This is a genomic window from Flavobacterium panici, from assembly GCF_903819335.1.
Taxonomy (GTDB): Bacteria; Bacteroidota; Bacteroidia; order Flavobacteriales; family Flavobacteriaceae; genus Flavobacterium; species Flavobacterium panici.
Genome location: NZ_CAIJDE010000036.1, coordinates 57,672 through 115,342, shown reverse-complemented (window position 1 = coordinate 115,342; position 57,671 = coordinate 57,672). Strand labels below are relative to the sequence as shown.

41 protein-coding genes (2 of these 41 cut by a window edge) are annotated in these 57,671 nt (G+C 34.6%); 15 read left to right on the top strand and 26 right to left on the bottom strand.

The features are described 5' to 3' along the window. The 10 genes from FLAPXU55_RS09020 to FLAPXU55_RS08975 all read right to left on the bottom strand — a co-directional run. On the bottom strand, positions 1 to 238 hold the 5' portion of the coding sequence (locus FLAPXU55_RS09020; RefSeq protein WP_180857397.1) for a protein-disulfide reductase DsbD family protein. The gene continues 1,673 nt to the left of window position 1, outside the view; only the first 238 of its 1,911 coding nucleotides appear in the window; its start codon is at positions 236 to 238; the stop codon falls past the left edge of the window. Between the two features lie 2 nt (positions 239 to 240). Next, a complete protein-coding gene (msrB, locus tag FLAPXU55_RS09015) occupies positions 241 to 762 on the bottom strand; it encodes a peptide-methionine (R)-S-oxide reductase MsrB (protein ID WP_180857396.1) in 522 nt (173 codons plus the stop codon). Between the two features lie 8 nt (positions 763 to 770). Continuing rightward, positions 771 to 1,409, bottom strand: a complete 639-nt coding sequence (gene msrA / locus FLAPXU55_RS09010; RefSeq protein ID WP_180857395.1) for a peptide-methionine (S)-S-oxide reductase MsrA — start codon at positions 1,407 to 1,409, stop codon at positions 771 to 773. A gap of 77 nt (positions 1,410 to 1,486) precedes the next feature. After that, positions 1,487 to 1,939, bottom strand: a complete 453-nt coding sequence (locus tag FLAPXU55_RS09005) for a thioredoxin family protein (RefSeq protein ID WP_180857394.1) — start codon at positions 1,937 to 1,939, stop codon at positions 1,487 to 1,489. Positions 1,940 to 2,041: 102 nt separating this feature from the next. Further along, complete coding sequence (locus FLAPXU55_RS09000; RefSeq protein WP_180857393.1) at positions 2,042 to 2,584, bottom strand: peroxiredoxin; 543 nt, start codon at positions 2,582 to 2,584, stop codon at positions 2,042 to 2,044. A 121-nt stretch (positions 2,585 to 2,705) separates the two neighbouring features. Beyond that, positions 2,706 to 3,152, bottom strand: a complete 447-nt coding sequence (locus FLAPXU55_RS08995; protein WP_317169648.1) for an OsmC family peroxiredoxin — start codon at positions 3,150 to 3,152, stop codon at positions 2,706 to 2,708. A 133-nt stretch (positions 3,153 to 3,285) separates the two neighbouring features. After that, a complete protein-coding gene (locus FLAPXU55_RS08990; protein ID WP_180857392.1) occupies positions 3,286 to 4,284 on the bottom strand; it encodes a hypothetical protein in 999 nt (332 codons plus the stop codon). Positions 4,285 to 4,317: 33 nt separating this feature from the next. Beyond that, entirely contained in the window at positions 4,318 to 4,812 is a 495-nt protein-coding gene (locus FLAPXU55_RS08985; protein WP_180857391.1) for a hypothetical protein, read from the bottom strand. Positions 4,813 to 4,975: 163 nt separating this feature from the next. After that, positions 4,976 to 5,833, bottom strand: coding sequence for an AraC family transcriptional regulator (locus FLAPXU55_RS08980; RefSeq protein ID WP_180857390.1), 858 nt, complete (start codon positions 5,831 to 5,833; stop codon positions 4,976 to 4,978). A gap of 67 nt (positions 5,834 to 5,900) precedes the next feature. After that, positions 5,901 to 6,248 (bottom strand): winged helix-turn-helix transcriptional regulator, encoded by a 348-nt coding sequence (locus tag FLAPXU55_RS08975; RefSeq protein ID WP_053472823.1) that lies wholly within the window; start codon positions 6,246 to 6,248, stop codon positions 5,901 to 5,903. 119 nt (positions 6,249 to 6,367) lie between these two features. Here FLAPXU55_RS08975 and FLAPXU55_RS08970 point away from each other — a divergent pair, with 119 nt between their 5' ends. From FLAPXU55_RS08970 to FLAPXU55_RS08935, 8 genes are all read left to right on the top strand, one after another. Next, on the top strand, positions 6,368 to 7,336 hold the full coding sequence (locus FLAPXU55_RS08970; RefSeq protein WP_180857389.1) for an aldo/keto reductase: 969 nt from the start codon (positions 6,368 to 6,370) through the stop codon (positions 7,334 to 7,336). Positions 7,337 to 7,417: 81 nt separating this feature from the next. Beyond that, complete coding sequence (locus FLAPXU55_RS08965) at positions 7,418 to 8,251, top strand: helix-turn-helix domain-containing protein (protein WP_053472825.1); 834 nt, start codon at positions 7,418 to 7,420, stop codon at positions 8,249 to 8,251. 80 nt (positions 8,252 to 8,331) lie between these two features. Further along, the gene (locus FLAPXU55_RS08960; protein WP_180857388.1) at positions 8,332 to 9,198 is read left to right on the top strand and encodes an aldo/keto reductase; all 867 of its coding nucleotides are present in this window, start codon (positions 8,332 to 8,334) and stop codon (positions 9,196 to 9,198) included. 162 nt (positions 9,199 to 9,360) lie between these two features. Further along, on the top strand, positions 9,361 to 9,771 hold the full coding sequence (locus tag FLAPXU55_RS08955) for a VOC family protein (RefSeq protein ID WP_180857387.1): 411 nt from the start codon (positions 9,361 to 9,363) through the stop codon (positions 9,769 to 9,771). A 138-nt stretch (positions 9,772 to 9,909) separates the two neighbouring features. Then, a complete protein-coding gene (locus FLAPXU55_RS08950) occupies positions 9,910 to 10,761 on the top strand; it encodes a helix-turn-helix domain-containing protein (RefSeq protein ID WP_180857386.1) in 852 nt (283 codons plus the stop codon). A 75-nt stretch (positions 10,762 to 10,836) separates the two neighbouring features. After that, positions 10,837 to 11,994, top strand: coding sequence for an MFS transporter (locus tag FLAPXU55_RS08945; protein WP_180857385.1), 1,158 nt, complete (start codon positions 10,837 to 10,839; stop codon positions 11,992 to 11,994). Between the two features lie 200 nt (positions 11,995 to 12,194). Then, positions 12,195 to 14,576, top strand: a complete 2,382-nt coding sequence (locus tag FLAPXU55_RS08940) for a TonB-dependent receptor (protein ID WP_180857384.1) — start codon at positions 12,195 to 12,197, stop codon at positions 14,574 to 14,576. 136 nt (positions 14,577 to 14,712) lie between these two features. Beyond that, entirely contained in the window at positions 14,713 to 15,729 is a 1,017-nt protein-coding gene (locus FLAPXU55_RS08935; protein ID WP_235992012.1) for a PepSY-associated TM helix domain-containing protein, read from the top strand. 78 nt (positions 15,730 to 15,807) lie between these two features. On the opposite strand, the gene FLAPXU55_RS08930 is transcribed toward FLAPXU55_RS08935, so the two are convergent. Together FLAPXU55_RS08930 and FLAPXU55_RS08925 are read right to left on the bottom strand one after the other, a co-directional pair. Continuing rightward, positions 15,808 to 17,736, bottom strand: coding sequence for a glycoside hydrolase family 97 protein (locus FLAPXU55_RS08930; RefSeq protein WP_180857383.1), 1,929 nt, complete (start codon positions 17,734 to 17,736; stop codon positions 15,808 to 15,810). Positions 17,737 to 17,918: 182 nt separating this feature from the next. Further along, entirely contained in the window at positions 17,919 to 18,950 is a 1,032-nt protein-coding gene (locus FLAPXU55_RS08925) for an aldose epimerase family protein (protein ID WP_180857382.1), read from the bottom strand. 136 nt (positions 18,951 to 19,086) lie between these two features. On the opposite strand from FLAPXU55_RS08925, the gene FLAPXU55_RS08920 reads away from it, so the two are divergent. The 3 genes from FLAPXU55_RS08920 (at position 19,087) to FLAPXU55_RS08910 (ending at position 24,860) form a co-directional block, all read left to right on the top strand. After that, positions 19,087 to 19,995, top strand: coding sequence for an AraC family transcriptional regulator (locus tag FLAPXU55_RS08920; protein ID WP_180857381.1), 909 nt, complete (start codon positions 19,087 to 19,089; stop codon positions 19,993 to 19,995). Between the two features lie 128 nt (positions 19,996 to 20,123). After that, the gene (locus FLAPXU55_RS08915; RefSeq protein ID WP_180857380.1) at positions 20,124 to 21,533 is read left to right on the top strand and encodes a sugar porter family MFS transporter; all 1,410 of its coding nucleotides are present in this window, start codon (positions 20,124 to 20,126) and stop codon (positions 21,531 to 21,533) included. An 18-nt stretch (positions 21,534 to 21,551) separates the two neighbouring features. Next, complete coding sequence (locus FLAPXU55_RS08910) at positions 21,552 to 24,860, top strand: DUF5107 domain-containing protein (RefSeq protein ID WP_180857379.1); 3,309 nt, start codon at positions 21,552 to 21,554, stop codon at positions 24,858 to 24,860. Between the two features lie 728 nt (positions 24,861 to 25,588). On the opposite strand, the gene FLAPXU55_RS08905 is transcribed toward FLAPXU55_RS08910, so the two are convergent. The 9 genes from FLAPXU55_RS08905 to FLAPXU55_RS08865 form a co-directional block, all read right to left on the bottom strand. Beyond that, a complete protein-coding gene (locus FLAPXU55_RS08905) occupies positions 25,589 to 27,928 on the bottom strand; it encodes a glycoside hydrolase family 95 protein (RefSeq protein WP_180857378.1) in 2,340 nt (779 codons plus the stop codon). Between the two features lie 174 nt (positions 27,929 to 28,102). Beyond that, a complete protein-coding gene (locus FLAPXU55_RS08900) occupies positions 28,103 to 31,096 on the bottom strand; it encodes a discoidin domain-containing protein (RefSeq protein ID WP_235992011.1) in 2,994 nt (997 codons plus the stop codon). A gap of 135 nt (positions 31,097 to 31,231) precedes the next feature. After that, entirely contained in the window at positions 31,232 to 32,761 is a 1,530-nt protein-coding gene (locus FLAPXU55_RS08895; protein ID WP_180857377.1) for a RagB/SusD family nutrient uptake outer membrane protein, read from the bottom strand. 33 nt (positions 32,762 to 32,794) lie between these two features. Then, on the bottom strand, positions 32,795 to 35,818 hold the full coding sequence (locus FLAPXU55_RS08890; protein ID WP_180857376.1) for a SusC/RagA family TonB-linked outer membrane protein: 3,024 nt from the start codon (positions 35,816 to 35,818) through the stop codon (positions 32,795 to 32,797). 732 nt (positions 35,819 to 36,550) lie between these two features. After that, entirely contained in the window at positions 36,551 to 38,143 is a 1,593-nt protein-coding gene (locus FLAPXU55_RS08885; protein ID WP_180857375.1) for a solute:sodium symporter family transporter, read from the bottom strand. Between the two features lie 3 nt (positions 38,144 to 38,146). Beyond that, positions 38,147 to 39,163, bottom strand: coding sequence for a GntR family transcriptional regulator (locus FLAPXU55_RS08880; protein WP_180857374.1), 1,017 nt, complete (start codon positions 39,161 to 39,163; stop codon positions 38,147 to 38,149). Positions 39,164 to 39,231: 68 nt separating this feature from the next. Continuing rightward, a complete protein-coding gene (locus FLAPXU55_RS08875) occupies positions 39,232 to 41,433 on the bottom strand; it encodes an alpha-galactosidase (RefSeq protein ID WP_180857373.1) in 2,202 nt (733 codons plus the stop codon). A gap of 19 nt (positions 41,434 to 41,452) precedes the next feature. Continuing rightward, on the bottom strand, positions 41,453 to 43,423 hold the full coding sequence (locus FLAPXU55_RS08870; protein WP_180857372.1) for a sialate O-acetylesterase: 1,971 nt from the start codon (positions 43,421 to 43,423) through the stop codon (positions 41,453 to 41,455). Positions 43,424 to 43,433: 10 nt separating this feature from the next. Then, complete coding sequence (locus tag FLAPXU55_RS08865) at positions 43,434 to 45,482, bottom strand: alpha-galactosidase (protein WP_180857371.1); 2,049 nt, start codon at positions 45,480 to 45,482, stop codon at positions 43,434 to 43,436. Between the two features lie 541 nt (positions 45,483 to 46,023). Here FLAPXU55_RS08865 and FLAPXU55_RS08860 point away from each other — a divergent pair. Beyond that, complete coding sequence (locus tag FLAPXU55_RS08860; RefSeq protein ID WP_235992010.1) at positions 46,024 to 48,705, top strand: T9SS type A sorting domain-containing protein; 2,682 nt, start codon at positions 46,024 to 46,026, stop codon at positions 48,703 to 48,705. A gap of 165 nt (positions 48,706 to 48,870) precedes the next feature. Next, positions 48,871 to 49,128: a hypothetical protein gene (locus FLAPXU55_RS08855; protein ID WP_053474453.1), complete on the top strand. Its 258-nt coding sequence runs from the start codon at positions 48,871 to 48,873 to the stop codon at positions 49,126 to 49,128. A gap of 64 nt (positions 49,129 to 49,192) precedes the next feature. On the opposite strand, the gene FLAPXU55_RS08850 is transcribed toward FLAPXU55_RS08855, so the two are convergent. The 5 genes from FLAPXU55_RS08850 to FLAPXU55_RS08830 form a co-directional block, all read right to left on the bottom strand. Continuing rightward, on the bottom strand, positions 49,193 to 52,846 hold the full coding sequence (locus FLAPXU55_RS08850; RefSeq protein WP_180857370.1) for a DUF2339 domain-containing protein: 3,654 nt from the start codon (positions 52,844 to 52,846) through the stop codon (positions 49,193 to 49,195). A gap of 188 nt (positions 52,847 to 53,034) precedes the next feature. Beyond that, positions 53,035 to 53,787: an SDR family oxidoreductase gene (locus FLAPXU55_RS08845; RefSeq protein ID WP_073486371.1), complete on the bottom strand. Its 753-nt coding sequence runs from the start codon at positions 53,785 to 53,787 to the stop codon at positions 53,035 to 53,037. 12 nt (positions 53,788 to 53,799) lie between these two features. Further along, positions 53,800 to 54,270 carry a DUF1097 domain-containing protein gene (locus FLAPXU55_RS08840; RefSeq protein ID WP_180857369.1) on the bottom strand — a complete coding sequence of 157 codons (471 nt, stop codon included), beginning with the start codon at positions 54,268 to 54,270 and terminating at the stop codon, positions 53,800 to 53,802. Positions 54,271 to 54,286: 16 nt separating this feature from the next. Beyond that, on the bottom strand, positions 54,287 to 55,027 hold the full coding sequence (locus tag FLAPXU55_RS08835) for an SDR family oxidoreductase (protein ID WP_180857368.1): 741 nt from the start codon (positions 55,025 to 55,027) through the stop codon (positions 54,287 to 54,289). Between the two features lie 108 nt (positions 55,028 to 55,135). Continuing rightward, positions 55,136 to 56,059: a helix-turn-helix domain-containing protein gene (locus FLAPXU55_RS08830; RefSeq protein ID WP_180857367.1), complete on the bottom strand. Its 924-nt coding sequence runs from the start codon at positions 56,057 to 56,059 to the stop codon at positions 55,136 to 55,138. A 160-nt stretch (positions 56,060 to 56,219) separates the two neighbouring features. On the opposite strand from FLAPXU55_RS08830, the gene FLAPXU55_RS08825 reads away from it, so the two are divergent. Both FLAPXU55_RS08825 and FLAPXU55_RS08820 read left to right on the top strand, forming a co-directional pair. Further along, positions 56,220 to 57,260, top strand: a complete 1,041-nt coding sequence (locus tag FLAPXU55_RS08825) for an SDR family oxidoreductase (RefSeq protein ID WP_180857366.1) — start codon at positions 56,220 to 56,222, stop codon at positions 57,258 to 57,260. Positions 57,261 to 57,263: 3 nt separating this feature from the next. Beyond that, positions 57,264 to 57,671, top strand: partial view of a Rossmann-fold NAD(P)-binding domain-containing protein gene (locus FLAPXU55_RS08820; protein WP_180857365.1) — the 5' portion only. It continues 240 nt past the right edge of the window; 408 of the gene's 648 nt are visible here — the first part of the coding sequence; it begins with the start codon at positions 57,264 to 57,266; its stop codon lies beyond the right edge, outside the window.

Below are 57,671 nucleotides of genomic sequence, written 5' to 3'. Positions count from 1 at the left end.
GATCTGATTTTTCAAAATGAAAAGATGTAGGAAGCGGACCATCCTGTATTTTATTAAATTGACTGTTGATGTGCCAGCCTTTTTTAATTACAGCCGAAAATTTTAAATGTAACGTATCTCCAGAACCTTGTTCAATACTTGATTTCCATTTTACAGGATTTTCCTGAATCTGGGCATTTACATTTATAAAAAACAAAATGAAAAGTATTCCAAGAATACCCTTAAATTTTTGATACATATTTATTTATTTTTTGATTCTTCTGGTTCAAAATCCAGTGAAACAGAATTCATACAGAATCGTTTGTAAGTTGGTGCCGGGCCATCATCAAAAATATGTCCCAAGTGCGCATCGCATCGTCCGCAGAGAACTTCTGTACGGTTCATTCCAAGTGAATTATCTTCGTGATAACGCACACTGTTTTTTCTAAGAGGTTCGTAAAAACTCGGCCATCCGCAGCTGCTTGCAAATTTGGCATCAGATTTAAAAAGTACGTTACCGCAGGCTGCACAATAATAAGTTCCCTTTGTACTGCTTTTCCAATATTTCCCTGTAAAAGGTCTTTCGGTATTTTTTTCTCTTGCCACCAGATACAAATCAATCGGTAATACCTTTTTCCATTCGGCATCAGAAACCGTCAATTTTGAGGTATCGGTTGTTGAATAATACGGATTATTTTCATGTCCTTTCTCTGATTTCATATTTTGAGCATAACAGCTGGCAGTCAATAAAACTGCCATACAGCTTAATACTATATTTTTCATAGTGATCACTATTTGAGTTTCTTTTTAAATATTTTCCTGAATTTTTCCAGCTCGGGCTGAATTACATATCGGCAATACCCCTGATTGGGATGCTTTTTATAATATTCCTGATGGTAACTTTCAGCATTATAAAATTTGGTAAAAGCGGTTACTTCTGTCACGATATTACGTTCGTAGATTTTTTTCTCTCTAAGCTGCGCAATACAATATTTCGCTCTCTGTTTCTGGGTTTCATTATGATAGAAAATCGCAGAACGGTATTGTGTACCAACATCGTTACCTTGACGATTCAACTGCGTTGGGTCATGCGAAAGAAAAAAAGCTTCCAGTAATTCATCATATGAAATTAAAGACGGATCGTAAAGTATAGAAAATGCTTCAGCGTGTCCGGTCGTTCCGGTACAAACTTCTTCATAACTCGGATTTTCTGTAAGACCTCCGGTATAACCAGGCGTAACTTTTAATACGCCTTTAAGCTGTGAAAATTTAGCTTCTCCGCACCAGAAACAGCCTGTAGCAAATGTTGCCGTTTCGGTTTGAACTGCTGTTGTTTGAGTTGAACCGGCTGAACTTTTAAAAGTGTGAAATGCAAATCCTGAAAGCGAGGAAAATATCAGGATATAAATTGCCAGAACGTGTTTTTTCATAAATTTTATTATTAATTCAGATGAGTATCTGATGAAATTGTTCCTCGAAAAACTTCTGATTCAATCATAAGCTTAGATTATTGAGCCGAGGCTTCTTTTGCAAATTCAAGCAATCCTGCTCCATCAACATATCCAATATGATTAGCAATTATTTTTCCGTTTTGATCCAAAATTAAAAGTGTCGGCAGACCTTCAATTCCCCATGTTTTGGCTAGTGTAGTTCCTTCTCCTTTTTCTACATCAATACTGAAATTGATATAATTTTTATTGAAATAAGCAGTTGCCTTTTGATCTTTGAATGTAGTTTTCTGAAGCTGTTTACAAGGCGCACACCATACTGCGTATGCATCTACAAAAATATTTTTATGACTTGCTTTAGCCATAGTAAGTGCTTGCTGATAATTCTTTGGAACAAAATTTATTTCATTTTCTGTCGCTTTTTTTTGAGCTTCTGCATTCAAAACATAAAACATTGAAAACAGAAGAAAACAAAATGATAACAGACCAGAACCCTTTTTTAAATTTTTCATTTGAATAAAATTTTAAGATTAGCCGCTCCTCGCACCGATGCCGTCAGTAACCTTGAAACACCGATGCCTAATAGCGGATACTTTAAAAAATAGAACTGATTATTATTTTTTTAGATAAGAAAGTACTTCTTTAGAATGATCTTCACCTTTCATAAAATCTCTGAAGCTGTAAGCAATAACACCATCTTTTCCAATTACAAACGTTTCACGTCCGCTCAGGATCATAGTGCCTAAATTTTCTTCTTTTACACCAAATAATTTCAATACTTTATTATCCGGATCGCTTAACAAATCAAAAGGAAGTTTTTCTTTTGATTGAAATGCTTTATGACTTTCAACAGTACCTTGGTTAATCCCGATAACAAGAGCGTTGGCATCTTTGTATTTTGCGTAAGCATCTCTAAACGCGCATACTTCGGCAGTACAAACCGGGCTCTGATCCATTGGATAGAAAAAAACCACTATTTTTTGTTTTCCTAAATGATCTGCCAGTTTAAAATCTTTGCCATCTTGATTTTTTAGAGTAAATCCCGGAGCTTTATCTCCTTTTTTTAATGTTTCCTGTGCGTAAATATTCGAAGCTGTTAGACAAAGAACTGCAATTATCATCATTACAATTCCTTTCATTTTTTTTGATGTTATCATGATTTTTAAATTTTAAGTTGTGTCATTATTGACCTTGTAAAATTGCAATACAAAAAAGAGTATGCTTTTGCGATTAAGGTCAATTATTTGGTAATTTAGTTCAGCTTAAAAATTATTTTATTTAAGCGAAAAGCTGCGCATCAGAAGTAATCTGAACACTTAAAGCTTTTGATATTAAACAATTCTGTTCTGCTGCTTTTGTTACGGCTGTAAATTCTTCTTCATTAATTCCCGGTACACTTCCTGTAATCGAAAGATGAATTCCTGAAATAGCAAAACCTTCCATTGTTAAAGTCGCCTCAGTATTTAATAATGTTGGAGTCAAACCTTTTTCTGTCAAGGCAAAACTTACTGCCATTGTAAAACAGCCTGCGTGTGCCGCCGCTAATAATTCTTCGGGATTTGTGCCTTTTTCTTCTCCTGTAAAACGAGTTTTAAAACTGTAGTTTGTTTGATTTAAAATTCCGCTTTGAGTTGTTAATTCTCCTTTTCCTTCTTTTGCACTTCCTGTCCATTGTGCTTTTGCTGTACGTTTCATTACTTTATTATTGTTTAATTTGATTGTCATTATTGACACTACAAAATTGCGTTATACTTAAGAGAAGGATTTTGTCAATAAGCCCAATTATTTGGCGATTTAGTCCAAAAAAAAGCCCTAAATCTTTTCAGTTTAGGGCTTTTGTTATAAGCTATTTTGTTTGTTAAAAGGACAATAAAGAAATACCTGCATTTACATAACCTGCACTTGTATTATCACTTGTAAAAGAAGCATTGCTGTAATGTTCTCCATCTTTAAATAATCTGGAAGAGAAATAATTGTTGATACCGCCTCCCACGCTTAACATGATATTTTTGGCAAAAAGATATTCAAATGCTGCACCGCTTTTTAGCTCAATTGTATTGTAACTTACTTTACCATCGAGCAGATTATCTCGTCGGTTGTAAAAAGTACTGAACGAACTTTGGTTGGAACCGAGAATAACCCATGCATTTCTTGCCACTTCTTTTTTAAGATTAATTCCTGTTGGAATATCTACAATAAGTTCCAATCCTGACGAAAGGAATTTATGATAATAATTTATGATTGGTTCTACCGGAATTGGCGAAGAAGGATCGATCAGCACCAAAAGTCCAACAGAAAATGAAGAATTCTCTGTTTTCTTTATTGGTAAAGTAAAACTTCCATTAAAATTAAAACGTTTCACAGAATTTAGATTATCAGAAATACCTCTGGCAACCAATGAATATATAATGGGATGATTAAAAATACGGTCAGATCTGGAATAATTTACCGCAACATCTATCGTATTTCTATCTGATGTTAAAGGAATTAATTGAGAATCAGTAAAATTGGTTATATCTTTAAGTTCGATGGCGGTATAAGTATAAAATACCGTTGCCGAAAGAGAATTACCACTCCATTGAATTGCCGGAGAATTGAAAAAAGTAGTGATACGTTCGGTCTTTATTTTTCCATTTGCAAAATCTTGATCATCGAGTTTTGAATCAAAATCACTGTAACCAAAACTACTCGCCGAAACACCAAACTGTCTTAAAGCCGGATATCGAATTGCGAGTTCTCTTTTTCCTGCACTTGTGGTGTCTGCTGCAGGATGTACAGATGATATACTGACCATGTTTTGCGCTTGCAATGCGCACGAGAAAAGTAAGATATAAATGAAAAAGGCTTTTATTTTCATGGCTTTGTTATTTAAAATAGTATGTTTCCTGATTTAAAGTCCTGTTGTTTTATTGATAAACTTCTGTTTTCTAAACTGGAATATTGAACCGGCAATAAAGAGCAGTAATAAAACAAGAAGTGTGTTCCCAATTACAGGATCTTTAATATCCTTAGCCAGCGGATGTCCTAGCGGAACTCTGGTAAAAGTTTCATTAACAGTTGGAACAAGTGACAGAAAAAAACTAAAAGACAGCCAGAAATTTTCAAAATATCGAGCTCTTCCGCTGTTTTTTCTTTTTGAATTCAGGAAATAGGCTGCTAATACCAGAACGATAATAAAAATAGCAAAGACATGACCCGGATTAAATCCGCCATGTTTGGAGATTCCTAACGAGGTTAGTGAGGTTACGACTGTTCCGTAAAAATATATTTTACCGGATAATGTGTTCAAATTGATTTTACCATATTTGATAAAATCTATTACTGCTGCTACGATTGCGGCAACACCTATAATTGTGTGAAAAATTCCTAAGCTTGATAATCCCATTTTTTATGATTTAAATTTGTTTGAAAATACACAGCAAACTTCCGATAGATCAAGGAGAATGGTTTTGTCAATTAGTCCAACTATTTGGCAATTTGGTTCACAAAAAAAGCATCCTTCAAATAAATGAAAGATGCTTAAATAGTGTAAAAATGAGTTTTTACAATTACTCTTTGTTATTCAGTTTCTGGCGGTAATTTGTTGGGCTCACATTGTATTTACTGGTGAAACTTTTGGTGAAATTTGCCAGATCATTAAAACCGCAGTCAAAAGCTATTTCAGTAATACGCTGATCTGAAACTTGCAGTAATTCGGCAGCTTTTTCCAGTTTTTTAGCTTTGATATAATTAGCAGGTGTATCATGGAATATTTTTGCAAATTCTCGTTTGAATGATGAAACACTTAAATTGTTTTGCTGCGCCAGTTCTTCAATTGTTAATTGCGAAAATAAATTTGCTTCTATAATTTGTTTAAAAGTATAAGTTGTAGGAGAAAAAAGCTGTGATAATATCAGTTGTATGGATTCTGAATTTTGTGTTTGAGAAAGCAAAAGTATAATCTCCTTTACTTTCAACACCAAAATATCTTCGTTGATCAAAGAAGGATTTTCAAAATAAAACAATAATCCTTCAATGTACTTCTGAATTAGAAAATCGTTGTTTATTTTTTCACTTGATTTATTTGATATTACATTCTTAGGTTTTTGAAGCAATAACGGAAGTTCTCTGTCGTATATTTTTTTTAATATCTCCGGATAAAACGTAACAATTACAATTTCACAATTACTGTTTGATTTTGAATTGTGTATTTGTTTCCCGGAATTTATACAATTCAATAATAACGAATAATTTGTGGCAACGTGAATCTGTTCCTCATCGATTTGATATTCAACATCTCCATCTTTTACATATAAAAAACAAGCCTGTTCTGTAACCGGAAAATCAAAATTAAACGGCGGCGTTAATTCAATTTTTTGAATTAGTGTTTTGCCGTATAGATCGTGTTTTTTATAGTCGTTTATCATAACTTTTTATTTTCTTCTTTAAACTAATATTTAAATATCAGTTACAAACTCTTTTTGATTTGTATTATTATGATTGAATTAATTTTTCTAATTCTTCACGATGGTCTTCGCCCCACTGCGCTGTGTATTCAATTGCGGGTATGAGTGATTTCCCTAAAGAAGTCAGCTCATATTCGACCTTTAAAGGACGTTCTTCATATGTAATTTTGGTTAAAATACCATGATTAACAAGTTCGCTTAACTGGTTATCAAGAAGTCTTCTGGATGCTTTTGATATTTTGCGCTGGAGTTCTCCGGGACGTTTTATACCCGAATGAATACACCAGATTAAAGCGATTTTCCACTTGCCCTGAATTACCTCCATAAACAAATGCAGTCCGCAGTCTAAATTTACCGGAATCTTCTTTTTGTACATAATGAATCGAATTGGGCATCAAAGGTAAAATATAAAAATGATAAATCTTATACGGCTGAATTTAGCCGTACTTGACTGATCTAAAAGCAGTCTGTAATTTTACAAAAAATAAAAAAATCATGAAATATAAATTATTCGGCACAGGAACGGGATTATATTCCAGCGAAATTATATTGGGCGCAGCGAGTTTTGGAACACGTAAAGGACACGGAACAAATCCCGAAGAAGTTCATAAAATATTAACGGCTTATGTAGATGCGGGCGGGAATTTTATAGATACTTCTGACCGATACCAACTTGGAGAATCGGAAGAACTGATTGGGAAATTTATAGAACACCAGCGCAGCAATTTTATCATTTGTACAAAATACACACAAAGTAATGAAGCTGCGCCTAAAATCAGCAATTTTGGAAATCATCGCAAAGCAATGAAACAAGCTGTAGAATCTAGTCTGAAACGCTTAAAAACAGATTATATCGATATTTATATGCCGCATTTTGATGATGGCGTTACTCCGCTTGACGAAATTATTAGAGGTTTAGAAGATTTGGTAAAAAGCGGAAAAGTGCTTTATACTGGTTTAACTAATTTTCCTGCATGGAAGGTTTCTGCAATAGCTGCTTCAACCAAACTGACTGCTGTACAAATCGAATATAATCTATTACAGCGTACTGCAGATCGTGAATTTATACCAATGGCAGAGCAATTTGGCTTAGGAACTATGATGTATTCACCTTTAGCAGGCGGAACATTAACGGGAAAATACAGAAAAGGAGAAACAGGGCGAATAACTCTTGGCACTTCTGATTACCACGAAGATGAAAAATCAAAAGCAATACTGGATCAACTTTTTATTATTGCCGAAGAAATTGATTCGACACCCGGACAAGTGGCTTTTGCCTGGGTAAAATCTAAAAGCGCTTTTCCAATATTAGGCGCGCGTACCATTGAGCATTTTAATGATGGACTTAAAGCTTCTTCTATAGAATTAACAACCGAACATATTCAACAATTAGACAAACTGAGTGCTATTACTTTGGGATATCCGCATGATCTACTGGCAAGCGTGAGAAGTAAGAATTACTAATCTAAAAATTTGGCATAGAACTTATTCATTATAATTGAATTGTATAAATTTGTAAATGATTAAGATATATCTAAATAAAATATGAGTCAGTTTCTGGTAGCAGCGATTGGAGAAAATAAATGTACACTGGAATCTTATAATCGCAGGGATTTCTATAAAATTAGTCTGGTAACAACAGGCTGGCCGCCATGCCAATTGTATTACGGGAACCTTTCTCCTATAGAAGTAGACAAACCTGCGTTAGTACTGCTTAATCCGCTTGTACCTCATTCATGGGTGGTGCCAGAACGTGAAATCGAAACAGAAGGATATTTTTGTGTATTTGATGACAAGTTTATTAATTCCAGTGCACAGCTCAACGGATTAGCCAGCCAATTATTTAATGAACAGTCATCGCCTGTTTATTTTCCGGATAACGAGGAACTAGAATTTTTATCTGTTTTATTTAAGCGTATTCGAGCAGACTCTGATATTCAGTATGATGACAAAGACAATCTTTTCCGCAGTCATCTCAATTTAATATTTCATGAGGCTTTAAAAATGCGAAATACGAAGGACAGAGCTGATAAAGGCACTTCGAGAATTGTAGCTTCATTTTTTGGTTTACTCCGAAAACAATTTCCTGTTGATTTACCTCTACAGACTATTAAATTGAAAACTGCATCAGATTTTGCCAGTTGTCTTTCAGTACATGTTAACCATCTCAATACTGCGGTAAGAAAGGCTACCGGTAAATCGACAACGGCACATATCAACGAACTTTTATTTGCTGAAGCTAAGTCACTGCTAAGCTATACGAATTATAGTGTAGCCGAAATCACTTTTGGTCTTGGTTTTGAATATCAAAGTTACTTTACGAGGTTTTTTAAAAAATATGCAGGAACTACTCCTTCTGATTTTAGAAAAAAGATTTGAAAAGTATAAATAATGCTTTGAAAAGTCTTTACTAAAACTCAAGATACCTCAATAGCTTTGTATCTATAAAAAATCAAATTATGGACACATCTATTAAATCTACATTTTTGCTGGGCGGCGACCTGAATATTAATCGAATGGGATACGGAGCAATGCGTATTACCTCACCTGATTTATTTGGTATGCCGCAGGATCCACAAAATTCTATCAAAGTACTCCAACGTGCTGTAGAATTAGGAGTGAATTTTATTGATACTGCCGATCAATATGGCCCTTTCATTTCGGAAGAATTGATAACCGAGGCTTTGCACCCGTATCAACAAGACCTGATTATTGGAACTAAAGGCGGATTGGTTCGTTTTGGCCCGTGGGCAGATATAAATAACGACGCCAGCCCGCAGCATCTTCAGGATGCACTTGACGGAAGTCTGCGCAGATTGAAACTGGAACGTATTGATCTATACCAACTGCATAGAATCGATCCTAAAGTTCCTGCTCCAATAAGTTTTGAATTTCTGGCTAAAGCACAGGAACAGGGAAAAATCAGGCATATTGGTTTATCAGAAGTATCGGTTGATGAAATTAAAGAAGCACAAAAATATTTCAAAGTTGTTTCGGTACAAAATCGATACAGTGTATTAGAACGTCAGTGGGAACCTGTATTAGAATATTGTAAATCTCAGGGCATTGCTTTTATACCTTGGTTTCCTATTGGAGGCGGAATGACGCCTTTGACTGAGCAATTGCAAAAAATCGCCGATCGTAAAAATGTCACTATGCGACAGCTTGCACTAAGCTGGCTGCTTCATCACGCTGATAATATTCTGCTTATTCCTGGAACAGCCAATCTACATCATTTGGAAGAAAACATCAGGGCGAAAGAAATTTCACTTGATCAGAATGATATACTGGAATTGAACGCTTTAACGGATCAACAAAGCATTTAATTTTCTTTGATAAATAAAGTTTATACAATAAGGATGAGTTTTTATTCATCCTTATTATTTACTGTTTTATTCAGAATAAATACGAAAAAAACTCAAGTCTACTGACAAACAGCTGTCATAACATGAAATTACTTTTGTCTTATAACTTTAAAAAAATAAGATATGAATTTAGTATCAATTCGCATTATTACTGCCCGTTTAGAAGAACTAGTAAAATTTTATGAGCAGGTTACGGGGATAACCGCCGTACATTATACTCCAGATTTTGCCGAGGTTAAAACACCAACTACAACATTAGCTATTGGAAGTACCAAAACTTTAGTCTTTTTTGGCGGTGATGAGGTCGCAAAACCAGCTCAAAACAGCAGTGTGATTATAGAATTTAAATCAGAAGATGTAGAACAAGACTATATTAGATTAGAAAATTATCTTCAAAATAATATCGTTCAAAAGCCTACCACAATGCCGTGGGGAAATAAATCATTCTTATTTCGTGATCCAGATGGTAATCTTGTCAATTTATTTACACCGGTCACAGCAGAAGCTATTGCAAAATTTAATGCTCAAAATTAACTCTAACTATCGAAGAAATTCAGGTGAATTATAAATAGTATTTCATGAGTCAGATTTCAGTTGAAATCTGACTCATGATTATAATTGAATTTCCGCATATGAATTATTTTGTAGTTTTATAAAAATTTTGGGTGAATTATGCCGACTAAAAAAGAAACTATAGAAATACATAAAGATGAGCTAAGCGCTCCGGGTATTGATATTGCTTCCTTTGATAATCTTCAGGAATATTTGCACACTGCCCACAGAGACGATCATTATATGTTTGTTATCCTGCAAAATGGGAATTTTCATTGGGAACTTGATTTTAAAGAAATAACCCAGATTGGCCCCGCTGTTGGTTTCGTCGCGCCCGGACAAGTACATCGCTATCTTGAAGCAAAACAATGTAAAGGCTGGCTCGTATTTGTAGATAATGATTTCGTTCCGCTTCAATATCGAGACATTTTCATTACCTATTTAAATGCAAAACAATCTGCATCGGTAACGAGTGATGAAACGGTTTTTAAAATACTTCCGTTATTGGCTTCAATGCTTGAGCAGACACAACAGCCGTTGTTTGATTCTGTCATAAGATCAATGATAGAAACTCTTGCTGGTTTGGTAGCTTCAAAAATTTTAGATTCACAAGATTCAGTGATTCGTCCGGAAGGTCAAAAATATAATACTGTTGTAAGATTTAAACAGCTGATAGCTGAGCACAAAACAAAAGTAAAACAGGTTCAGGAATATGCATCACTTTTAAATATTTCACCGCTTTACCTTAACGAAATTGCCAAACAAATCACGGGCTTTCCGGCAAGTTACTGGATCAATCAGGAAATTTTACTGGAAGCTAAACGCATGCTCTATTACACCACACTTGATGTAAAACAAATAGCGTATGAATTAGGCTATGAAGATTATCAATACTTTTCACGCTTCTTTAAAAAGAATACTGCGATGACTGCTCTTGAATTTAGAAATTCAAAACCATTAATTGTCCAATAACAGCCATTAATTGGCTATCCCCTGCACCGCCCTTCCCTTCTACCTTTGCCGTTGTATAATTATAATAAATCTACAATGGTACAAACCAACAATTTTACTAAAATGATCCCACCAATAATTCTATCGGTGTTTGCTATTTACTTAACTATTGGCATGACTCTGGGTATACTGCCCGGTTTTATAAAAACAAATTTAAACCTCAGCAATTTTATTGTGGGCGCAGTTATCGGACTCCAGTCATTTGCGACTTTGTTTGCAAGGGCATATTCCGGAAAAATAACAGATACAAAAGGAGCTAAAAACAGTAATCATCTGGGAATACTGCTTATGATTATTTCAGGGATTATTTATATAACTGCTTCTTTATTTGCTGATAATGTCCTCGCTGCTATAATTTTATTGATAATAGCCCGAATCGTACACGGAACTTCTGAAAGTCTTGCTATAACTGGCGCTCTATCTTGGGGAATAGGTCTGGCAGGCATACAGCAATCGGGGAAAGTAATGACATGGAACGGAATTGCCATGTATGCAGGAATTGCAATTGGTGCTCCGGCGGCTTTATGGCTTAAAAGTGCTTATGGTATAACAACAGTATTTATTTTAATATGTTTACTTTCTGCTGCAAGCTGGCTTTTTACAATAAAACTGCCTTCTTTACCTGTCGATCTTTCTCTTATGAGATCTCCGTTTTATAAAGTTGTGGGGCTTATTTCACAGCAAGGACTGGCATTGGCATTTTCTGCTATTGGGTTTGCTTGTATATCGTCGTTTATTGCGTTGTTGTTTTTAGATAAAAACTGGGGAAATCCGTCATTGGCTTTCATGGCATTTGGATTCTTCTACATATTGACAAGAGTTCTTTTTTCTTCTTTCCCTGATAAATTTGGCGGTTATAAAGTGGCACTAGTATCTCTGGTTATCGAAATTACAGGTCAGCTTTTAATTGGATTTGCTCCTTCTAAACTGATTGCTTTGGCAGGCTGTAGTCTTACCGGAATAGGATTTTCATTGATATTTCCATCTCTGGGTGTTTTAGCAATTAAAAAAGTAGTGCCGCAAATGCGCGGAACTGCTTTAGGCGCTTACGCCGCTTTTTTTGATCTTTCGCTTGCCTTGGCCGGGCCGGCAGCGGGACTTATAGCAGGTTTCTATAATTATCAGTCTGTTTATTTCTTTGGAGGGATCAGCTCGCTTCTGGCAATAGCAACCTTATTTTATAAAAAACAGTAATGCGTTTTTCTGCATTAAAAATTAAAACCTCATTATAAAATGAGGTTTTTTATTTTATAGACTTTAAACTATCAATTCTAATTTTTCTACTAAATATTTTTAATATTATTTTAAGAAAATTTTAATCCTGCTATATGAATTTATACTTCTATTTATATATTTGTAATCAGTCTAAATAAGAATAAATTACAAAATCTCACATGAAAACAACATCTAAAACACTTAAAAATAATGTTTTAACTAAAGTGTTTCTAGCGTTTCTGATCGTCTTTTTTTGTTCAGAAACTGCCTTTTCCCAGTCAGCTTTGGGAACTATTTCAGGTAAAGCAATTCTGAAAGACGGAAATCCTTTACAAGGTGCTGCGGTAAAAATTTCAGAATTAAATAAAACTACAACAACAGATTCTGATGGTACTTATCTGCTAAAAAATATTCCTTTTGGAACGTATTTAGTTGAAATAAAACTAAACGGTTATGAGTCTGCTCCGGCTTCTGTTTTAGTCGATCAAAATAATGCAAATCCAACTCTTGATTTTGAACTTACTTATACTTCACAAAAATTAGAAGAAGTTATTGTAAGTTCTGGAGGAAACCGATTTGCAAGAAAAGAAAGTGAAGAAGTTTCTAAAATGAAACTTAAAAACATGGAAAATCCGCAGGTTTACAGCATTGTAAGTAAAGAACTTATGAAGGAACAAGTAATCACGGATTATAATAGTGCTTTTAAAAACATTCCGGGTGCAGGTATTTCTGAAGTTAGAAACCAGGGAAGATCAACTAATATTTCGAGAGGATTTGTAACACCACAACTAGTAAGAAACGGGGTTGGAAGTTTTACTTATAATTCAATTGATCCTTCTAACTTAGAGCGTATTGAAGTTATCAAAGGGCCATCGGCAACATTATTTGGAAGTACAATTTCATCTTTTGGAGGTTTGTTTAACAGGGTAACAAAAAAACCTTTTGATTTCTTTAAAGGTGAAGTATCGTATTCTGCAGGTGATTGGGATTTAAATCGTTTTACAGCCGATATCAATACCCCAATTAATGATGATAAAACAGCTCTTTTTAGAATTAATACAGCTTTACATAGTGAAAGAAGTTTTCAGGACGCAGGTTTTAATAAAAGCTTTTTTATTGCTCCAAGTTTTTCTTATCAGGTAAACGAAAGACTTACTTTACTTATTGATGCTGAGTTTAGTGCATCAAAAGGAGTTTCACCAATGAGATTAGCTCCTTTTACCGGAGCTGGTGCTACTGCACACAGCATTGAAGAAATGGAAATTCCTTATAAACTTTCATTTGCTAACAATACTGTAAATTACACCGCTCAGCAGTATAATATATTTGCGCAGTTAAAATATCAAATGTCAGATGAATGGACGTCACAAACAATTATTTCCCGTACAAGATCATCATCAGAAGGATATACTGTAGCATTGACAGCTATGAGTAATGAAACATTAAGACAACAAGTTACAAATCAGGATTATCCTTATTACGGTACAGATATTCAGCAAAACTTTAATGGTGATTTCAAAATTGGAAGCTTACGTAACAGAGTTGTAGCAGGTTTAGATTACTACAGCGTACGTGCAACGCGAAATGATGCAACGGTAAATATGCCGGCTATAAATTATAGAACACCGGGAGATGCTTATAATAACTTTACTATCGATAAAATAGAGCCTTTATTTGCAACAGCTACTTACACGAATTATACATCTAATGACGAAAGAACATACAGTGCATACGTATCTGATGTATTAAATATTACAGATCGATTAATTATAATGGCTGGTCTTAGAGCTGATCGTTATATTAATAAAGGATTGTATTATCCTGCTACAAATCTTACTACAGGAAATTATAATCAAACCGCATTTTCTCCTAGATTTGGAGCGGTTTATCAAATTGTTAAAGACAAAGTCTCTGTATTCTCTAATTACATGAACGGATTTAATAATGTGGGAGGTTCAGATTTTAATGGAGATGTTTTTAAACCAAACCACGCAAATCAGTTAGAAGGAGGAATTAAATTTGACTTTACTAAAATTAGTGCTACTTTGAGTTATTATAATATTGAAGTAACTAACGTAACGCGTAATGATCCGGATCATGCAAATTTTCAAATTCAGGATGGTACACAATTGAGTAAAGGTTTTGAAGCTGAACTTATTGCAAACCCAATTAAAGGTTTAAATATTGTAGCTGGTTATACGTATAACGACAGTAGATTATCGAAATCAAATCCAACTACTAACGGATTACGACCAACAACTGCAGGTTCTCCAACAACTGCCAATCTTTGGGCAAGTTACAGATTAACCCAAGGTGCAGCATCTGGTCTTGGATTTGGCGTGGGAGGAATTTACGGAAGCAAATATTTCCAGACTAATACAGTTGCTTTTAAATTCCAAATTCCTGAATATACGGTGTTAGATGCTTCTGTTTTCTATGACAGACCAAAATACAGATTAGGTTTAAAAGTGGATAACTTAACCAACGAGAAATACTGGTCATACCGTTTAGCTGCTCAAAATCCAACGAGAGTTACCGGAAATATTACCTTTAAATTCTAAGATTTTCAGTTCGTTATTTCGACTGATATTATTTACATTTGGGCTTTTATAATAAGTTATGACCAAAGGTTTTAAAAAGACAATAAGACAAATACATTTGTGGCTCGGTTTAGCATCGGGCCTCATTGTTTTTATAGTGAGCATTACTGGATTTCTTTATGTTTTTGAAGAAGAAATCCGTGATTTTTCAAACAAAGAATATCTGCATGTTCCGGTTCAGCAAAAATCATTTATAGGATTAAAAACTATAATTGAAAATTATGAAAAACTGGAATCTAAACAGAAAATTACAGCTTTAAAAGTAAACAGAGAAGAATCTAATGCTGCCATTGAGATTTCGACCAAAAAGAAAAAGACCTATTATTTTAATCCGTATGACGGAAGCTTAATCAACAAGCAAAGTTCTGATTGGTTAAATATTGTTCTTGAAATACACCGTACTTTATTACTGGGAGACGTTGGAGAATTTATTCAAGGCTGGTCAGTAGTGATTTTTATCATTATGCTGATTACCGGACTTATATTATGGTTTCCGAATCAAAAACGATTACTAAAGCAGTCTCTAAAAATAAAGTGGAGCGGTTCTTTTAAAAGAGTTAACTACGATCTTCATCAGGTTTTAGGGTTTTATGCTTCTATTGTTTTGCTTTTAATCGCTTTTTCTGGAACGTATTTTAAATTTGATACCGTTAAAAAATCGGTTAGTATAGTAACCGGAAGCAAACTTAGAAAAGGAGATGAAGTTATATCTAAAGAAAAAATTGATTCAACCACAATTCCGGTTCGATACAATAACATATACGAAAGTGCCAACTCGAAATATCCGGGAGCAACTTCTGTTTCATTTTCGATTAGAAAAACGGGAGAATTGAGAGTTAGAATGACATATCCGAATGATTGGGCAAGAAATCAAAACACGCTTTTCTTTGACGGAAAAACGGGGCAAATGCTTCGCACAAAGCTTTACAAAGACAACAATGCTGCCGATGTATATGAAGCCAGTAATCATGATTTGCACACAGGAGTTTTCTTTGGTCTTACAGGGAAAATAATCTGGTGTTTGGTAAGTTTGACTGGAGCTTCGCTTCCTATAACCGGATTTATTATTTGGTGGAAAAAAGGAAAGAAAAAAACTAAAAAGATTAAAGCTTAAAAACCTTCAGCCAATAGAAATAAAAAAAGCCTTTAAACAGAAACGTTTAAAGGCTTTTTTACTTTTAATATCTTCAACTTATTTTATAAACTGAATAATAAATCCTCCTTTTGGAGCTAAATTATACTGCCATTTTGAAGTTATAGGATAATTTGAAATCTTAAATTCCATTAACGGATCCGCACCTTCAGAAATAACCCTGAATTTTGAAAAACCCTTACCATATTTCGCCAAATCAATTGAAATTGGTGATACTGAATTAGTACCATTTATTCCAATAATATAAGACAGATTATCTTTTTTGCGAGATAAAACAATTTCTTTTCCCGGTTCTGCAATTACATATTCTGTTTTATCCCAAGTCGCCGGCATCTCTTTAAATAAATCTTTAAGTTCATTCGGAAGCGAATTAAAAACTTCTTCTGAATCGGCAAAATGAATAATTCCAGATGTATAAATCATAGCCATTGCCAATTCATGAACTGCTGTATTTAAACGCGTATATTTTCTGAATGTCAAAGCAAACGGAGTATAATCTGCAGGTCCTGCAACGTTTCTTGTAAAAGGCAAAACTGTATTTTGCTGTGCTGCCATTTCAGGAAATCTTGGTTCGTAAAAATAACTTTCTGTCCCTAAAATAGCTTCTGCCGTTACAAAGTTGGGCCATGTTCTGTGCCATCCTCTTGGAACTGTTGTTCCGTGCAGGTTCACCAGCAAATGTTCTTTGGCAGCATCTTCAAAAACCGATTGAAGCGTACTCATTACTTCTTGGCGATCTGAGCACCAAAAATCTATTTTAACGCCTTTTACACCCATATCAGCCAATTCCTTAAATCTTTTTTTCCTTTTTTCCGGATTAAAATATTCTGCCGAATATCCCCAAACTAATGGCTGAACTCCTTTTGACAAAGCATGATCAATAATTTTCCCTTCTTTATTGGCTTTTTCCCAACCCGCATCAAAAAGTGTATATCTAAAACCAAAGGAAGCCGAAACATCAGTAAACTTTTTATACATTTCTGGTGTAAAATCATCAGGATGCGACCACCATGACCAAGCTGCTTTTCCCGGTACAATCCATGAAGTATCTTCGACTTTAGAGGCCGGAGCCAAATCCGTAATCAAAGTTGACAATAATATATCTCCCGCTTTATCGCCAATCAAAATAACTCTCCAAGGCATTGTCCACGGTAAATTTGATTCAGGATAAGCATTTGTGTCCGGTAAAGGCAAAGTGAATTTTTCGTCTTTTTCAGCAAAAGCAATTTTATACATTCCGCCATTAGAATCCGGTTGCAAGTGACAACCCGGAAATACGCCTTCTGCTCCCGATTCTGCAATTAAAACCCAATTTTTAGTATCGTTTACATTAAAAAGCGCCGGCATACACCAACCAACCGAAACATTTCGTGCACCGCTTATTGGATCTCCCGATTTTACATTCACATAAAAATCTTCATAACCCGGAGTATAATCTCCCGCTTTGTTATACGGCTGAAGCCAGCCTTTTGCATTTTGATCGATATGAAATCCTGTAATTTCATTTTTAACCACTCTGGTTTTCTCTTCTTTCTCAGCAAACTTATATCTAAAAGCAACTCCTTCTTCTCCCGCAATTAAATCGATCGTGATTAAAGCGCCCTGCTTGTTCTTAAATGTTATGCTTTTAGTTTTAAAAAAATGATCGGCAACTTTATTATTGGCTACTTTAAGTTCGTATTTTTCACGTTTTTCTTCGATAGGCGAAACGTTCACAACCGACAAACCAGAAGTAAAATCATTATTTTCAAGATTCAACCCCAGCGGCGAATCCAGAATTATCGTTTTATCCCTGCGCGTAACTTTATACGACAACTTTCCATCTTCGGTTAAAGACAAAGTAATTTTATTTAAATTATCCTTAGACTTCAGGTAAAGATCTTTGTTTTGGGCTTTACCGCTTGTCAGCACAAAAAATACGGCGGGTATCAGTAAGCTCAAAGTTCGATGAATAAACATTTTTCTCATTATATAATTTTTAAAGGTGATAGTTCAATTTTGTTGTTTTAAAAGATAGAGTTCGCAAAGATTGTAAAGTTTTTTTGCCACGAATTCCACGAATTAGCACGAATTATAATTAGTGGAAATTTGTGTAATTCGTGGCAAAAAAAAATCCATTTTAATCCCCATAATCTGTGGCATAAATATTTTTAATTTTCAAGAGTCACAACATCAAAAGCATAAGTAATCGTTTCATTATAAACCTGCTCTGCTTTGAATATTGTATTAGGAAAATTTGCATGATTAGGACTATCCGGATAATACTGGCATTCTAAACAAAGTCCGTCAAAAGGTTCATAAAACTTAGAATGTTCCCCAATTTCGGCGCTGTTTAAATAATCTCCCGTATACAATTGCACGCCCGGATAAGAGGTAAACACATGCATTATTCTTCCTGATATTTCTTCGAATAATTCACATACAGAATCTTCATCAACATTATTTCTATTAAAAATATAATAGGTATTCAGTCCGCCGTCTTTCATAACGTCCCCTAATTTATAATGATAAAAAGAACAGTTTTCTGCAGGTATAATTCTTCCTGTCGGAATATAATCTTCTGTACTTTCAACTATTTTGTCAGCCTGAATATTCAGATAATGATGATGTATTTTTTCGGTACAAGCCGATAAATTAAAATACGAATGATTTGTAAAGTTTATTGGAGTTGGTTCATCGGCTACAGCCAAAAATTCAATTTTCAGCTCATTTTTATCCGTCCATTTATAAATAACTTTTGTTTTTAAATTTCCGGGGAAACCGCCGTCACCGTTTTCATTTTCCAAAGTAAAAATTACAGCATCCTCTTTTATACTAAAATCAAAAACTTTGCTGTTAAATCCTGCCGAACCGCTGTGGTTATTGTTCTTGCCATCATTTTTATCTAAATAATAGGTTTTATCATCAATAGAAAATTCGGCATTATTGATTCTATTGGCAAAACGACCAACAGTTGCTCCTATATAAGATTTATCTTTTATGTATCCTTCTAAAGTTGGAAATCCTAAAACTACATTTTCTTTATTTCCGTTCTTGTCCGGCACTACTATGGATTTTACTATGGCTCCATAATTAAGCAGTTCTACATAATTTCCGTGAACATTTGTAAGTGTAAATTTAAAAATTTCTTTTTCTGCATACCAGCCAAAAGGCTCGTATACAATTGTATTTAAAGGATTCATATTGTTTTAAAAAAAGATTGAAAACACTAAGGTTATAATAGTGTTTCAAATGTACTTTTGATTATTCGTCTCAAAATGGACATTTTTTTTAAAAGCATGGATTAAATTACGATATTTGGAAAAGACAATCCGAAAAATGAAAAATTCATCCCAAAAAGAAAAAACAAAAGTTAAAGAAGGTTTCTTAGGGCAGCGCATGATAGTGATTCCTAAAAACATTCTTTCAAACATCAAAAAGAATCCTCTTATTGCGAGTTTGTATTTTACAGATATTGGAGTTTTTCCCAATGCAAGTCATCATTCCATGAAACGAAAACACGGAAGTAAGCAATACATCCTGATATATTGTTATAAAGGTGAAGGCATTATTAGCAAAGAAAACAAAACCATAACGCTCAAAGCGAATACCTTTTATATTATACCTCCCGAAGTTGCGCACGATTATTATGCTTTAAAACAAAACCCGTGGAGTATTTTCTGGATTCATTTTACGGGACCGCAGGCACCTCATTTTTATGACAAATTCATAACGGAGTTTCCGGATTCAGCACCGCAGCTTTCGCTCGAAGAAAGACGAATTGAACTTTTTGAAAACATACTCGATGTCATGGAAGACGGTTACAGTGCGAGTAATCTCGAATTTGCCAATCTTTCATTATGGCAATTGCTGAATGCTTTTTTATATGAGAAATTTTTCATTCAAAAGAACCGAAAATTTTCAGAGGATAATACTATTGAATCCGCAATTGACTACATGAAAAAACATCTGGATCTTTCGTTAAAAATCAATGATGTTGCTGCTTATTTTAATTATTCGTCATCCCATTTTTTTACCTTATTCAAGAAGCAGACAGGATATTCTCCCATACATTATTTCAACTATTTAAAAATGCAAAAAGCCTGTCAGTATCTCAGTTTTACTACTATGAGCATAAAAGAAATCAGTTTTAATCTGGGCTTTAATGATCCGTTGTATTTCTCCCGTTTGTTTAAAAAAATAATGAGCACTTCGCCTATACAATATCGCACAGAATACAAACAGTAACGCAATGGTTTTCGTATTTTAATACAGCGCATCAAAAAATCAGATTATAATCCATCTATTCAAAAAAAATATCCATAAATCAAAGGTTTCTATTCCGCTAATTTTACAAAAGCTATTAAACCCTTTTTATGAAAAATTACAATTATACCTTTTTACTATCGATTAGCCTTGTTGCAGCATTGGGTGGTTTACTCTTTGGCTACGACTGGGTTGTAATAGGTGGTGCAAAACCATTTTACGAAATTTATTTTGGCATTTCAGATTCTCCGGCTCTTCAGGGCTGGGCAATGAGCAGTGCCCTTGTTGGCTGTGTCGCAGGTGCAGCAGTTGCCGGAAAACTGGCAGACACTTACGGAAGACGTCCTATGTTAATTGTTGCAGCCGTATTATTCTCCTTATGTGCCATTGGTACGGGAGCTTCAGAAACTTTTACCATATTTATTATCTGGCGAATTATTGGAGGAATCGGAATTGGGATTGCTTCTACAATATCGCCTTTATATATCGCAGAAATTGCACCTCAGGAAACCCGGGGACTTTTTGTGTCAATAAACCAGCTTACTGTAGTTATAGGAATTCTGGCAGCACAAATAACCAATATGCTGATTACAGAAGTTATTCCTGCAGGTTATACACACGCTCAAATTTTGGCTTCATGGAACGGGCAAACGGGCTGGAGATGGATGTTTTGGGCAGGATTTTTTCCGGCAATTTTATTCTTTCTTTTAATGTTTTTAATTCCCGAAAGCCCTAGATATCTGGCTAAGAAAGGAAAAAACGACACAGCAGAAGCAACGCTTACCAAAATTGGCGGATTAGCTTATGGAAAAGAAGCTATCACAAAAATAAAAGAAACTTTTACAGACGAAACGGAGAAAACAGATTTCAAAATGCTGCTGGACAAAAAGGCTTTACCTATATTGACAATTGGTATTGTTCTGGCGGCTTTTCAGCAATGGTGCGGTATTAATATTATTTTTAATTACGCTCAGGAAATCTTTGTTTCTGCTGGTTACAGCATCAACGATTTGTTTATGAATATCGTGATTACCGGAAGCATCAACTTAGTTTTTACTTTGGTTGCTATGGGAACTGTAGATAAAATTGGACGTAAAAAATTAATGCTTTTTGGCTCTGCTGCATTGGCGATAATTTATGCTTTATTGGGCTATTTTTATTATACCAATGTTACCGGTTTTCCTTTATTATTACTGGTATTATTAGCTATTGCAATTTACGCAATGTCTCTCGCACCAATTACCTGGGTTATTTTATCTGAAATTTTCCCTAACCGAATCAGAGGCGTTGCGATGTCTATTGCCACATTTGCGCTTTGGATTGCTTCTGCATTATTGGTGCAAACATTTCCAATTTTTAACGAATACCTGGGCACGTCAGGAACTTTCTGGGTGTACGGTATTATCTGCGCCTTAGGATTTGTATTTGTTTTCAGAAAACTTCCTGAAACAAAAAACAAAAGTCTTGAAGAGATTGAGGAACTAATGGTTTCTGATCGTCAATCGAAGAATATTCAATAATCTAAATTTCATTACATCATGCAAAAAGTAAATGTTTGGAAGGAAAAAATAATCCTGCCAACTTATGAGGTGGGCAAACCTGAAAAAAATCCTGTATTTATTGAGAAAAGAGTGTATCAGGGAAGTAACGGATCTGTATACCCATATCCGGTTATTGAAAAAATAGCAGACGAAAAAACGAACAAAGAATATCAGGCTGTTTATCTTGAAAATGAATTTATTAAAATAATGATTTTGCCTGAACTTGGCGGACGAGTTCATATGGCATACGATAAAACTAAAAACCGCCATTTTGTGTATTATAATCAGGTTGTAAAACCGGCATTGGTTGGACTTACTGGTCCGTGGATTTCTGGCGGAATCGAGTTTAACTGGCCGCAGCACCACAGACCAACTACTTTTGATCCTGTTGATTTTACGATTGAAGAACACGAAGATGGAAGCGCAACAGTTTGGTGCAGCGAAGTTGAACGTATGTTTAGAACCAAAGGAATGGCGGGATTCCGATTATATCCTGATAAAGCTTATTTGGAAATCAAAGCACAGTTGTATAACAGAACATCATTTCCGCAGACGTTTTTATGGTGGGCAAATCCGGCAGTTAAGGTAAATGACGATTATCAATCGGTTTTTCCACCAGATGTAAATGCTGTTTTTGATCATGGAAAACGTGATGTTTCTTCTTTCCCAATTGCAAAAGGAACGTATTATAAAGTCGATTATTCGCCGGGAACTGATATTTCCCGCTATAAAAATATTCCGGTTCCAACGTCATATATGGCGATTGCTTCTAAATATAATTTTGTGGGCGGATACGAAAATGATTCTAAAGGCGGATTACTTCACGTTGCCAATCATCATGTTTCTCCGGGAAAAAAACAATGGACTTGGGGTCACGGAGATTTCGGTCGTGCGTGGGATCGTAACCTTACGGATGAAGATGGCCCGTATATCGAATTAATGTGTGGTGTTTACACAGATAATCAGCCGGATTTCACATGGATTATGCCGGGCGAACAAAAGGATTTTACGCAGTATTTTATGCCGTATCGAGATTTGGGTATTGTAAAAAATGCGACCAAAAATGCGATGGTTAATTTAGAGAGCATTGATGATAAATTAGTCATTAAAGCGTATACAACGGGCGTTTATCCTAAAGCTACTATTACTTTAAAGAATAATAATGTTGTTATATTTCAAAAACAATATGATGCATCGCCATACAATTCGTTTGAAGAAACAATTGATTTTAATCTTGGTTTAGAAGGATTATCAATTGCCGTAACCGATGCTGATAATAAAGTTTTAGTCGATTGGAATTACGAAGGTCAAAACGAAGATGAAATTCCAGAAGCTGCAAAACCTGCTCTTGCTCCGGAAGATATTGTAAATAATGAACAATTGTTTCTAACGGCTCAGCATTTAGAACAATACAGACATGCAACTTACAGTCCGATTCCCTATTACGAAGAAGCTATAAAACGTGATTCTGGAGATATTCGTTCGAACAATGCAATGGGATTGTGGTTGATACGCCGAGCAAAGTTTGCAGAAGCTGAACCTTATTTTAGAGCAGCTATAAAAACACTGACACAGCGAAATCCAAATCCTTATGAAGGCGAAGCGTATTTCAATTTAGGATTATGTCTTAAGTATCAAAATAAGAATGAAGATGCTTACAGTGCTTTTTACAAATCAACATGGAATGCGGCCTGGCAAAATCAGGGCTATTTTTATGTTGCGCAGCTTGACGCTTTAAAAGGCGATTACGATTTGGCACTAACACATATTAAAAAAGCGATTTCTAAAAATACCGAAGATCATAAAGCACTGCATTTAAAAGTGGTACTTCTTAGAAAATTAAATCAAAAAGAAAAAGCACTTAAGCTTGCCAATACTTATTTAGAAAACGATTCATTTAATTTTGGATTGCTTTATGAGAAATATCTTTTGAGCAATGATAAAAAAGACCTCAGCTATTTTAATTCGCTTATCCGAAACAACATTCATACGTATATCGAATATGCTTTAGATTATAATGCAGCAGGATTTTATGAAGAAGCTACGAGATTATTAAATGAAGGTTTGAAAGATGAAAATACATACCCAATAGCGTGGTATTTTGCAGGTTCTTTTTATGAAAAATTAAATGATTTCGGTCAAGCCGAAAAATGTTTCAAAATGGCTTCAGAGGCAAAACCAGATTATTGTTTCCCAAATCAGGTTGAAGCTGCATTGGTACTTCAAAATGTAATTGACAAACAAACCAAAGATGCAAAAGCGTTGTATTATTTAGGCAACTTTTGGTACGCTGCGAAGTTTTATGATGATGCTGTTTCCTGCTGGGAACAATCTGTTGCGATAGACAATACTTTCCCTACTGTGCATCGTAATTTATCATTGGCGTATTACAATAAATTAGAAAACGAAGAAAAAGCGCTTTCTAGTTTAGAAAAAGCATTCTCATTAGATTTACAAGATTCCAGAATCCTAATGGAACTGGATCAATTGTACAAACGTTTGAACAGAGATTTAGTTTTCAGATTGGCTTTCTTAGAAAAACACTTAGAATTGGTAATTCAGCGTGATGATGTTTATTTAGAAAGAGCGGCGATATACAATCTTTTAGGAAAACATGATAAAGCACTTACTTTATTGCAAAACCGAATTTTCCATCCGTGGGAAGGCGGCGAAGGAAAAGTAAGCGGCCAATATCTTATTTCTTTAACTGAAATTGCAAAACAGCAAATCTCACAAGGAAATTATGACGCAGCGATAGAACTTTTGGAACAGGCTCAAATTTATCCTGATAATTTAGGCGAAGGAAAACTTCCGGGCGCACAGGAAAATGATATTCATTACTGGCTTGGCGTTGCTTACGAAAAGAAAAACGATTTGAAAGAAGCTCAAAACTGGTGGCAAAAAGCAACTCAGGGATTAGACGAACCAACGGCTGCTATTTTCTATAACGATCAACAGCCGGACAAAATTTTCTATCAAGGTTTAGCATTCTTAAAATTAAATAACGCTGCCGAGGCCGGAAAACGTTTTGAGAAATTAGTCGCTTATGCACACAAACATGTAAACGATTCTATTACGATCGATTATTTTGCAGTTTCACTTCCAGATCTTATGATTTGGGAAGATGATTTAGACAAACGAAATAAAATTCACTGTTTATACATGCAGGGATTAGGACTTTTGGGTCTCGATAAAAAAGCAGAGGTAGAACAAACTTTTGAAACAGTTCTTGCAGAAGAAAAAAGCCATTCAGGCGTTACGATACATTTGTCTTTATTGAAAAATGAGGAATCAGTTTTTGTTTAAGTTAGTATTGGTCATTTAAGTTTAAGTAGTAGCCCCGACAAGTTTTAAAAACCTGTCGGGGCTTGTGGTTTTAATCCTGCAAGGTTTCCAAAACCTTGTAGGTATAAATTTTAGAAACGTAAAAAAATGAATATTATAAACCTACAAGGTTTTGGAAACCTTGCAGGAACTCCGTGAAGGCGATAAAAATGCATGCAATAATAAAATTAAAATCTGCGATAATCCATTCAACCCGCAAAACCCGTGGGCAATAATATCTAATTAAAAGGTCTATCCTCTAATTTAATTCCCCATTTTTTATTAGATTTTGATCCCATACTAAATTCTAAAACTCCACCATTATCAATATCCGATTGATGAATAAAAGCCTTAGTATAAGTTTTACCATTGCTTTCAGCTTTAATTGGAGGCTAGAAGAATTAATTTAAAAAAGGCTTTAGCCAAAACTTATTTTTAATTGCCTCCAGCTTTAGCTGGAGGTTATTGAAGTTAGATTCAAATAGGGCTTTAGCCAAAATTATAGTGTTTTGGCTAAAGCCCTTTGCTTAATAGACTCTTTTAAACCTCCAGCTAAAGCTGGAGGCAATTAATTTAGAACTTGATTTAAATATCTTTTTATTGATATTTCTGAGTCCTGCAAGGTTTTCAAAACCTTGTAGGTTTAGTTTTTTATTTCCTTTTACAATTTAATACCTACAAGGTTTTGAAAACCTTGCAGGAATCATGCTCTATAGTTTGGAAGAAATAATCTCTTTCAATTCTCCATTTACTTTCACTTTTACTTTTGCTGGCACAGGAGATAATATTTCATATTTGGTGATTTTTCCTTTTTCCCATTTCATATTAATGGTAAAATTTCCTTCGGCTTTAAGCCCTTTTACTTCACCTTCCTTTAACCAAACATCTGGCATAGCAGGTAATAATTCAATAAATCCGGCGTGGCTTTGAATCAGCATTTCACCAATTCCTGCTGTGGCTCCAAAATTGCCATCAATTTGAAATGGCGGCCCAGCCGAAAGTAAGTTCGGATAAACTCCTCCCCCTGCTCCATAATTAATATTCGTAGCAAGCGTTGGTCTCAAAATTGTTTTTAATAATTTATACGCTCTGTTTCCGTCTTTCAAACGAGACCAAAACAGCATTTTATAAGCAATTGACCAGCTTGGTCCATCATCTCCTCTAACTTCAAGTGTTTTTTTAGCTGCTTCGGCAAGTTCCGGTGTACTTTCTGGAGTTATTAAAGAGGCAGGATATAATCCGTATAAATGAGAAATGTGGCGATGTTGTGCATCTGGTTCTTTATATGGTTTTAGCCATTCCTGAATTCTTCCATCGGGACTAATAACTCCTGGCGGCGGTAATAATTTTAATCTTTTTTCAAGATCATTGCTCAAATCTGTATCGATTCCCAGTTTTTGAGAGGCCGTGATTACATCATTAAATAATTCACGAACAATTTGGTTATCAATTGTCGGTCCCATACAAATATGCGCATCTTGTCCATTTGGCAAGAAAAATGAATTTTCAGGAGAAACTGACGGCGAAGTTACCAGCCAGCCCGTTACCGGATCTTTTACCAGCATGCTGTTATAAAACTGGGCCGCTCCTTTTATAATTGGATAGATTTCGGCAAGATAATTTTTATCGTTTGTATACAAATAATGATTCCATAAATTGTTGCACAACCAACCCGAACCTGCTTTTGCAATTCCCCATGAAGCACTTTCGCCTGGCTCAGTAAATCCCCAGACATTGGTAATAACGTGCGCTACCCAGCCATCGGCATTGTAATAAGCTTTGGCTGTTTTTTCTCCGTAAGGAACCATTTGTTTCACCAAGTCTTTTAATGGAAGATTTAATTCGGAAAGATTTCCCGTTTCCAAAGCCCAATGATTCATCTGAACATTTACATCAAGATGATAATCTCCGTTCCATGGCGTCTGAACCTGATGCGCCCATAATCCTTGTAAATTTGGCGGAAGCAATCCAACTCTTGTGCTGCTGATACTTAAATAACGTCCGTATTGGTAAAACAAAACCGGAAGTTCTGTATCTGAATCAGGTTCTTTTAAAAAGGCATCCAGACGTTCATTTGTAGGCAATGCTTTTCTGTCTGATTTTCCAAAGTTTAAAGCCACACGATTGAATAATTTCTGATAATTCTGAATGTGAACTTTCTTCTGATCCTGATATTTTTTCTGCATCGATGCGTCTAAAATTTTATCTACAGAAGTTTCAAAACTTTTATCTTTAAAATCTGTTCCTGCAGATATATAAAGCACCACTTCTGTTGCATTTTTTATTTCAATTGAATTATTGGTATATAAAGCGTTTCCGTCTGTTGCTTTAGCTTTTACTTTGGCTTTATATTTCATTCCTTTTCCGTCAATTCCATTGTTGAGCTGACCTACCATAACAAGAGAATTGCCGTTTTCATTTACCGTTTTAAAATGTTCTGGTCGGTCTAACTGTACGGTAAAATTTAGTTTTCCTTTTTTACTTGAAGTCAGTTTTACAAAAAGGGCATCATCTCCAAAACCTGCAAAATATTCACGCTTATAGGTAACTCCGTCAATGGTAAATTGTGTTGATGAGGTTGCGGTTTGTATGTTTAGGCTTCGGCTGTAATTTGTGGCTTGCGATTTAGTTTTGTAATCAAATTTCAGGGTCATATTTCCTAAAACCTGATAACATCCAAATTGTACATTTGCACCGTCGCCGCTTCCTGATCCCGGACCTGTACACACAAAATTATCATTGATCAATTTCTCGGCTTCCCTATTTTTATCTGCTAAAAGCAATTCTCTTATTTGAGGCAGAAATGAAAATGCTTTGTAATTGTTGGCATCTTGTGATGATCCGCTCCATAAGGTGATATCATTTAAAACCAATTTTTCGGTTGTAACGCCGCCGTCGGGCATAATTCCTAAACGTCCGTTTCCTAAGGGTAATGTTTCTTCCCATTGAGAGGCTGGTTTTTTATACCATAACTCTAACGGATTATTTTGTGAATAACCTAAAATGGGTATTAGTATAAATAGTAATGCTTTTATTTTTTTGATATTCATGTTGTTTGTTTTTTTGCCACAGATTAAAAGGATTGGAATGGATTTTTTTAGTCTGTGAGAACTTGTATATTTTTTTCTCCGTTTCGATTAAACCTGTCAGGTTTACTATGAGAATCTTTTAGCCTTTAAATTATACCTACAAGGTTTTGGAAACCTTGCAGGATTTGAAATTGATTATTTATTATAAGGAATCGCTTTTATAACTGGTTTTTCTCCGTTTTTTAAAGCTGATTCTTCAAATTCTATGGTGACTTCTTTGCTTTCTCCTTTTAGCAAAGTAAAGTAGCTGTCACTTACAATTGCAGGTAATATTTGAGTTCCGGATTTTTCATTTACGGCTTGTATCTGAATTCCGAATGCAATTCCTAAAGGGCTTGAAATCTTCGATTTAATAATATACTTCCCGTTTTGTTTTACCACTTTACTGGAAACATTTACGTTTGCTTTTGGCAATTTATTCAAATCTGTGAAATCTTTCATATTAGAACCTCTCCAATAAAAATTCTCACTTAGTATTTTATTCTGAGCATCTTTTAATTTTAATCGGATGAAATGTACCGGACTCAAACTAGAAGTATCGGTATTAGTTTCTGCTCCAAAAACTTTGAAATCATATAACGAATATCCCCAGCCTGAACCGCGTTTTATTCCCAGCATTCGAACATAACGTCCTTTGGTTTCATCAAACGAAATATTCTGAAGTCCTTGTTTTCCATCTTTAATCGTACTTACATCTGTCCAGTTTTTTGCATCTGTACTTATTTGAATTTTATATTCTTTACCGTATGCATTTTCCCAGTTTAAAACTACGCGATTGATAATATATTCGTTTTCAAGATCTACATAAATCCATTCATCATCTGTTGATTTACTTGCCCAGCGGGTATTTGAATCGCCGTCTGTAATATCTTTAGTGTTTCCGCCCTCTGTTGAAGATGCAATAACATTTTTTTGAAAGGCTAAATCTTTCTGATTGGAATAAAACGGAATTACGAAACTTTCTGTCGCTGTATTTGAATAAGAATCTACAACGGCATTTTGACTAAACTTTGCTACAGATTTTCCATCCAAATTATAAACCGTTGCTTCGGCAGTTAAATTCTTGAAATCCGTTCCGGTCGTATTGATTACTTTAACCGAATTATTTACTGGGCTCCACTGAATATGCATAGGCTCACATGCCGATTTTACGCCCCAATACGCTCCTGTTAAGTCATAATAATAATCGTAAGTCTGCCAAACCATACTTGGATATGAGGACTGACTCATCCAAATCATTATTCCCGAAGCGTCTTCCCACATGTGGTCTAACCAGCCTTCGTACATGGCTTTGTTGGTTTCAATATTTAATAATTGGGCTTTTTTAGTATATTCTTCCAGATTATTTGGTTTGCCGTAACGTTCGGTTATGCTTTTATCATAATTGTCCGGAGAAGCATTAAAGGCTTTTTGTCCAAAGAAATGTTTGTCCCACATATCGTTTCTTGGCCACCAGTCTTTTTCGGGAATAATTTTTTTGAAACTTTCCATATTCGGAAAAACGGCTGTACCAATTTCAGATCTTAAACCCCAGCTTGGGCCGTCTCCTGTTCCCACATAAGGTTCCGGATATTTTGTAAAATAAAATCTTGGATCTTTATTGCCCCAAAGTCCGCTGCCGCTTAAGTTTCCTGTATTTGAACATGGTTGGTAATAACGGTCGTTGTTATCAAAAGTTTTGATATTTTCTGCAATCCATCCATTAAGTGGAGGTTGAGGTAAACCTTCATTATTTCCGCACCAAATAGCGATACTCGCATGATTTCGAACTCGTTTGATTTTCTCAATCACATTGCTGTTAAAAACATGAATATCTAAAGGAAGATTTGGATTTGCATTTAGCCAAAAATCGTCCCAAACCATAATTCCGTATTTGTCACAAGCCTGGTAAAATTCAACATCTGTTGTTGAACCTAACCAGTTACGAATAATATTGTAATTCATTTCTTTGTGAAGTTTGACTTTCAAATCGTATTCTTCACCTCTGCAGCGAAGCATATACTCACTCATTCCCCAGTTTCCTCCTTTTAGAAAAACGCGTTTTCTGTTAATCGAAATATGCAAAACACCGCCTTCTGTATCGTAGGTATATTTTTTGATTCCGAAAGTTATTTTTTGGGAATCAGAAACTACATCTCCAATTTTAAAAGTGAATTGGCACGTATATAAATTAGGATCTCCGTAACCATTTGGCCACCATAATTTAGGGTTTTGAATTGAAAGTTCCGGAAATTGTTCTTTGCTTAATTTTACACTTGTAACTGCATTAGCATCAAGACTTATTTTTTTAGAAAAAGTAATATTTCCAGGCATTATCACACCAGTCAAAACTCCTTCCTGATTTTGTGTTGATGAATTTTTAAGGTCGACTTTTACATCTAAATCTGCACGTGCATTAGTTGACAGATTCGTATGAACCCAAGGATCTGCAATTGTTACTTTATCTGTATTGCTTAAAAAAACATCATCTGTAATTCCTGAATTTAATCCCGGTACATAAGGCATCCAGTCCCAGCCGGCACTTGAAATATAAGTTGGGCTTCCGTAATTGTTTAAAGGCTGTTTTGGAATACTTACTAAAATAGTCAGCACATTTTTTGCTTTGCGGTGCACTAATTTTGTAACGTCAAATTTACCACGCTGCATCATTCCGCTAAGAGTGGCTAGTTTTTTTCCGTTGAGGTAAATATCACCTTCACGATTGATTCCTTCAAAGTTTAACCAGATTATTTCTTTGGTAAAATTTTCGGGAACACTAAATTCTGAACGATAACAAAAACTGCGGTCGTATTTTGATTTATCAACCTGATAAATATTGTCCCCAAAATTGGGATCTTTTTCTAAACCGCTAACGACATAGGAATTAAAAACTGTACCCGGAACTACTGCTTTTACCCAGTCTTTATCTGAATAATCTGCAGCAGCTATTTTAAGGCTGTCTTTTCCTAATTCTGCCTGTGGTTTTAATTTCCAGACAATGTCTGAAGAGTTCAGACTTACTTTATTCTGAGCATAAAAATGGAACGATAAGGCATTTAAAACAAATAAAGTGATATAAACCTGAATTGTATTGAATTTCATATTGTTATTTGAATGATGAAAAATTGTAACTAAAAATAAGAATGCCATTTTGGAATAAGTTTTTCTAACAGAATTCTCAGGACTGTTTTATTACCTATATCCAAAATGGCATTACAAATCAAAAACTGTGATTATTAACCAAAAAATCACATAACCAAACGATAAAAACTATTTTAAAAGATATTAATAACCAGGATTTTGATCTTCTGGGTTTATATCATCATTAAGCTGAATTTCTTTTAGAGAAATTGGGTATCTGTTATGAAATTCGGCTATTGTTCCGCTTTCAGCTGCCCATTTATTACGAGTTTTTACATACTGTACCAATTTTCCTGTACGTATAAGATCCATTCTTCTCCAGCCTTCAAATGCTAATTCACGCATACGCTCATCTAAAATTCTGTCTCTGAAATCTGCCTGAGAAAGTCCAGTCCAGTTCATTCCCGCCGGAAGTGTTCCTCCAAAAGCACGGGTACGAACTTGGTTTACATATCCTTCAGCATCTGTAGTACTTCCTAATTCATTTAAACATTCTGCATAGCATAACAATACATCAGCATAACGGATATATGGTTTGTTTTTTCCTGAATTCCAAAATGATTGTCTTCCGTCTACACGAACATCTTCGTATTTTTTTACGTGCGGATCTAATTCATCTCCTCCAAAACCTGCCGGAATTGTTGGTGTAATTCCTCTATAAGTAAAATCGTAACGAATACTTGCATCTTTACGTTTATCACCTGGTTCCCAAATACCGCCAGCTGATTTATCTTTATAGCAATATTGTGTTGGAACTAATAAATCATACCCTCCAAAATAAGCATACTGATCTAAGTTTGCGATTGCTCTCGATCCTGTCTGCCATTGAATTTGGTTGTTATCAGGCCAGGTATTGTTGAACTGAAATTCATAAAGTGACTCTGTAGAGTTTGCATGATCCGGGCTAAAAACATCTGCATAATTTGCTAATAAGCTGTATTTTCCCGAAGAGATAACTTTTCCTAACCATTCTTTTGCCTGAGTATAATCACGTGCGCCAGAAGCTACAGGAGCGTATAAAAATACTTTCCCTAATAATGCCTGAGCAAGATATTTTACTGGCAAAGCTTTATTTGATTGTGTCGCTGGCAAATTTGCTTCGGCTACTTTAAGGTCGTTGATAATGTATGTATATACATCTGGCAATGGCTGTCTTCCATATCCTAATTCCTGAGTACGTGCCTGATCCAAAATTGGAATTTCTCCCCAGTATTGCGAAAGCTCAAACATTAAACTAGCTCTTATAAAACTAGCTTCTCCAAGTAATATATTTCTACGGGCTGTATCTGCTTCTGTATTGTTATTCAAGGCATATATTGCCTGACCAGCGCTTTGTAAAACTAACCAGCGTGAATCCCATTGTTCAGCTAAAGCAGTATTTTCCTGAGAAAGAAAACCATTATAGTAATCTAATCCTGCTTGTCCCGGAGTTGTCATTACCTGAAATGCTCCTTGCTGCGTTTCATCTGTTCCTAATTGAAACATTAGTCCTCCTCTGTCTTTTTGTACATTTCTCCATGAAGAATACATTCCTAAAACAAGAGGTTCAATATTATCCATTTTTGAATAAGTCTGTTCTTCAGTAAGAGCAGTATTTGGGTCCTGATCTAAGAAATCTGAACAGGAAGCAAAAAGCATTATAGATGCCATTGCCGTTAAAATTTTTACTTTCATAATTATATTTTTAATTATTGTCGAAAATTATTTTTAAAGTGAAACATTTAAACCTAAAACAAACATTCTTGAGTTAGGATAACTATCTCCTCCTTCTGGATCGTAACCTTTGTATTTTGTGATCGTAAATAAATTAGATCCGGTAACATAAAGTCTTAGATTTTGAAGATATGCTTTCTCCAAAATTGAATTAGGAAAGTTGTATGATAATGTCAATGCATTTAAACGTAAGAACGAAGAATTTTGAATTGCCAATGATGTCTCATAACTGTTAAATCTTCCTCCGCCATAATAAGCTCTTGGTACATTTGTATCCGTATGCTCTGGTGTCCAACGGTCTAATAAATCAGTATGAGCAGCACTCATTCCGCCAGAACTCATAAAACTTTCATAAGCAGAACTGATTCTTCTTCCTCCAATAGAGTAAGCAAAAACAGCATTCAATCCAAAACCTTTGTAGCTAAAATCAGTTGCAAATCCTCCATAAAAATCTGGATCTGTGTTTCCAACTACATAACGGTCGTTATCATCAATTTTTCCGTCTTTGTTTCTATCTACAGGAACAATATCTCCCGGTTTAACTGTTCTTCCTCCAAAATTGATTTTACTTATTTCTGTCATATCTGATGCCTGAGCAATTTTATCAAACTCAAATACATAAATAGAATTAACAGATTTACCTACGAATAAATTTCCTGTTCTTTGAATTTCAACTCCAGTGTAACCTCCTGTATTGTAGATGGCTGTAGTTTCTCCGTATAACTTGGTAATTTTGTTTTTGGCAGATGAAATGTTTCCTGAAACATCCCAGTTAAGATTATTATTTTTTAAGATTTTATAATTGGCACTAAATTCAACTCCTTTGTTTACCATCGTACCTACGTTGTCTATTCCAGTCGTAAACCCACTTAAACTAGTTACACTTTTTACCATTAACAGGTTGTCATTTTTGATATCAAAATAATCCACAGTCATAGAGAATCTGTTATCTGAAGTTGCAAAGTCTAAACCAAAATCAAATTGTTTTTGTCTTTCCCATTGTAAGTCAGGATTTCCTAAATAATCGCTTGGTTTATAAACAACACTTCCATTTGTATAAACTGGTCTATATTTACTTACATAAGCATAGTTTGGTATATTTTGGTTTCCTGCAATACCATAACTGCCTCGAAGTTTTAATAATTTAATGCTTTCTACAGATTCTAAAAACTCTTTGGAAATATCCCAGCCTAAAGCTACAGATGGAAAAGTTCCCCATTTATTATTAGGTCCAAAACGAGAAGAACCATCTAAACGTGTTGTAACAGTTGCGAAGTATTTTTTATCATACGAATAATTTAATCTTCCTGTGTAAGACATTAAAGTCGTTGTAACAAAATCTGAACCTAATGAAAAATCTTGTTTTTGAGATGCGCCATTTAAGTACATATAAGTAAAATCATCTGATGAAAAACCTCTTGCATCAACTTGCGTGTAATTGTTTGAATTTTTCTGCATAGAAAAAGCTCCAAGTGCACTAAAATCGTGTTTTCCTATTGATTTATTGTATGTGATAGTATTATCCCATTGGTAATTCAATTCACTGTATCTGTAATGATTAGCATCTCCGTTTGCAGAATTTCTAATAGATTGTCCTGTATCCATTGGCTGGTACGAAAAGTTGGCCTGATCTGTAATATCAATAGAAAAAGTAGTTCTTAAGTTTAATCCGTCTGCAGGTTTAATGTTTACATAATTACTTGACATTAAACGGTTTTTAGAACTTACATTATCAATTGTTAAACTTTTAATTGGGTTGTAAGCATCTGCGTTTAATACGTCTCCGTATTTTAAATAAGTAGCATCTGGATCAATAGGCAATAGTGGATTAGCGCCTAATGCATTTCCGAAAGCACTTCCTTCGATATAACTTGCTTCACTGCGTGAAAAAGTAGTACTTGTACCTATTTGAAGCCATTTTTTAACGTCCTGCGTCAAATTGATTTTTCCGTTATATCTTTTGAAAGAAGACTTTTCTAAAAGTCCATCCTGATCTGCGTAGTTGAAACTCACAAAATAAGAACCTTTATCTCCTCCTCCCGAAAAAGAAAGATTGTAATTAGTCTGCATTCCTGTTCTTGCTACTTCATCTAACCAGTTGTAGCTTTTTCCTGTTCTGTAAGATTCTAATTCGTATGGGGCAAATACTGTAGATCCGTCTGATTTAATCTGATTGATATAAGCAGCACGATCAGCATTTGGATTTTGATCCATATATTGATTTGCAAATGCATCAACTCTAAGATCAAACAATTGCTGTCCGTTCATTAACGGAAGCGTTTTGCTAAACTCAGACATTCCAACCCAGGTATCAAAGTTTATTTTTCCTTCTCCTTTTGATCCTTTTTTAGTTGTAATTACCACAACTCCATTTGCTCCTCTTGCACCATAAATAGCTGTAGAAGATGCATCTTTTAAGATATCAATATTCGCAATATCATTAGGGTTTATCGATTCAAAACCGCCGTCAATAATAAGACCATCAACTACAAAAATTGGATTTGTACCAAATTGTATCGAGTTGTTTCCTCTTATTTTAATACTACCGCTTGAACCCGGAGTTGTATTTTGCTGTACATAAACACCCGCTGCACGTCCTTGCAATGCCTGCACTGCGTTTGCTGTTGGTGTTTCCAGCAGTTTTTCTCCTTTTACGTTTCCTACCGCTCCGGTAAGATCTCCTCTTTTTACTGAAGCTCCTACTACTACTATCTCATTTAATTCCTGTGGACTTGGACTTAAAGAGACATTAATTTCAGATTTATTAGCAATAACCGTCTGCGGATTAAATCCTATAAACTTGAACTCTAAAGTTGAGCCGGATTTTACGTTAGACAATTTATAACTGCCGTCTATGTCTGTTACTGTAGAGTTCGGTGTACCTTTTACCAGAATTGTGGCGCCTGGCAATGGTAAATTTTCATTGTCTGTAACTTTACCGGTTATGGTTTGGGAGTAAAGTGTACCGGCACACATCATAACTACTAAGAAGCATAAGTATCTTATTGCAATTCTCATAATAATTTGGTTTTTTAGTTAATAAATTAGTGAGTTAGTTTTATTCTTTTTATTGAGCATTAAAATACGAGAAAACGAATTGACTTATACTATACTATACTACAACATTACAAACATACAAATATTTTCATTACATCCAAATTTATGTTTTAAGAATTTGATATTTTTTTTGATGATTTATTTCGGCTTTAACAGAAATACGAAGCTTTAAAAAGGAAAAAGAAAATAAAGGAATAATTAATTTAAAGAAATCTCAGACAAAACTGAAGAGTGTTGTAATCTAAAACAAAGAAAACAGGTATAATTTACCTGCAAAATCAAAGAGATAATTTTGGACAATTTTCAGGTAGTTTAATCCAAATACGAATAAAAAAAGACGCACTGCTGTGCGTCTATACAAAAAATTGGAATGTTTGAATTGTCAATTTTATAATTAATTATATCCATAACGTATATCCGTAGAGGCGCACAGCAGTGCGTCTACGTCAAGTATATCAAATATTGTGGTTACGTTGCGCAAGACGCACTGCTGTGCGTCTCTACAGAAAATTGGATGTTTGAATTGTCAATTTTAGAATTAATTATATCCACAACGTATATCCGTAGAGGCGCACAGCAGTGCGTCTACGTCAAGTATATCAAATATTGTGGTTACGTTGCGCAAGACGCACTGCTGTGCGTCTCTACATAAATCTTTGTCCCTTTGAACCTCTGAGCCTTTGAACCTTTCCTCTAAGCTATTCCCCATTTCGAAAACAAAACAAAAATACTCACCATACCAATTATTAAAGCAGTAAAGTACCAATAGCGGTTTTTCCAAGGCGATAATTCAACCGATTCTAATTTTATTTCAACATAATTATATTTCGGATAAAACTTAGAAACCAGCAGCATGCATACAGAAGTAAGCACAAATAAAAGTGCGAGCATGTGCAGGTAATGTAATTTAATATCGAGTATGTTATTAAAAGTAATATAACCCAAAATAAAAAACATCATTCCCATTTTTGCGGCCTGCGGCGGTACTTTTTTAAATACAAAACCAATCAGAATAATGGTAAAAATAGGCAGACAGAACATACCGCTCAATTGCTGTAAATAAGTATAAAACCCAGCTTTGCTAAACAATATAAATGGAGCCGAAAACATGGCTAAAGCCGAGACAATGATTTCAAATTTACGTCCGGTGTAAACCAAATGTTTCTCCGTTATTACTTTATTTTTTTTCTCTAGCCACGGTTTATAAAGATTCAACACAAATAATGTACTGCTGCTGTTAAGTCCAGCATTAAAAGTACTTATGGCAGCTCCAAGAACAACTGCAGCTGTTAAACCAATCATAACGCCAGGTAAAGTATCTTTTACTACAAGCGGAAAAACCTCAGCTGTATTTTCGAGATTTTGGTAAAGATGAACCCCAACTAATCCGGGAATATTGATGATGAAAGGACATAATAGTTTTCCTAAACAAGCAAGTCCCATTCCTTTTTGGCTGTGTGATAAACTTTTTGCCGAAAGTGCCTGCTGAACAATAAACTGCTCCATTCCCCAATAATACAGGTTCATGATAAACATTCCTGTAAAAATGGTGTTCAACGGAATTTCGTCCTTTGGTCCGCCAATAGAATTTAAATGTTCTTTATGCTCAGAAAGCAAAATATGAAGTCCTTTGGACCAGTCTCCATTTCCTAAAAATTTAAATCCGAAGTAAGGAAAAGCAATCCCAATGGTCAATAATCCAATACTTAAAACCGTGTCACTAATTGATATGGCACGTAAACCTCCTAAAACCGAATAAGCACAGCCTGTAAGACCTATCAGCCAAACCATAACCCAGATATTCTGCCAGTAGGTTAATTCTAAAGGATATAAAAAATTGAACATTCCGGTTAGGGCAACGGCACCGCCATATAATACTGCCGGAAGTAAATTGACAATATAACTGCATAAAAAGATAATCGACACGAGTCTTTTAGTCGAATCGTCATACCGTTTTCCCAGATAATCCGGAATTGTCATGGCTCCGGTACGAAAATAAATGGGCAGAAAAAACTCGGCAACAAGCAGCATGGCCAACACAGAACTTACGCCCCATGCCATAACACTCATGTTGTTAGTGTAAATGGATTCGTTCTCGCCTATAAACTGGTTGGCGCTTATATTGCTGAGCAATAAAGCGCCTCCAACTATAAAAAAGTTATTGTTATGATCTGCAAAAAAAAGTCCGCTTGTGGTTTGTACCTTTCTTTTTCGTGTTTTTATGGCTGAAATAACAGCGACTAAACCTGTAATCAGTAAAAAACTAACAATGGATAAAACATTCATAAATTACAACGAATTTCTATCAATAAGAATTGTCGGGATAATCTCTTGTGTCTTTTTTCTGTTCAGCACAAAATCAGCGGCTCTTTTTCCCATTTCAGCAAAATCTGTAGAAAATGTGGTTACACCGTCAAAAATGATTTCTTTTACAATATCATCATTGTGCGAAATAAAACCAATGTCGGCACCAATTTTAAGTCCTTTTATTTTAGAGTCTTTCAGCATTTCCCAAAGTTCGAGATTGTGAATCGTAAAATACACTTTTCCTTTTTCCAGAGAACCTGCTGTGTATTCTTCTTTTATAACTCCTTTAATATCATAATCCTTCATGAACCTTTTAAATGAATTTAAAATTTCATTAGGTTCTGCAGATGATGGCTTGAAAAAGAAAACAAGTTCATCGTACTTTTTAATTTTATCTTTAAGCTGCACAAAAGCGTTGTAAGACGAATCTCCAAATTCTTGTGCAACATAATTGTAATCTTCATCTGTTTCTATAAAACGGTCCACCAGCAATACTCTGTTTGTTGGCAGCTGTTTTAAAACATCCGGTGTTTTTTTATTCGGAATCGGAGCGATAACAAACATTCCGTATTTTCCTTTTATACTTTGAATTATATTTTCAAACGTATCAAAATTATTGTGATGGAAAAAGATATCCAATTGTACATTTTTTCCAAGTCCTTTTCTGAAATTTTCATAAAACGTTTCCTGAAAAATATCAAATGCAAATATCAGCAGTGCCACTTTCAACTCTTGTTTTACATCATTGGTGGCAACGAAATATCCCAGTCTATTTTTTGATTCGATAATTCCTCTGTGAACAAGTTCTTTATAAGCTTTGGCAATAGTTTCTCTTGCAAAACCCAATTCGCTTATAAAAGTATTTACAGATGGAAGCAGATCACCTTTTGTTACTACCTTTTCATCAATGGCATTAATTATTCCCTGAACCAGCTGCTCGTGTTTGGATAGGGAATTAATTGATTCAAGGTTTTTTATCTGTTGAATAATTTGCTTCATAAACGTTTTAATAGGTATTTATTTAGAAAATATATAGTACAAATATATACTAATGTTTGAAATTTATTTTAGGCCTTCGTGATTTTTAAAACAACGCTGTTATTTGATACTGTTACATTTGGATTAATTCCAACCTGCATTAAAAAATCACCAGAATAAACGGCTGTTTCTACAGAAGCTTTTTTATCCGGATAAACGTTGATTTCTTCTACTTTGTAGTTTTGTCCTGCTTGCAATCCTTTTAATTTTATTGGAAGATGAGTTCCGGCTTCATATCTTGAATTAACAGCATAACTAAACATTACTGCTTCGTTTCCGTTTTTATTCACAAACATTACCGATGCTGCATCATTACCCCACGGATTTTGCAGACGATATTGATCTCCCTGCCAGATTGTTCCGCTTAATGCATTGTAGTTTTTGATTGCTTGCTGTGTAAAAGCTAGGTCTTTTTCTTTTAAATCTTTCACCACAATATCAAAACCTAATCTTCCCATCATGGCAACATCTGTACGGTATTTTATAGATTGTTTACCCCAGTCTGTAACGTGCGCCGCAATAGTAAGTGCCGGATAAAAATACGAGTATTCCCATTGCATGTATACACGCTCTAAAGGATCTGTATTATCGCTTGGCCAGAATTCAGTAAAGTATTTCAAGGCTCCGTAATCTACTCTTCCGCCGCCGCCAGAACAAAGCATCATTGGCACTTTTGGATATTTTACACGAATGCGTTCTAAAACTTTATAAAGTCCGTTTACATAATCAGTATAAAAGTTATTCTGATTGTCTTTTAAATTACCTGAATATGCGTTATAAATCACTGCATTACAATCCCATTTGATATAAGCCAATTCTGGATTTTGAGTAAAAAGATTGTCTACAACTCCATAAACAAAATCCTGAACTTTTGGATTTGATAAATCTAAAACCAATTGATTACGGAAATAATGTTCTGCTCTTCCCGGTTGTTTGATCACCCATTCCGGATGTTTTTTATACAAATCACTCGCCGGATTTACCATTTCAGGCTCAATCCATATTCCGAATTTTACCTGATTATCTTTGGCTGTTTTTACCAAAGTTCCAATTCCGTTTGGTAATTTCTTTTTATTAACGTCCCAATCTCCTAAAGCTGCATCATCATTGTTACGAGGATAAGTATTTCCGAACCATCCGTCATCTAATAAAAACATATCAACGCCCAGTTTTTTACTATCGGCGATAAGCACTTTTAGTTTTTCTTCGTCAAAATTAAAATAAGTCGCTTCCCAGTTATTTAAAAGAGTTAAACGATCTCCTTTCCCGTCAAGGATTTTATGACTTCTTGACCAATCGTGTAAATTACGACTTGCAGTTCCTTTTCCTTTTGATGAAAAAGTATACCAAAATTTAGGCGTTGTAAATACTTCGCTTTTAGCCAGTTTATAAGCTGCCGCGGCATTATTAATTCCCGAAATAACACGAAGATTATTTAAAGGATCTAATTCTAAATCGGTTCTAAAATTTCCTGACCATTCTAAACCTGCAAACAAAACTTTTCCTTCGTCTTCTGAAGCTGGTTTATCTAAAGAAACCATAAATACCGAAGGCTGAAATAAATTAGCACGAGAACCTAATTTAGAATCTAAAACTTTAATTCCGTGCGTTAACTTTGTTTCTTCGGGCTGCATTTCTTTTGCCCAGTCACCATGATATTGGTTCAGGTAAAAGTTATTATATCCTTTAAGATATAAATTAGCCGAAGCATATTTATTCAAAGTAATACTTGCTTTTTCGTTATGCTGAATGGTTGTCCACTGCTCAATTACATCATTATCAAAATAAGACTGAATAAACAAATGAACCTCAACCGGATAAACAGGATCTTTTAGTGTAATATCAGTTTGAAAAACTCCTGTACTAATTTTGTTTGTTTCATGACTTACGTATAACAAATCAAGCGAAGTATTTCCGTCAGCGTGCGTTACGGTAATAGCAGGTTCTAACAAATTTTTAGATCCCGATGCCGTATAAGCTGCATTATAAATACCAGAGTAATCTGTTCCCTGACGAAACTGGGCTTGTATTTTTGTGTATTCTGAATCGTTTGCCAGTTTTTCTCCTAAGTAAATAGTGTTTACTTCTTTCCCAGGAGTTACTTGTAAAACCAATGCGTTGCTTTTTGTTTTTACTGTAATAATCTGCTGTGCAGTTACTGAACAATAACTCGAGAGAATAAAAAATGCTATCGCAAAAGACTGCCTTAAAGTTGTAAATTGTTTTTTCATTTTATTATGTGTTATTTTCTTATTTCTTTTTTTGTGTAATTCCTTCCCAGTTATCTGTTCTAAAAGAGGATGCCGGTAATCCCGAAGCATTGGTTAAATTTCCGTTTGGATTGTCTGCCCAATTGTATCGCACTGAAACCGGATTCGGAACTTCCTGCGCATATACTTCTACTTTTCCGTTGACTATTTTGGCTTCTGCCCAATGAAATTTTTGGTCTGCTCCAGCTATTGAAAATCCTTTTAAAGAATTGTCTTTCGCTTTTATATTTTCATTAAAATCAAAATCGATCGTAATCACATTTGCTTTAACCGTATAGGATTTATAAAGCGGTCCCGAATACTCAATTTTAGTATTGTAAACTTTTGCCAAGGCAATATTTGCCAAACGTCCTCCTACATCTTGTTTGTTTTTTGGATGAATGTCTTCTCCATTTCCAATATCAGTTGTTACAGCCATTCCGGTATTTGGTAGTTTCAAAGCCATGAATTGAGCTTCTCTTAACTCTGCCCAATCTGAATTATCCGGCTGTTGTTTTTGCTGTTTATAATTAGCTAACTGAACATACAAAAACGGAAGGTTTTTATCTTTAAATTTAGCTCTCCAGTCGTTTATCAACAGCGGTAATAATTTTTGATATTGAAAAGCTCTTTCTGCATTGCTTTCTCCCTGATACCAGATTATCCCTTTTATTTTATAATCTAACAAAGGCGCAATCATCGCATTATAAATCGCACTTGGTCTGTTTTGACCTTGAGCCAAATATGGTTTTGCAGGTAAATCTTTACTGTCTGCACCAATATTATATTTCCAGTCTCCGGCTAATGAAAGAGTTTCATTTTCAGATTTTAAAGTGATTTTTTCATCGGCGTAAACTCCTCCGTTTCCTGCTCCGTCAAAAACTCGAATTGTGATGGTGTTTTCTCCTTTTTTAAGAAACTTAGCCGGAATTGTATAATGACGCTCTACATTATAACCTTTAGTTTCGCCAACATAATTTCCATTAATCCAAAGTATATCATCATCATCTGCATAATAACTCAGGCTGAAATCTTTAGTATTATCAGAGATAATAAACTTTTTTCTAAACCAGATTATTCCATCAAAACTGGCTAATCCGTTGCTGTCAAAAAAAGAAGGCAGTTTCATGGTTTTCCAAGATGAATCATCAAGATTTTCTGCTGACCAAATTGCTTTTTCCTGCTGCATTCCTTTGTCTGCATTTGCTACATATTTTTCCCAAACAGCTAAATCAGCATTATATTTCTGCTGTAAAGCTTCTCTGTTCGTTTCAGATTTCATCGCTTCGATTTCAGTATCAAAATCATGAATTGTGCTTAACGCTCCAGAGCTTGTCCACGCCTCTATAAGCGTTCCTCCCCACGAAGAATGAATTAATCCTATCGGAATCTTTTTTTCTTTATAAATTTTTCTGGCAAAAAAATAAGCTGTCGCACTAAAATCAGCTATAGTTTTTGGACTGCACACATTCCACCCGTCGTGCTGTACTTTTAATGTATTTAGCGGTAAAGTACTTTCAATATGCTCGGCTTGTAATAATCGTATTTGCGGATAATCAGCGTTTTGTATTTCTTCTTTATAATTATCGATTTTTCCCCATCCTTCAAGCGGCATTTCCATATTACTTTGTCCGGAACACAGCCAGACTTCACCAATTAAAATATTTTGAAGCGTTTTTAAATCTCCGTCATTTATAGCAATAGAATAAGGTCCGCCGTAAACAGGCGTTTTTAAAACCACATTCCATTTGCCTTTTACAACATTGGCTTTATAGGTTTTTTTATCCCAAGAAGTTGTAACCGATACGGATTGCTTATTGCTTTCTCCCCAAAACGGAACTGCGCTTTTTTGCTGCAATACCATATTATCTGTAAAAAAAGAAGGAAGTGTTACGGCAGCATTTACAGCATTTGCCGAAAGTATCACCAACGATACAACTAAAATGGTTTTCTTAAAAAAATGTCTTTTCATATACCTTCCATTAACGATTTATGATTTTGTACAAATGAGCATCTTTGGAACCAAGACTTACATTTATATTATTTTTTACATTAGTATTTTGATTTGTAAAAAGATTCTGGAGTTTATAATTTCCATTTTTTATGCCCAGTCTTTCCAGAGGAAGTGAATAATTTTTAGGTGTACTACCATAATTTAAAACCGCTATATACCAATCATTTCCTATTTTTTGTTCGAAAACTTCAGTCGTATGTTTTCCTGTATTTCCTTCTACCGGACGGAAAGCTACACCGTGAGAAACAATTTTAAGAAGTTCTTTATTCTGAAGCCATTCTTTTGCACGTACGCTCCAAATGCCGTCTTTACTATAATCGTCTCCGGTAATTAAAGTTCCTGTAATGACTGCCGAAATTAATCTGGCGCGGTTTTCTCCTTCTGTTACATCTGCAAAAACCACATGATCAGCATCAATATAATCATATGAATAAGTCTGCCACCAGCCATAATTTACACTATTCAATGTGTATTGGGTATGTTCGATTGTTTTCCAGGCATCGCATGCAATACGACGGACGTGGGCATAACGAGATGTTGCCATGTTTGGGGAAATAGCAGCATAAATAAGCATTTGTCCGTCTAATGCATTTACCAAATGTTCCATTCCCACTTTGTAAGCCTGCATTCCTGTTGTAACATTTTTATCGTAAAACGAAGTAGATTCTGCGGCAGCGTGACCTAAAAAGTCAATTTTAATCATTTTAAAACCGCACGCTTTTAGTTTATTAATTACATAATCAACACGTTTTAATGTTCCCGGATGTGTTGGGTCAATCGCTCTGGCGCCGTCAAAATCAAAATACGTGTTTCCGGTTTTCGTCCACATTTCTCCAAAAGTATAATCACTTCCTTCGGCTTTGCGGTTTGGTCCGTCTTTCCATCCCCAATCTGTAAAAGGCGCCCAATATGCTCCCGGTTCTAAACCTTTGCTTTTACAATAATCTGCGAATTCTTTTAGTTTGCTGAAATCTCCCGTAAATCCGCCTTTAACCATATTGTCCCAAAAAGAATCCAAATCGATATAAGCTGTATTACCTACTCTAAACTGCGGAATTTCTTTTGCAAAAAAGTCTGCAACCTTTGTCGTATTTTCAAAATTAATTTTCTCCATCAAAACGCCCCAGCTGTTCCATCCTACCGGAGTTGGTTTGTCCCACTCAAAAACATAAGGTTTTTCTACAATGCGATTGGTTTTGGCATAATCTTCCATACCATTTCGCCAATCTGAATAATAACCCACGAAAAATTTTGGAGATAAAACTTTATTGCCTTTTATGATTCCGTGAGCGATACTGTCACGCGTAACTTCTTTTTCAGAATATCCTGCCCATGCAGAAAATAAAGCTGTCGGTTTTTTATTGGTAGTTTTTACGGCACTTTTCCAAACGGTGTGTTCCAAAGAACCTACAATAAAACCATTTCTGGAAGTATTATTGAATAAAATTCCAACTTCGGCACTTGTATTATTCGAAATTGCATCTAACTTTTTTGAATTGTAGCTGATAAAAGCATCATTATCATAAGGAACAAAAACGGTTTGCAGATTTTCTATTTTATCAAAACTGATTTTTCCTAAATCTAACGGCGAAATATAATTGGTTGCGATTTGCTGCCCTGCGCCTAAAATTTCTATTTGAGTTATAAAATAGGACTGATTGTTATAAGTATAGAAGTTTTGGATTAGGGTTGGATTGTTTTTATCTGTATATGTAAGCGTGTATTTTATTCCTTTTCCTAAATTATCATTAATAGTCTCTTTTGATAAAACAGCTTCTGAATAATCACTAACCGAAATTGCTTTACCATTCACAATAACTGAAGCTTTCGCATCTGAAAAAATAGTTTTTCCGGATTGGCTTACAGCAATTGTTTTTTGTTTTGCGTCATACGTTATGATTCCGTTTTTCCCAAAAGTCATTTTAATGTCTTTTTGGGCTAAAGCTGAATTAAAGAAAAATGCCACAAACAAAATGGACAAAAACATTTTTTTGAACAGAAAAAAATTGGGTTTCATTAAATGGTTATTTTTGGTTATTATACTATTCTATACTACAATGATACAAATTAAAATTTATTTCGCAAGCACTTCAAAAAATATTTCATTAAATCTTCTATTCAAAAGGCATTAAAAAATAATTTATCCGGTTAAAAAATTAGTATTTCAGCTTTGCTTTTCCCTTAAAAATAAAGCATATAGCTACTAATGTATTCAATTTGTCGCTAACGCAGTCAAACGAAATTTTTATTTACTGAATAATTGTAAATTTTACAATTTTTTCAAATAATTTCAAAAAACAAGACGATCAATATCTATAATATTAGTCTTGTCTTTAGTCAAAATATTCCAACTTCAATGCTTGTTTTCTATTTTTCGCCAAATTGATTCTTCAATTTATCCATACTTATTTTAAAGATTATTTAAAAACGAAAAACATAATTCTGGCAGCTTCAAAAATAAAAAACGTCAAATTTTTAACAATATATTATTATTTTTCTTATCATTGTAGCACAGTATAGTATAGTACTGCATTCTAACTGTCTAAACCAAAATTATTATGCAAGAAAAAATTACAAAACAAAGATTATTAATTAAGGCATTGTTTACCACTACAATGCTCTTTATAGCGTTATATACTTCAGCTCAGACGTATGAGTTCGAAAATGGTACACGTACTAATAGCGCTGACATACAAAACTGCGATTCCTGTTCCGGCAAAATTGTCGGTAATTTGGGAGGCAACAGCAGTGTATCGACAAACGTTACCGTTTCGGCTGCGGGCTGGTACAATCTTCAATTATTTTATTGTACCGGAGATCCGCGTACCATTCGATTAACGGCTGGTTCGGCGACAACGATATCTATTCCGTGTGATCCAAGCGGAGGATGGAGTACAGCTGCGTCTAAAAACTTAAGTGTATACCTAAACAGCGGAACCACAACGCTGCTTTGGGACAATACAATTTCATGGGCTCCTAATTTAGATAAGTTTGTTTTAACACCGCTTAGTTCTTCGAGTCTTCAAACTATTGCTTTTGGTACAAATAATAGTATTGTTTACAATTTAGCCACTAAAACGTATAGTGTAAAGTTTAATGGAGCTACGGTAATTACAAATGCATCTGCTTACGCAAATAGTGATCAGCAGTATTTGAGCGGTAACTTTGCTACAGCTGTTTATTCATCGGCACCATTTACAGATAATATTGGCAGCGGAACAAAGCATATTTTTACGTTAAGCGGCAATTATACTTTGGGCATGCAGCAAATATTTTATACGTATACCAATAAAGAATATGTGGCGGTACAAGTTGTACTTACCGGAAACGGATCGAACTGCTATAGAATGTCTCCTTTAACGAGTTATCAGGTAACGCCAAATTTTGGTACGGGCGATACACGAGCTGTATTTGTTCCTTATGATAATGATGCGTGGATTCGCTATAATGCTTACACTTTAAACTCAGCAGATTTTACTGCTTCTGAGGTTACAAATATTTACAATAATACGAATCGTAAAAGTTTGGTTATTGGTTCTCTTGAACATACGAAATGGAAAACGGGTATTACGGTAAGTGGCGGCGGTGCATCATCTGCCTACGTTTCGGTTATTGCAGGATGGACAAAACAAGAGATTACAAGAGATAAGCGTGGTCATGGCTGGGTAAATGTGGGTCAAACAAGCTGTCCTTCGCCTAAAGTAATGCTAAATGCAGGTGACGACTGGAGAACAGGTTTTGAAGAATTTGCTCAGGCAAATGCCGCACTGCAACCCAAATATATTTTTGACTGGACGGCTCCAAAACCTATTGGCTGGAATAGCTGGGGCGCTATGCAGACTAATATCAATTTAACTAAAGTTAAGGCTGTAGTAGATTATTTTCATGATGACTGCCCGGCATTTAAAACGCAAGACAATACTTTATTTATAGATCTTGATTCGTATTGGGATAATATGACGGATGCTCAGCTTGCACAGTTTGTTACCTATGCAAAAAGCAAAGGATTTAAAGCAGGAATTTACTGGGCTCCTTTTGTGGACTGGGGAAAATACAATCGTCAGGTTGAAGGAAGTTCATACAGTTATAACCAATGCTGGACAATGGTTAACGGAAGTCCGCTGGAACTGGATGGCGCTTATGCTATGGATCCAACAAGTCCGGGAACTAAAGCCAGAATAAAATATTTTGTTAATCGTTTTAAAGCGGCTGGATTTGAAATGGTTAAAATCGACTTTTTGACTCACGCGAGTATTGAAGCCGATAGTTTTACAAATTATCAGATTCATACGGGTATGGAAGCGTATCAGGAAGGTATGAAATATTTAGTGGATGAAATTAACGGTACAATGCTGGTTGAGGCTGCAATTTCTCCTAATTTGGCAACTGGTCCGTTTGCGCATATACGCCGAATTGCTTGTGATGCGTACAGCAGCATTAGCGATACTGATTATACTTTAAACAGTACGACTTATGGCTGGTGGCAAAACCAGATTTATGATTATCTGGATGCTGATAATGTTGTGTTTGGTAATGTTTCTATTGGACAAAATCGCGCGCGATTATTAAGCAGCGTGGTAACGGGAGCTATTACAAGCGGTGACGATTTCTCTGTTGCCGGTACGTGGAAAGCTACAGGACAGAATCTTTTACAAAATGATGATGTTATGGATGCAGCGCGAAACGATATGCATTTTATTCCCTCTGATGGTAATACCGGAAACAGCGCGGCAACGGTTTTTTATGCAACACATAACAATGTTACTTACGTTGCCGTATTTAATTACAGCAATGCTGCAACAACTAATAATATTAGTTTAAGCCGAATTGGTTTGGGTTCTGGAACTTACAACGTTAAAGAACTATATTCCGGGACAGTAAGCACGGCACAAGGAACTTTAAGTGCGCAGCTTCCTCAGGCTGATGCTGCTTTGTATGCTCTTTATGACGGCCCAATTTTAAGCACTCCTGGCTTTAACTGGGGAATTGCTGCTACAAACTATATTTTCCCTAATCCTGCTTCAACAACTTTCAGGATAAAATTTGATCATACGATTAGCGGACCTGCTGTTATTTCAGTTTACGATATATCAGGTAAAGAAGTATCGAAAACATCTTTGGTTGCTGAAGATATGATTAGTTCAGAAATTCCGGTAAACAATCTTGCAAAAGGTGTTTATGTGGTAAAAGTTTCATCGGCAGATAATAAGGTTCAAAACTTTAAGTTTGTGAAAAAATAAATTGTTGCTTCTAAAAAAATCCCGATTTTCACTTCAAAATGAAAAATCGGGATTTTTTATTTCTGCAAAACAGAACCTCAACTTGTTATTTTAAATTATCCATATTTTTATTTATACAATTAATTACAATAACTTTGCAATTTCATTAAGCAACTTAGAAATAATATGGACATAGTTAAATTTAAAATTACATCAAAAACGATAAAAGTAGAAGTACGCAATTCGAATAATTATGTTTTTAATTTTAATACGGCCTTAGATATTGCAAAAGAAGATAAAGATGTTTTATTGAAACTTTATCATGCATTAGATCTTCTGTTTAAGAAAGAAACTCCTCCGGAAAATAAAAATTACATTTCGCCAAATCAAACTAATATTCTGGATCAGATTTCGGCTGTTGATAATTTAGAAAACGAAGAATAAATAGTTCCCTATAAAAAAGAAGCCCTTAAATTTTTCTATTTAAGGGCTTCTTTTTTAGCATATTTTAATCAAATCGTTCTTTGTATTTTTTAAATAAAGTATTCATTACTAAAAGTACTACTCCAACTCCCAGTAAAACTAAGGCTCTTATAAGGAAATCGGCATTTGATAAATCGAAAAACATTAATCGAATTACACAGACCCCAACTAAGGAAAGTGAAACGTAACGGAAATATTTTTCTTTTAGAATAATTCCGAGAATCAACAATCCTAAAGATTCTAAAATCCAGAAGAAGGTCAAGATTCCTTTATCAAACGAAAGAAATAAAAACAATCCGATGCTAAAAGTAGCCGGATAAATAATAATACTATTTCTTAGTTTAAAATCTTCGATGTATTTGTAAATGATAAAAATATATAAGGCAAGCAAAGCAAATATGATCAGGTAAACGAATTCAAATTTAGCTTCGAAATAATTGAAACTCACAAAAGCCAAATGAAAGTTAGCCAGCAAATAGTAAACAATGCTGATTTCTTTTTTGTTCCCTATTTTTTTATAATAAAGCAATAAATTCACAATAGCTGTCGCCGCCCAAAATACAGGAAGCCATTTGTGTTCCAGCTGTGAAAACATAATAATAGAAAGCCAGATATTTATAGCTATTTGATAATCTATCTGCAAGGATTTAATAAACTCTTTTTTCTTTGTCAGGAAAACTAAAACAATCAATAATACTATAGCCGAAAGTTGTAAAACCCAATCCTGCAAAGTAAAATGATTGAGTACTTTGATGCTGTAATACACAGAATTTAAAATAGATAAAAGTCCAATAACCAATATTGATTCTGAAGCCAATTCTATTTTTTTGTATAAAATCAAACCAAAATTAAGGATTGCCAAAAACATAAATAGTAAAGGCAGATAGACTATTTCTACCTGAATAAATAATAGAGCAATTATCCATAAATTTTGAATTAAAGGTAAAATTGCAATAAACATTTTTCCTTGTTCTTTCTGACTCTTCATCTGCAGATAACTATAAGCGGCAGATATCAATACACATATGGTTTGTGTGATATAAAGGATATTTTTATTCAACGCTTTATCTGCATCAAAAACAGCTAAATAAATACTTAAAAGCACGCAGCCTATCAACAGCACAAAAGAATAAATATTATAGCGTTTCACTTTTTCTGTTTTTTGGAAAATCCAAAAAGTGACCAACGCTAAACTTCCTAAATAAACCGGAATATAATCTATTTGAATACAAGAGAAACCAAAAACCAATGCATTAAAAAGAATGAATTCAGAATTGAGTGTGCCGAAGTTTTTCCAGTCTGAAATTTCTTCATTCGATTTATTCCTGATTTTATCTGCAAACAAAATGTAAACTTCGATAACAGAAAGCCCAACGGCAGTTAAACCAATTTCGGTATAACTTAAAAACTGGGTATTGTATAAAAACAAGGCACTTCCGAATATTGAAAAAGCAAGGCAAAAAAGATACAACAACACTTGATTATCATTAGAAAGTGTTTTTCGTTTAAACTGAATCCAAAGAAATTCGTGATTTAGCAGCGCTGCAGCAAATAATCCAAAAATCAAAACAATATCATTACCTGCTAAATATTTATAAGCAAACAAAACCAACAAAGCATTTAAGCCAATAATTCCGATGGTTTTTATGGTATGCTCATTGGTATAAAATAATTTTACAAACCAGTTCAATGTTATTACAGCAATAATTCCTAAAACAAAAACCAAGTCTAAATTAGATTTAGGGTTTTGGAAAATTAATATTAAACCTGCAATAATGGTTGTGTTTAAAAATAGGAATCGTCCTAAATCAAAAGTATTGGTTTTGAATTTGAATCGTAAAAAACACCACAATAAAGCAAGAAATACAAGAGGATAATAAAACGAAATTTCGATTGTATGATGCCAGCTTACAAAAAACAATGTCGAAAACAGCACAGAGAAAATTCCGTTTAAACTCAAATCTTTCTTAACAATTAAAGAATCAATTTCTAAGAATTCTTTTTTAACAGCACAGAAAACAGGAACAATCAACGTAATTAAAGTCATAACAATCAACGACACAAAAGTACTGGTGCTATTCGTTTGATCAAAAGGTGCATTAACCTGCACAATAAAAAAGCCAAAAATGATTAAACCTAAAATATGATTAAGGCCTAAAAATATTTTATGCAACAAAGTTTCTCCGCTTTTGTAAACGATAAATAAACAAGTGATAACCAAAAAGTACAATACACAGGCGATAACATCAAAACCAACTTTCCAGTCGTTAAGCATAATAATACTTAATGAGAAAAGTAAAAATGAAACCATTCCGTCTAAATGGTACAGCCAGAAAATCTTTTTCTTTCTGGCAAAAAGAGCAGCAAAAAGACAAAGAATTCCCGCAGCAAACAACACAAATATTTTAATTTTACTTCCGGTTGAATGCAAAATTAAACCCAAAGCAAATAAAATCCAGTTGGTAAGATGCGTTATAAAAGCAATTCGGTCAAAGCGTGTATTGGCATAAATGCTTCGGTACTGCATGTACATGCAGCTTAGCGAAACCAAAATAATACCCAATATCGCAAATATATTTTGTGACGGACTGAGACTATGTACTCCTTGTGTAAACCAAATATCAAATATTATAAAGGCCGAAATAACGATCAATAAATGATATTCCCATTTTTCTTTATACGATAAAATAATTCCTGCCGTTGCGGTTAAAGCTGCCAGCAAAAATGTAATCAAGAGTTTTTCTGGAATAACGCATAAAACCAAAATACTTAAAATGACATGAAGCGATAAAAAGGTTTGCTGTTTTATGATATACCCTACATATAAATTTATCGCAATTCCAACTCCTATAAGTGAATATGCGAGCGGAATACTTTCTATAAAAGTAAGCGCCGGAATTTGCGAAGCGCCAAAACATCCAAATAAAAACAAACTTGCTCCGGCACTGCGAAGCCAAAGTCCCGTTTTAAACCATTTTTCTTTTTTCTTTAAAAAGAAATAAGAACCCACTAAAACTCCGGAATAAAGCCAAAGAATTAAAACCCTAAACATTGGCGAAACCTTCAAAGCTGTATAAATGCTTAAATAACCAATTCCTAAAACCATTATGGCGGTTCCTAAAATCCCCGTCCAGTTTTCGGCAAATTGTTGTTCTAGTTTCTTTATAAAAATTGAAAAAGCACTTTCTACATAAACTTCTTCTTCCTTATGCTGAGGTTCGGATTGTGTTTCAAATTGAGGAATTGACGGCGTTTCAATGTTTTCTATCGGCGCAGGAGTTTCTTTTTCTTCAACAATTTTGTTGGTATCGCGAACAGGAATTCCTTGTGAATCAAAGCTTAAAGCAATTTTCTCTAAAGCTTCTTCACTAATCCTATTTTTTTCATTTTGAAGAACATCATCAAAACTACTAACAGGTTCCTGAATAACTGGAGATAAAACTTCAACTACTGGTGCAGGAATTTCTTCAATTTCATTTTTTTGCGGTAAATCAGCCGTAAAACCAGATTGGGAAATCTGTTTTTTAATTTCACTAATTTCATTTTTTAAAGAATTGTAATCTTCTCTGCTTTTTCTATAAAGAGAATCCAGATGTTCGTTTTCTTCTTTTACCTTAGAAAGACTATTAAATAAAACGATAACACAGACAAATAAGATAAAAAGTATAAAGTACTCCATAGTTTGAATTTTGATTTGGCAAATGTAAGAATTTTATACTTGTTTAATTTCTGCCAAATTTCTTCCTAAAATAGAATAGATTTTTGAATTTAAGACTGTAATTAGAATTAAAATAAAAAAGTCAGGTTTTGATAAACAAAAAACCTGACTTTTTTAAAATACTTTGAAAACTACTCAATCAAAGTTTATTATTGATTTGCTCCGCCATTTACAAGTAAATGCTGACCATTTACGAAAGAAGATAAATCACTTGCAAAAAATTCAGCAATATTGGCTACATCTTCCACTTCTGCCAATCTTCCCATTGGACAGCTGTCGATTAATGATTTTCTCAATTCAGGATAACTGTTTTCATCTGCAAAAATTCCAGAATGATCTACCGCAAACGGAATAATCGTATTTACCGTAATTCCTTTATGTCCAATTTCTTTAGATAAAACATCAACCATATATCTTGGCGTAGTTTTACTTCCGCCATAAATCGCCATTCCCGGAATTGGAAAAGCCGTTGTACTAGAAGCGATATAAATTATCCTTCCGTTGTTTTCCACTTTTTTCGCCGCTTGCTGCATTGTGAAATAAGCGCCTTTTGTATTGATAGAAAATAATTTATCAAACTGAGATTCTGTAAATTCTGCAACCGGAGTTTCTACCATTTCGATTCCGGCATTAGCAACAACAATATCTATTTTTCCAAAAGCTTTAATGGCTTCCTCAAATAATCTTTCGATATCGGCAACTACACTTACGTCGGCCTGAACAGCGATTACTTTTACGCCCATTGCCGTAATGTTTGACACTACTTCATCTGCAGAAGCTTTGTCTTTTGAATAATTGATTACAATATTGGCACCCAATGATGCATATCTTTCTGCAATAGCTTTTCCTAAACCTCTTGCTGAACCCGTAATTACTGCGACTTTATTATTTAATATTTTCATGATTTTTAAATTTTAATTGTTGAATGATTTTGATACGATTTGAATTGAAGAATCATTGAGCCAGGCAAATGTAAATCCTGCAATTACCGGAATCAAAAGGCTGACAATAGCCACAAATTCAAGTTCCGGATGTACTCCGAAAATGATTATCAAGCCAATAAACCAAGCCGGAATACTTTTTAAACCTTCTATTTTGGATAAAAAAGCCAATGAACCAATGAATAAAAATACAGCGAGTTGAAAACCTGCAACTCCAATTATGGTTTCAAAAAATTTCGCCGAAACCATTATTCCCACTCCCATCAAGATTCCGAAGATTATTTGCACGAAGACCGGAATAGAAGTTTTAATCGATTTTCCGAATAAATAATAACTTACCCAAGCCAGGAACATCGTCCATGTTGACCATTGCAGCATGAAGGAAACAGTAACCGCAGCAGCGCCAAACAATCCTAATATTATAGCGTTTATGTATGTTTTCATAATTTTAATTTTAAGATTAAGCCATTCCGCCGTTAGCACCAATATTCTGTGCATTGATCCATTTTGCATCATCAGAAGCAAGGAATACCACAACATTTGCAATATCATTTGTTTCTCCAATTCTGTTGAAAGCTGATAATGACGCTAATCTTGCGATAACTTCTTCCGATTTTCCGTTTGTGAATAATTCTGTGTTTGTTGGCCCAGGTGAAACGGAGTTTACGTTAATTCCTCTTGAACCAATTTCTTTAGAAAAAACTCTTGTCAATTGCTCCACAGCAGATTTTGTGGCTACATAAGTGGCGTAACCCGGAAGCATAATACGATTTACAGAAGTCGAAAAGTTGATAATACTTCCGTTATCAGCCAGTTTTGTAGCTGCTTCACGCATCGTATTAAAAGTCCCTTTTACATTGATATTGAAGTGACGGTCAAAATCTTCATCTGTAGTATCTTTGATTAATTTAGTAATCATAATACCAGCATTGTTAATCAAAACATCGATTTTACCAAAATGAGCGATACTTTCGTCAAAAAGATTTTTAACTTCTGCTGAATTACTTACGTCTGCTTTAATGGCTAAAGCCTGACCTCCGTTAAAATTAATTTCCTGAGCCAGTTTTTCGGCAGGTTCTTTACCTCCCGCATAATTAATAATAACTTTTGCTCCTGCCTGAGATACTTTTAATGCAATTGCTGCTCCAATTCCTCTTGACGAACCTGTAATTAAAACTACTTTGTCTTTTAAATTTTCCATGATGATTTATAAATTTTGTTATGTCATTATCGACAGTACAAAATTGCAAATAGACTGGAAGGTGGTTGTTGCGAAGATTACAGATTGAAATGCAAATTTCAAAGCATACTATAAATCTGCCGACTTTCTATATTCCTCAGGCGAGGTTTTAGTGTTTTTTTTGAAGTAATTACTAAAATGTGACGTTTCTATAAAACCCAATTTATAGGCGATTTCTTTAATAGAAAGCGTAGAATTTATTAAAAGTGATTTTGCTTCTGCAATCAATTTCTCCGAAATCCAGTTACTGACCGATTTTCCGGTTTTACTTTTAATAACATTGTTGAGATAATTTTCATGAAGGTTTTGTGCCAAAGCATAATCTTTTACCCGAAGCTGTTTATCTGTTTTTCCGTCGAGTAATTCCCTAAAATGCTGTTCCAAATTTTTCTTGAAGTTTTTTACAATTTGAGAACTTTTATTTCCTTCGTAAATTGGATTATAATTGTTCCAAAAAGCTTCTTTTATCTTCAAAAGTAAAATAACCAAAAAACTGCCAATTACTTTATTTTTTATGGAAGATGTTGAAGCGAATTCTTTTTCCATTTGAAGATAAATCGTTTCAAACTCTTTAAAATCGGTTTCATTCAGGTTTCGCGGATAAACTGTTTCAGACAATAAAAAAGGAAATTCTTTGAAGATATCCGTATGAACATTTTCTTTTAAAAAGCTTTCTGTAACTGTTATCAAATAAACATCAGTAATCTCATCCCATTCAAAAGATTTAAAATGCCCCGGATTTGTAAAATATACAGTTCCCGGTTCTGTAATAAAAGAAACATCATCTGTTGTATATTTCCCTTTTGCATCTTTTACAAATAAAAAAGAAAAATAACTCGGTCTGTATCCAATCGATTTAAAAGGCAGTACCGGATGCAGATCTTTTAAATTATTGATTGTTAAACCGTCATTGTCAATAATTTCATTTACAGGAAGTCCCATGTTTTTATAGGTATCATGTAAGTTTTTAAATAAAATTATTTCTTTAGACATTGGTTTCTCTTTGTAAGTTCAAGCGAATATAAGATTTTTTCAGAAAAGCCCATTGGTTTCGTTTTCAGCTTTCTGAACCTCTCAACAAAATAACTTTGGACTTTTCAACAAAATAACTTTTCTGCATTCTCCTGAAATTTGCCCTATAAAAATACAATCGATGATACAATCAAATCAAAAAGTATTAGTTACCGGCGGAACAGGTTTTGTTGCCATACACAGTATTTTACAATTACTCAACCGCGGTTATAAAGTGAGAACAACTGTTCGCTCGCTAAAAAGCAAAAAAAAGATTTTTGAAATGCTCGAAAACGGCGGCATTACAGATTTTAGTGATTTAGAATTTATTGAAGCTGATTTAACCAGCGATAATAACTGGGCAGAAGCGATGAAAGATTGCGATTACGTTTTACACATTGCTTCGCCTATATTTTTAAGATTACCCAAAAACGAAGACGAAATGATTCGTCCTGCGGTTGACGGAACTTTGCGTGTACTAAAAGCCGCAAGAGATGCAGGTGTAAAACGTGTTGTTATGACATCCAACTTTGGCGCTGTGGGCTACAGCCATAAAGATAAAAATTCACTTATTACCGAAGAAAGCTGGACAAATCCTAACGAAAAAGGACTTTCGACTTATAATAAATCTAAAGTTCTGGCAGAACAAGCTGCTTGGGATTTTATGAAAAATGAAGGCGGCGCATTAGAATTTTCTGTAATAAACCCAATGGGAATTTTTGGACCTTCATTGAGCCCGGATTTATCAAGTGGTTTTGAATTGCTTAAAAAATTATTAGACGGTTCAATGAAAGCAATTCCGGATATCAGATTAGGAATTGTCGATGTAAGAGATGTTGCCGAATTACACATTTTGGCAATGGAAAGTCCCGAAGCAAAAGGACAGCGATTTTTAGCATTATCCGGCGGCACGATGTCATTACTGGAAATAGTAAAACTGCTGAAAGAAAAAATGCCGTATGTAACCGAAAAGGCATCAACAAAATCTTTGCCTACCTTTATAATACGTTTAACGGCATTGTTTAACGATCAGGCAAAAGCCATTTTACCTTTGGTTGGAATTTATCGCAATGCCAGCAACGAAAAAGCAAAAACAATATTAGGCTGGAAACCCCAAAGCAATGAAGAAGCGATAACCGCCACAGTAATTAGTTTAATAAAATGGAAATCTCTTAAAATATAAAAGATGAAAGTAATTATAACCGGTGCCACCGGAATGGTTGGCGAAGGCGTTTTAATAGAATGTCTTGAAAATAATCAAATAGAAGCTGTATTATATGTGGGAAGAAAACCAAGCGGAAAATTGCATCCTAAATTAACGGAATATCTTGTTCCTGATTTTCTTTCGCTAAAAAGCGATGATACCAAGCTTTCTGGTTATGATGCTTGTTTTTATTGCGCCGGAATTAGCAGCGTAGGACTTGACGAAGCACAATACACTTATATTACGTACGATACAACGATACATTTTGCAGAAGTTGTACTCAACCAAAATCCAAATCTTGTTTTCAATTTTATTTCGGGATCGCATACAGACAGTTCTGAAACCGGAAAAGTAATGTGGGCGCGTGTAAAAGGAAAAACAGAAAATGCT

What these genes read in the sequence shown, in the direction of transcription:
- FLAPXU55_RS08870 (WP_180857372.1), bottom strand. Translation starts at nt 43,423, where the DNA reads ATGAAAAGACATTTTTTTAAGAAAACCATTTTAGTTGTATCGTTGGTG.
- FLAPXU55_RS08880 (WP_180857374.1), bottom strand. Translation starts at nt 39,163, where the DNA reads ATGAAGCAAATTATTCAACAGATAAAAAACCTTGAATCAATTAATTCC.
- FLAPXU55_RS08920 (WP_180857381.1), top strand. Translation starts at nt 19,087, where the DNA reads ATGAAAAATTCATCCCAAAAAGAAAAAACAAAAGTTAAAGAAGGTTTC.
- FLAPXU55_RS08835 (WP_180857368.1), bottom strand. Translation starts at nt 55,027, where the DNA reads ATGGAAAATTTAAAAGACAAAGTAGTTTTAATTACAGGTTCGTCAAGA.
- FLAPXU55_RS08865 (WP_180857371.1), bottom strand. Translation starts at nt 45,482, where the DNA reads ATGAAACCCAATTTTTTTCTGTTCAAAAAAATGTTTTTGTCCATTTTG.
- FLAPXU55_RS08840 (WP_180857369.1), bottom strand. Translation starts at nt 54,270, where the DNA reads ATGAAAACATACATAAACGCTATAATATTAGGATTGTTTGGCGCTGCT.
- FLAPXU55_RS08895 (WP_180857377.1), bottom strand. Translation starts at nt 32,761, where the DNA reads ATGAAAGTAAAAATTTTAACGGCAATGGCATCTATAATGCTTTTTGCT.
- FLAPXU55_RS08875 (WP_180857373.1), bottom strand. Translation starts at nt 41,433, where the DNA reads ATGAAAAAACAATTTACAACTTTAAGGCAGTCTTTTGCGATAGCATTT.
- FLAPXU55_RS08830 (WP_180857367.1), bottom strand. Translation starts at nt 56,059, where the DNA reads ATGTCTAAAGAAATAATTTTATTTAAAAACTTACATGATACCTATAAA.
- FLAPXU55_RS08990 (WP_180857392.1), bottom strand. Translation starts at nt 4,284, where the DNA reads ATGAAAATAAAAGCCTTTTTCATTTATATCTTACTTTTCTCGTGCGCA.
- FLAPXU55_RS08930 (WP_180857383.1), bottom strand. Translation starts at nt 17,736, where the DNA reads ATGAGAAAAATGTTTATTCATCGAACTTTGAGCTTACTGATACCCGCC.
- FLAPXU55_RS08960 (WP_180857388.1), top strand. Translation starts at nt 8,332, where the DNA reads ATGGACACATCTATTAAATCTACATTTTTGCTGGGCGGCGACCTGAAT.
- FLAPXU55_RS09000 (WP_180857393.1), bottom strand. Translation starts at nt 2,584, where the DNA reads ATGATAACATCAAAAAAAATGAAAGGAATTGTAATGATGATAATTGCA.
- FLAPXU55_RS08900 (WP_235992011.1), bottom strand. Translation starts at nt 31,096, where the DNA reads ATGGCATTCTTATTTTTAGTTACAATTTTTCATCATTCAAATAACAAT.
- msrB (WP_180857396.1), bottom strand. Translation starts at nt 762, where the DNA reads ATGAAAAATATAGTATTAAGCTGTATGGCAGTTTTATTGACTGCCAGC.
- FLAPXU55_RS08985 (WP_180857391.1), bottom strand. Translation starts at nt 4,812, where the DNA reads ATGGGATTATCAAGCTTAGGAATTTTTCACACAATTATAGGTGTTGCC.
- FLAPXU55_RS08925 (WP_180857382.1), bottom strand. Translation starts at nt 18,950, where the DNA reads ATGAATCCTTTAAATACAATTGTATACGAGCCTTTTGGCTGGTATGCA.
- FLAPXU55_RS08910 (WP_180857379.1), top strand. Translation starts at nt 21,552, where the DNA reads ATGCAAAAAGTAAATGTTTGGAAGGAAAAAATAATCCTGCCAACTTAT.
- FLAPXU55_RS08905 (WP_180857378.1), bottom strand. Translation starts at nt 27,928, where the DNA reads ATGAATATCAAAAAAATAAAAGCATTACTATTTATACTAATACCCATT.
- FLAPXU55_RS08885 (WP_180857375.1), bottom strand. Translation starts at nt 38,143, where the DNA reads ATGAATGTTTTATCCATTGTTAGTTTTTTACTGATTACAGGTTTAGTC.
- FLAPXU55_RS08845 (WP_073486371.1), bottom strand. Translation starts at nt 53,787, where the DNA reads ATGAAAATATTAAATAATAAAGTCGCAGTAATTACGGGTTCAGCAAGA.
- FLAPXU55_RS08915 (WP_180857380.1), top strand. Translation starts at nt 20,124, where the DNA reads ATGAAAAATTACAATTATACCTTTTTACTATCGATTAGCCTTGTTGCA.
- FLAPXU55_RS08965 (WP_053472825.1), top strand. Translation starts at nt 7,418, where the DNA reads ATGAGTCAGTTTCTGGTAGCAGCGATTGGAGAAAATAAATGTACACTG.
- msrA (WP_180857395.1), bottom strand. Translation starts at nt 1,409, where the DNA reads ATGAAAAAACACGTTCTGGCAATTTATATCCTGATATTTTCCTCGCTT.
- FLAPXU55_RS08995 (WP_317169648.1), bottom strand. Translation starts at nt 3,152, where the DNA reads ATGACAATCAAATTAAACAATAATAAAGTAATGAAACGTACAGCAAAA.
- FLAPXU55_RS08890 (WP_180857376.1), bottom strand. Translation starts at nt 35,818, where the DNA reads ATGAGAATTGCAATAAGATACTTATGCTTCTTAGTAGTTATGATGTGT.
- FLAPXU55_RS08970 (WP_180857389.1), top strand. Translation starts at nt 6,368, where the DNA reads ATGAAATATAAATTATTCGGCACAGGAACGGGATTATATTCCAGCGAA.
- FLAPXU55_RS08940 (WP_180857384.1), top strand. Translation starts at nt 12,195, where the DNA reads ATGAAAACAACATCTAAAACACTTAAAAATAATGTTTTAACTAAAGTG.
- FLAPXU55_RS08980 (WP_180857390.1), bottom strand. Translation starts at nt 5,833, where the DNA reads ATGATAAACGACTATAAAAAACACGATCTATACGGCAAAACACTAATT.
- FLAPXU55_RS08850 (WP_180857370.1), bottom strand. Translation starts at nt 52,846, where the DNA reads ATGGAGTACTTTATACTTTTTATCTTATTTGTCTGTGTTATCGTTTTA.
- FLAPXU55_RS08950 (WP_180857386.1), top strand. Translation starts at nt 9,910, where the DNA reads ATGCCGACTAAAAAAGAAACTATAGAAATACATAAAGATGAGCTAAGC.
- FLAPXU55_RS08825 (WP_180857366.1), top strand. Translation starts at nt 56,220, where the DNA reads ATGATACAATCAAATCAAAAAGTATTAGTTACCGGCGGAACAGGTTTT.
- FLAPXU55_RS08860 (WP_235992010.1), top strand. Translation starts at nt 46,024, where the DNA reads ATGCAAGAAAAAATTACAAAACAAAGATTATTAATTAAGGCATTGTTT.
- FLAPXU55_RS08945 (WP_180857385.1), top strand. Translation starts at nt 10,837, where the DNA reads ATGGTACAAACCAACAATTTTACTAAAATGATCCCACCAATAATTCTA.
- FLAPXU55_RS09005 (WP_180857394.1), bottom strand. Translation starts at nt 1,939, where the DNA reads ATGAAAAATTTAAAAAAGGGTTCTGGTCTGTTATCATTTTGTTTTCTT.
- FLAPXU55_RS08855 (WP_053474453.1), top strand. Translation starts at nt 48,871, where the DNA reads ATGGACATAGTTAAATTTAAAATTACATCAAAAACGATAAAAGTAGAA.
- FLAPXU55_RS08975 (WP_053472823.1), bottom strand. Translation starts at nt 6,248, where the DNA reads ATGTACAAAAAGAAGATTCCGGTAAATTTAGACTGCGGACTGCATTTG.
- FLAPXU55_RS08955 (WP_180857387.1), top strand. Translation starts at nt 9,361, where the DNA reads ATGAATTTAGTATCAATTCGCATTATTACTGCCCGTTTAGAAGAACTA.